This is a genomic window from Enterobacter sp. JUb54 (genome assembly GCF_014298075.1).
Classification (GTDB): domain Bacteria; phylum Pseudomonadota; class Gammaproteobacteria; order Enterobacterales; family Enterobacteriaceae; genus Klebsiella; species Klebsiella lignicola.
Genome location: NZ_CP060418.1, coordinates 461,374 through 519,044, shown reverse-complemented (window position 1 = coordinate 519,044; position 57,671 = coordinate 461,374). Strand labels below are relative to the sequence as shown.

43 protein-coding genes (2 of these 43 only partly in view) are annotated in these 57,671 nt (G+C 46.2%); 7 read left to right on the top strand and 36 right to left on the bottom strand.

Annotated elements, in window-relative coordinates; genetic code table 11:
* Positions 1-567, top strand: the 3' portion of a protein-coding gene (locus tag HF679_RS02235; protein ID WP_154144570.1) for an NAD-dependent epimerase. The gene continues 438 nt to the left of window position 1, outside the view; the window shows 567 of its 1,005 coding nt (coding positions 439-1,005); its start codon lies off the left edge, out of view; its stop codon occupies positions 565-567.
* A gap of 376 nt (positions 568-943) precedes the next feature.
* Here HF679_RS02235 and ugd read toward each other — a convergent pair whose 3' ends face one another.
* The 25 genes from ugd to galF form a co-directional block, all read right to left on the bottom strand.
* On the bottom strand, positions 944-2,110 hold the full coding sequence (ugd, locus tag HF679_RS02230; protein ID WP_154144568.1) for a UDP-glucose 6-dehydrogenase: 1,167 nt from the start codon (positions 2,108-2,110) through the stop codon (positions 944-946).
* A 150-nt stretch (positions 2,111-2,260) separates the two neighbouring features.
* The gene (gene rfbK / locus HF679_RS02225) at positions 2,261-3,631 is read right to left on the bottom strand and encodes an O9 family phosphomannomutase RfbK (protein WP_154144566.1); all 1,371 of its coding nucleotides are present in this window, start codon (positions 3,629-3,631) and stop codon (positions 2,261-2,263) included.
* Between the two features lie 21 nt (positions 3,632-3,652).
* Entirely contained in the window at positions 3,653-5,068 is a 1,416-nt protein-coding gene (locus HF679_RS02220; RefSeq protein WP_154144564.1) for a mannose-1-phosphate guanylyltransferase/mannose-6-phosphate isomerase, read from the bottom strand.
* An 850-nt stretch (positions 5,069-5,918) separates the two neighbouring features.
* Positions 5,919-7,289, bottom strand: coding sequence for a TolC family outer membrane protein (locus HF679_RS02215; RefSeq protein ID WP_154144561.1), 1,371 nt, complete (start codon positions 7,287-7,289; stop codon positions 5,919-5,921).
* A 2-nt stretch (positions 7,290-7,291) separates the two neighbouring features.
* Positions 7,292-8,623, bottom strand: coding sequence for an HlyD family type I secretion periplasmic adaptor subunit (locus HF679_RS02210; RefSeq protein WP_154144559.1), 1,332 nt, complete (start codon positions 8,621-8,623; stop codon positions 7,292-7,294).
* A 52-nt stretch (positions 8,624-8,675) separates the two neighbouring features.
* A complete protein-coding gene (locus HF679_RS02205) occupies positions 8,676-10,445 on the bottom strand; it encodes a type I secretion system permease/ATPase (RefSeq protein ID WP_187042565.1) in 1,770 nt (589 codons plus the stop codon).
* Positions 10,446-10,750: 305 nt separating this feature from the next.
* Complete coding sequence (locus HF679_RS02200; RefSeq protein WP_187042564.1) at positions 10,751-13,387, bottom strand: DUF4214 domain-containing protein; 2,637 nt, start codon at positions 13,385-13,387, stop codon at positions 10,751-10,753.
* A 375-nt stretch (positions 13,388-13,762) separates the two neighbouring features.
* Complete coding sequence (locus tag HF679_RS02195) at positions 13,763-14,728, bottom strand: acyltransferase family protein (RefSeq protein WP_187042563.1); 966 nt, start codon at positions 14,726-14,728, stop codon at positions 13,763-13,765.
* Between the two features lie 107 nt (positions 14,729-14,835).
* Positions 14,836-15,897 (bottom strand): glycosyltransferase family 4 protein, encoded by a 1,062-nt coding sequence (locus HF679_RS02190; RefSeq protein ID WP_187042562.1) that lies wholly within the window; start codon positions 15,895-15,897, stop codon positions 14,836-14,838.
* Between the two features lie 130 nt (positions 15,898-16,027).
* Entirely contained in the window at positions 16,028-17,434 is a 1,407-nt protein-coding gene (gene gndA, locus HF679_RS02185) for an NADP-dependent phosphogluconate dehydrogenase (RefSeq protein WP_187042561.1), read from the bottom strand.
* A 252-nt stretch (positions 17,435-17,686) separates the two neighbouring features.
* Positions 17,687-18,526, bottom strand: a complete 840-nt coding sequence (locus tag HF679_RS02180; RefSeq protein WP_187042560.1) for a glycosyltransferase family 2 protein — start codon at positions 18,524-18,526, stop codon at positions 17,687-17,689.
* Positions 18,527-18,567: 41 nt separating this feature from the next.
* Positions 18,568-19,719, bottom strand: a complete 1,152-nt coding sequence (locus HF679_RS02175; protein ID WP_187042559.1) for a polysaccharide pyruvyl transferase family protein — start codon at positions 19,717-19,719, stop codon at positions 18,568-18,570.
* Between the two features lies 1 nt (position 19,720).
* Positions 19,721-21,040 (bottom strand): flippase, encoded by a 1,320-nt coding sequence (locus HF679_RS02170; RefSeq protein ID WP_187042558.1) that lies wholly within the window; start codon positions 21,038-21,040, stop codon positions 19,721-19,723.
* Between the two features lie 61 nt (positions 21,041-21,101).
* On the bottom strand, positions 21,102-22,499 hold the full coding sequence (wcaJ, locus tag HF679_RS02165; protein WP_187042557.1) for an undecaprenyl-phosphate glucose phosphotransferase: 1,398 nt from the start codon (positions 22,497-22,499) through the stop codon (positions 21,102-21,104).
* Between the two features lie 94 nt (positions 22,500-22,593).
* Positions 22,594-23,748 (bottom strand): glycosyltransferase family 4 protein, encoded by a 1,155-nt coding sequence (locus HF679_RS02160; protein WP_187042556.1) that lies wholly within the window; start codon positions 23,746-23,748, stop codon positions 22,594-22,596.
* A gap of 154 nt (positions 23,749-23,902) precedes the next feature.
* Entirely contained in the window at positions 23,903-25,012 is a 1,110-nt protein-coding gene (locus tag HF679_RS02155; RefSeq protein ID WP_187042555.1) for a hypothetical protein, read from the bottom strand.
* Positions 25,013-25,104: 92 nt separating this feature from the next.
* Positions 25,105-26,097: a glycosyltransferase family 4 protein gene (locus tag HF679_RS02150; RefSeq protein WP_187042554.1), complete on the bottom strand. Its 993-nt coding sequence runs from the start codon at positions 26,095-26,097 to the stop codon at positions 25,105-25,107.
* Between the two features lie 107 nt (positions 26,098-26,204).
* Positions 26,205-27,227: a glycosyl hydrolase gene (locus tag HF679_RS02145; RefSeq protein WP_187042553.1), complete on the bottom strand. Its 1,023-nt coding sequence runs from the start codon at positions 27,225-27,227 to the stop codon at positions 26,205-26,207.
* 55 nt (positions 27,228-27,282) lie between these two features.
* Positions 27,283-28,542, bottom strand: coding sequence for an EpsG family protein (locus HF679_RS02140; protein WP_187042552.1), 1,260 nt, complete (start codon positions 28,540-28,542; stop codon positions 27,283-27,285).
* Between the two features lie 219 nt (positions 28,543-28,761).
* The gene (locus HF679_RS02135) at positions 28,762-30,927 is read right to left on the bottom strand and encodes a polysaccharide biosynthesis tyrosine autokinase (RefSeq protein ID WP_187042551.1); all 2,166 of its coding nucleotides are present in this window, start codon (positions 30,925-30,927) and stop codon (positions 28,762-28,764) included.
* Positions 30,908-31,378 carry a protein tyrosine phosphatase gene (locus tag HF679_RS02130; protein WP_187042550.1) on the bottom strand — a complete coding sequence of 157 codons (471 nt, stop codon included), beginning with the start codon at positions 31,376-31,378 and terminating at the stop codon, positions 30,908-30,910. The genes HF679_RS02135 and HF679_RS02130 overlap by 20 nt, the downstream gene beginning before the upstream one ends.
* A 5-nt stretch (positions 31,379-31,383) precedes the next feature.
* Positions 31,384-32,517, bottom strand: coding sequence for a polysaccharide export protein (locus HF679_RS02125; protein ID WP_187042549.1), 1,134 nt, complete (start codon positions 32,515-32,517; stop codon positions 31,384-31,386).
* A 133-nt stretch (positions 32,518-32,650) separates the two neighbouring features.
* Positions 32,651-34,084: a capsule assembly Wzi family protein gene (locus HF679_RS02120; RefSeq protein WP_154144253.1), complete on the bottom strand. Its 1,434-nt coding sequence runs from the start codon at positions 34,082-34,084 to the stop codon at positions 32,651-32,653.
* Between the two features lie 952 nt (positions 34,085-35,036).
* The gene (locus HF679_RS02115; RefSeq protein WP_154144252.1) at positions 35,037-35,666 is read right to left on the bottom strand and encodes a phosphatase PAP2 family protein; all 630 of its coding nucleotides are present in this window, start codon (positions 35,664-35,666) and stop codon (positions 35,037-35,039) included.
* A 463-nt stretch (positions 35,667-36,129) separates the two neighbouring features.
* A complete protein-coding gene (galF, locus tag HF679_RS02110; RefSeq protein WP_123755060.1) occupies positions 36,130-37,020 on the bottom strand; it encodes a UTP--glucose-1-phosphate uridylyltransferase GalF in 891 nt (296 codons plus the stop codon).
* 884 nt (positions 37,021-37,904) lie between these two features.
* On the opposite strand from galF, the gene HF679_RS02105 reads away from it, so the two are divergent.
* Entirely contained in the window at positions 37,905-39,491 is a 1,587-nt protein-coding gene (locus HF679_RS02105) for a TerC family protein (RefSeq protein ID WP_187043022.1), read from the top strand.
* Positions 39,492-39,620: 129 nt separating this feature from the next.
* Here HF679_RS02105 and asmA read toward each other — a convergent pair whose 3' ends face one another.
* The 4 genes from asmA to alkA all read right to left on the bottom strand — a co-directional run bounded on the left by asmA (position 39,621) and on the right by alkA (position 43,803).
* A complete protein-coding gene (asmA, locus tag HF679_RS02100) occupies positions 39,621-41,468 on the bottom strand; it encodes an outer membrane assembly protein AsmA (RefSeq protein ID WP_187042548.1) in 1,848 nt (615 codons plus the stop codon).
* A gap of 27 nt (positions 41,469-41,495) precedes the next feature.
* Positions 41,496-42,077 (bottom strand): dCTP deaminase, encoded by a 582-nt coding sequence (gene dcd, locus HF679_RS02095; protein WP_123755062.1) that lies wholly within the window; start codon positions 42,075-42,077, stop codon positions 41,496-41,498.
* A 90-nt stretch (positions 42,078-42,167) separates the two neighbouring features.
* Positions 42,168-42,809: a uridine kinase gene (udk, locus tag HF679_RS02090; protein WP_123755063.1), complete on the bottom strand. Its 642-nt coding sequence runs from the start codon at positions 42,807-42,809 to the stop codon at positions 42,168-42,170.
* A gap of 145 nt (positions 42,810-42,954) precedes the next feature.
* Positions 42,955-43,803, bottom strand: coding sequence for a DNA-3-methyladenine glycosylase 2 (alkA, locus tag HF679_RS02085; RefSeq protein WP_187042547.1), 849 nt, complete (start codon positions 43,801-43,803; stop codon positions 42,955-42,957).
* Between the two features lie 149 nt (positions 43,804-43,952).
* Between alkA and yegD the strand changes: the two genes are divergently transcribed.
* The 5 genes from yegD to HF679_RS02060 all read left to right on the top strand — a co-directional run bounded on the left by yegD (position 43,953) and on the right by HF679_RS02060 (position 49,789).
* Positions 43,953-45,305 (top strand): molecular chaperone, encoded by a 1,353-nt coding sequence (gene yegD / locus HF679_RS02080; protein WP_123755065.1) that lies wholly within the window; start codon positions 43,953-43,955, stop codon positions 45,303-45,305.
* A 417-nt stretch (positions 45,306-45,722) separates the two neighbouring features.
* Positions 45,723-47,678 (top strand): ATP-binding protein, encoded by a 1,956-nt coding sequence (locus HF679_RS02075; RefSeq protein ID WP_410003357.1) that lies wholly within the window; start codon positions 45,723-45,725, stop codon positions 47,676-47,678.
* Positions 47,675-48,370 (top strand): response regulator transcription factor, encoded by a 696-nt coding sequence (locus HF679_RS02070; RefSeq protein WP_187042545.1) that lies wholly within the window; start codon positions 47,675-47,677, stop codon positions 48,368-48,370. Before HF679_RS02075 ends, HF679_RS02070 begins: the two co-directional genes overlap by 4 nt.
* A gap of 526 nt (positions 48,371-48,896) precedes the next feature.
* Positions 48,897-49,034 (top strand): small membrane protein, encoded by a 138-nt coding sequence (locus HF679_RS02065; protein WP_187042544.1) that lies wholly within the window; start codon positions 48,897-48,899, stop codon positions 49,032-49,034.
* Positions 49,035-49,171: 137 nt separating this feature from the next.
* The gene (locus HF679_RS02060) at positions 49,172-49,789 is read left to right on the top strand and encodes a helix-turn-helix transcriptional regulator (protein ID WP_187042543.1); all 618 of its coding nucleotides are present in this window, start codon (positions 49,172-49,174) and stop codon (positions 49,787-49,789) included.
* Between the two features lie 298 nt (positions 49,790-50,087).
* Here the strand turns inward: HF679_RS02060 and HF679_RS02055 are convergent, their stop codons facing one another.
* The 7 genes from HF679_RS02055 to HF679_RS02025 form a co-directional block, all read right to left on the bottom strand.
* Positions 50,088-51,353 (bottom strand): dicarboxylate/amino acid:cation symporter, encoded by a 1,266-nt coding sequence (locus tag HF679_RS02055; protein ID WP_123755069.1) that lies wholly within the window; start codon positions 51,351-51,353, stop codon positions 50,088-50,090.
* A 234-nt stretch (positions 51,354-51,587) separates the two neighbouring features.
* The gene (locus HF679_RS02050; protein WP_154144244.1) at positions 51,588-53,102 is read right to left on the bottom strand and encodes an ABC transporter substrate-binding protein; all 1,515 of its coding nucleotides are present in this window, start codon (positions 53,100-53,102) and stop codon (positions 51,588-51,590) included.
* Positions 53,083-54,117 carry an ABC transporter ATP-binding protein gene (locus HF679_RS02045; RefSeq protein WP_154144243.1) on the bottom strand — a complete coding sequence of 345 codons (1,035 nt, stop codon included), beginning with the start codon at positions 54,115-54,117 and terminating at the stop codon, positions 53,083-53,085. The genes HF679_RS02050 and HF679_RS02045 overlap by 20 nt, the downstream gene beginning before the upstream one ends.
* The gene (locus HF679_RS02040) at positions 54,118-55,098 is read right to left on the bottom strand and encodes an ABC transporter ATP-binding protein (RefSeq protein WP_154144242.1); all 981 of its coding nucleotides are present in this window, start codon (positions 55,096-55,098) and stop codon (positions 54,118-54,120) included.
* Complete coding sequence (locus HF679_RS02035; protein WP_123755073.1) at positions 55,095-55,940, bottom strand: ABC transporter permease; 846 nt, start codon at positions 55,938-55,940, stop codon at positions 55,095-55,097. Before HF679_RS02035 ends, HF679_RS02040 begins: the two co-directional genes overlap by 4 nt.
* Entirely contained in the window at positions 55,937-56,875 is a 939-nt protein-coding gene (locus tag HF679_RS02030) for an ABC transporter permease (protein WP_123755074.1), read from the bottom strand. Before HF679_RS02030 ends, HF679_RS02035 begins: the two co-directional genes overlap by 4 nt.
* Positions 56,875-57,671, bottom strand: partial view of a proline iminopeptidase-family hydrolase gene (locus HF679_RS02025; RefSeq protein WP_123755075.1) — the 3' portion only. Its footprint extends 103 nt past the window's final position; only the last 797 of its 900 coding nucleotides appear in the window; the start codon falls outside the window, past its right edge; the stop codon is at positions 56,875-56,877. Before HF679_RS02025 ends, HF679_RS02030 begins: the two co-directional genes overlap by 1 nt.

Here is a 57,671-nt window from a genome sequence, read left to right as displayed (position 1 = left end):
CCGGTGTCTCTGTATGCGGCGACGAAAAAAGCCAACGAGTTAATGGCACATACCTATTCTCATCTGTATGGCATTCCCACCACCGGATTACGCTTTTTCACGGTGTATGGTCCATGGGGACGTCCGGACATGGCGTTGTTTAAATTCACTAAAGCCATGCTGGAAGGAAAAAGCATCGACGTCTATAACTACGGCAAAATGAAACGCGACTTCACCTACATCGATGACATCGTAGAAGCGATCATTCGTGTACAGGATGTGATCCCGCAGCCAGATGCCGAATGGACGGTAGAGAATGGTTCCCCAGCAACCAGCTCTGCTCCTTACCGCGTTTACAACATCGGTAACAGCTCTCCGGTCGAGTTGATGGAGTACATCACCGCACTGGAAGAAGCGATGGAAATGAAGGCAGAGAAGAATATGATGCCAATGCAGCCCGGAGATGTCCTGGAAACCAGTGCAGACACCAGGCCGCTGTATGATCTTGTAGGCTTTAAGCCGGAGACGTCGGTTAAGCATGGGGTGAAGAACTTCGTGGAGTGGTACAAAGGGTATTACAACACCTGAGTCATTCCGAACCGTAATCTCAGATTGCTGTTTTTTATGCTTTTTCATGGAGTTGTTTAAACTTCTGTTCAGACAACTCTATGCAAACCTCGCATTCAGGATGTTGGTACAAAAACAAAAAAGCCCGCGTTGCAGGCTTCTTTTCCCTTCCGGCGCTTATCTCCGGCATCTACATCTCAGTAACGGTAGCTCTTCACAAGGTATGACTTAACATATCCGACCACTTCCCAACCTGCAATGAATTTAGGGCAAAATTACGGCCCACATCACATGATAGTGGGATTCGAAGTGGTAATGAGGGAAATATAATCAATGGGAGGGTATATTAAATCAGACTAGCGGCGATAACGCCGCCAGCACTGGGTATGAGAAGGTACTAATCGTTGCCGAACAGATCGCGGGTATAGACCTTATCAGCTACATCAGACAATTCTTCCGCCATGCGGTTGGAAATGATGACATCAGCTTCCTTCTTGAAGGCATCCAGATCACGAACCACACGAGAATTGAAGAATTCATCCTCTTGCATAACCGGTTCGTAAATAATAACTGGGATACCCTTGGCTTTAATGCGCTTCATAATTCCTTGAATCGAAGAGGCGCGGAAGTTATCTGAACCACTCTTCATTATCAGCCGATATACCCCAACCACCTTCGGTTTACGCGCAAGGATCGAGTCCGCAATAAAGTCTTTACGAGTACGGTTCGCATCAACGATGGCACCAATGATGTTGTTTGGAACAGATTCGTAGTTCGCCAGCAATTGCTTAGTGTCTTTCGGCAGGCAATAACCGCCGTAGCCAAATGATGGGTTGTTGTAGTGGTTACCGATGCGCGGGTCCAGGCAAACACCTTCAATAATTTGCTTGCTGTTCAAACCCTGGCTTTCTGCGTAGCTATCCAGTTCGTTGAAATAGGCCACACGCAGCGCAAGGTAAGTGTTAGCAAACAGCTTGATGGCTTCCGCTTCAGTCGAATCAGTAAACAGCGTCGGTATGTCCTGCTTAATCGCACCTTCTTTCAGCAGATTGGCAAAGCACTCTGCTCGTTCCGAACGCTCGCCGATGACGATACGGGAAGGGTGAAGGTTATCATAAAGTGCCCGGCCTTCGCGCAGAAATTCTGGCGAGAAGATGACATTGTCGATACCCAGACGCTCTTTGATATCACGGGTAAAACCGACTGGTATGGTCGATTTGATGATCATGACGGCATTAGGGTTAATCTCAGTCACATCTCGAATGACGGCTTCGACAGTCGAGGTGTTGAAGTAGTTAGTTTTTGGATCGTAGTCAGTTGGTGTCGCGATAATGACGTAGTCTGCATTGCGATACGCATCCTGTTTGTCAGTAGTCGCACGAAAATTCAGTGCCTTTTCTGCCAGGTATTCCTGAATTTCTTTATCGACAATCGGAGATATCCTCTGGTTAAGCAGATCAACTTTAGACTGTACGATATCCAGCGCGACCACTTCGTGGTTTTGCGCAATCAGGATGCCGTTCGATAAACCAACATAGCCGGTACCAGAAATAGTAATTTTCATTCGTTCACACTTTACTCAGTTAACGGGAAGGTAGCTAAAGGCCACACTATTAATCAAACTGCTGGCGGTTTTACTCTCCGGTCAGAGGGCATGTCAAGACGCAACCAAGAATAGAATGCATAATCAAATGGTTACGTCTGTCATAAATCGCTAGCGCAGAAGAGCTAAAATTTCTTCCGTTTTACTGTTCATCAACGCGGTGTCAGCTTTTGATTCCACATTCAGACGCACTACAGGTTCAGTATTAGAGCTGCGAAGATTAAAACGCCAGTCGGCGTACTCAATGCTTATTCCATCAGTGGTATCAACATTCAGTGCGGCAGGTTCATAGCGCTCCCGGATTAGAGCAATAGCTTCAGGAGCATTCTTCAGCTTGCGATTAATCTCACCTGATGCAGGAAACGCGGCCTGACGATCGGCCACCAATGCTTTCAGAGAAGTATTTTTCAGGCACAAGAGTTCAGCAACAAGCAACCAAGGGATCATGCCACTATCGCAATAAGCAAAATCGCGGAAATAATGATGCGCGCTCATTTCGCCACCATAGATAGCATCTTCCTGGCGCATCCGCTCTTTAATAAAAGCATGTCCTGTTTTGGACATAATTGGAATCCCACCGCTCTCAGCAACAATATCAACTGTATTCCATGTTAACCGCGGATCGTGAATGATTTTAGCACCCGGTTGTTTCTGCAGAAATGCTTCCGCGAGTAAACCGACGATGTAATATCCTTCAATAAATTCGGCCTCATCATCAAACATAAAGCAACGGTCAAAATCACCATCAAATGCAATGCCGATATCAGCATGATTCAGACGAACCGCATCAGCGGTATCCTGACGACACTCAGGCAAAAGAGGATTAGGGATACCATTAGGGAAGTTGCCATCTGGATGATGGTGCACTTTAACAAAAGTAACTGGAGCACCAGCGGCGATAAAACGTTTTTCAATTTCATCGATTACATGACCAGCTGCGCCATTACCTGAATTTACCACGAGCTTAAGCGGACGAGTAAAGTTCGCCAGATCAACGTAGCTCATCAGGTGATCGACGTACTCCTGCAAGATGGAGATCTGATGCAACGTTCCACGGCGGTTGATATCAACAGGGGGAAAATTATTTTCTTCAGCCAGTCTCTGAATATCACGCAATCCAGTATCACCGCTAATCGGTTTCGCATTATCCCGCACCAATTTCATACCATTGTAGTTCATTGGATTATGGCTGGCTGTCACTTCGATTCCACCATCAATCCCAAGATGGAAAGTTGCAAAGTAAATTTCTTCGGTACCGCTCAGACCGATATCAAGTACATCAGTTCCTGCATCCAACAGGCCATTTGCCAACGCCAGCTTCAAAGATTCACTGGTAAGGCGGACATCACCACCTACGGCAATACGCTTTGGCTTCAGGAACTCACCATAAGCACGTCCAATACGATAGGCAATATCTTCATTCAGTTCATCGCCTAATTCGCCACGAATATCATATGCTTTAAAACAGTTAAGCTGCGCCATCTTTTAAGTCCCTAGTAATTGTTAGCAGCGACCATATTGGTCTTTTATACGAATAATATCATCTTCACCAAGGTAAGTTCCGGATTGAATTTCCAGAACTTCCAACGGAATTTTCCCTGGATTTTCAAGGCAATGTTCAGCGCCTATGGGAATAAAAGTAGATTGATTTTCCGTTAGTAAAAATTGCTTACCATTAACAGTTATCTGACCCGTACCTGAAAGGATAACCCAATGCTCAGCACGATGATGGTGCATTTGCATGGAAAAAGCACCGCCAGGTTTTACTGTAATCCGATTAACATTAAAACGCGGTGTCTGTACGATGACATCGCTACGCCCCCATGGGCGATAAATTTCGCGATGGCGTTTATATTCGCTACGTTGATTGTGTTTTAGATGCTCTACAATTTTCTTTACATCCTGAGCACGATCTTTATCCATGACCAGTACAGCATCTTTTGTACTGATAATCACCAGATTCTCTACACCGATAGCAGCAACTAACTGACCATCACTATTAATGTAACAGTTTTGACTATTATGAACCCAAGAGTCCCCAGTCAAAACGTTGCCCTGCTGATCTTTCGGACTAACATCCCACAGAGCTGACCAAGAGCCAACGTCATTCCAGTCAGCATCCAAGCCAACGACAACAGCATCTGATGTTTTTTCCATCACAGCATAATCAACAGACTCATCAGGGCAATTCCTGAAAATATCATGAGGTATGCTGATAAAATCATTCCCATCATCTGCACTATCAATGGCTTGTTTACAAGACTCAAGAATATCTGGACGAAATTTAGCCAGCTCAGAAAGATATTTCTGAGCACGGAACATAAACATTCCGCTGTTCCAGTAGTAATCCCCAGAAGCAAGATAAGTTTCAGCACGCTCGCGATCTGGCTTTTCAACAAATCGAGCTACTTTATAAGATGTCTGTTGTGAGTCATCTAAAGCTTCGCCACGCTGTATATAGCCATAACCAGTTTCGGCTGAACCAGGTACAATACCAAATGTCACGAGGTGACCAACTTCGGCATACTTCTGTGCTACCCGGATTGCATTGTGGAAGACCTGAACGTTATTAATGATATGGTCAGCCGCAAGGACCAGCAGCAGAGGGTCGTCCCCATTCTTTGTCGCTTGTAGCGCAGCAAGAGCTATTGCCGGTGCAGTATTCCGCCCTACTGGTTCAAGCATAATGTTATGGGATAGCTTATCCAGCTGCCTTAGCTGCTCTGCAACCAGAAAACGGTGTTCCTCATTGCAGATAACCATTGGCTCCTGGGTCTCAAGTCCAGATAAGCGAGTGATAGTTTCCTGTAACATCGAATTCTGGCCATAGAGCCTCAGAAACTGCTTCGGATAGAGCTCGCGAGACATCGGCCATAGGCGGCTACCCGTTCCACCAGCCATAATTACAGGAAGTAACATATTGAAATCCTCAAATAAAAACAAAGTTATCTATTGATCAAGCGTACCTATTGCCATGGTTCATCGGCACTCAGGTACGGTATCGCTGTCTGGCTCAACCAGGCTGGACAAAATTGCAGCTTATCCCCAACAGTCTCTCCTTTGAACTCGGACTACGCGTGAACATAAGAACTCTTACGCAGTGAACTGACGCCATTATACTGTTTTAGCGTGCTCCCGTAGTAATCGGGTACTGATTTCATTCTATAAAATTCGAGATCTTTTACCAAACAAGTCACTTCCCACTTGGTAGACATGAATCATAAAAAAGTCAATACAGAGATACAACTTTCTCCGTTTCTTTTTCTCAGATCCATCAGTGCTTTCTCATTTGTCTACACGCCAGCCTAAGCAACAGACATTCACATTGATTAGTATGACTTTCACGGAAATAGGAGGGTTCTGATTGATTCATAAGCAGAATGCCCCTACATCAATCGTGGGAAATGATAATAAATAAGAATTAACTTGATACTTTCCTTTGTATTCATGCAGCTAAATATCCTTATACACCCTAAAATTTGCACTACCGTAATACACAAAAAATATGACAGTCACGCGAGCATCAGTAAGATATTCGTCCGTTCCACAACTGCAACTGCCAAAAATGATAGGAAATATAGTTCAGTCCTTTTATCACTCCTTCATGTTCAGAAAGATAATACAAAAAAAAACCGCAAAAAGCATACCAATAAATGGCCAATCACTTATACCGCGTAATATCACCACTAATATACTCAGCTAACATTATCAGCTAGCCGAGCAAAGAAGCAAAATCATCAATAAAGCAGATTCTTATCCTTCAGTTCACTTATCTAGCAAAATATGATGCCACGCGACTGATATCTTTTTCATTCAAGGTTCCAGAATCACTGAGCAATGACACCCACGCTTTGATGTAAGTATACTTCGCCTCCGCAAGATCCCGTTGCGCACCATAAAGCTGCTGTTCGGCATTCAAAACATCAACGTTGACGCGCTGACCGGCAAGCACACTTTTACGCGTTGCCTCAACCTGAGTGGTGGCCGACTTAACTGCAAAATCATAGGCAAGAAGCTTTGCCTGGCTACTAATACATAGATTAAATTGTTTGCGTAAGTCATTAATAACATTACCAACTTGTGCATCAAGTTCGTACTTTGCCTGGCCATAACGAGCCGCTGCCTGCCGGGTTGATGCGGCGACACCTCCACCAGAATAGATCGGCATACTGACCTGCACACCAATACTGTCCGTTCGGTACTTCTGATTGACCGTGTTATCGCTGCTGGAATCATTCTCTGAATGCGAGGCATAGAGTTGAACCTGCGGCATAAAACCAGCCCGATTTCTCTCCACCTCATATTTGGCCGCATCAACGCCATGCCGGGATGACATCAGTAACGGATTTCGCTCCATTGCAATCTGCTGCCAGTCTTCAAATTTGGCTGGTTGTAATGGCCTGACCTGGAACTTTCCTGCACGCAGAGTCTGCAACTCGTCAAGTTGCTCCAGTGGGATACCAATGATTACTTCAAGGTCACGTTGGGCAGAATCTAACGCATCGCGAGCTTCAATAACCTGGGCTTCAGCCAGACTATAGCGAGCTTGAGTCTCGGCAACGTCGGTGATCGTCCCCTCTCCGGCGCTAACCAAACGATCGTTTAACGCTAATTGCTCTTTATAAGCCTCTTTCTGAGCTTCAGCCAATGCGATTTGATCCTTAGCGTATGCAACCCCCACATAGGCCGTAATAACCCTCACCGCCAAATCCAGGTATTTACCACGGTATTTTTCATCAGCCATCAGTGATTGTGCGACACCGGATTTGTATTTTGCATATGCTTCATAGTCAAAAATGGATTGGGTCAATGTCACCGATCCCGCATAGCTACGGTATTGCTGCCGTTTAGTCACATCACTAACATTGCCAAAAAAATCGCTCGTCTGATATTGCTGCGTTTGCCAGTTCCGCGGGGCATTTTGATAATTCAGTGACACTTTTGGCAAAAGCCCAGCACGACCAATGTTCTCTGTTTCGTTCCCTGCCTCTTTTTCTTTAATTGCAGCCTGGTATGTTGGATCTTTTTCCAACGCCAGAGAATATGCATCCAAAATCCCTAACGAATAAACAGGTGCAGAGACCATAAGTGTCAATGCGCTTATGGTCAGACCGTAAATCTGCCGTTTAACCTGAATCAAAATTATTCCTCAGTCAATGATGTACGAGCGCGATCTAAAATTGGCTTGAACAAATAGCTCAGCAATGAACGAGATCCTGTTTTGACGAATACTTCTACTGGCATGCCCGGCTTAATATCAGCGCCTTGAAGCATCTTGATCCCTTCGGGCGTGACCGTCACCTGCATCTGGTAGTAGGGCTCTCCTGTCCCCTTATCAACCAAACGGTCGGCAGATATCAGCGTCACGGTTCCTGGTATTTTGGGTGTTTTATTCTGATTAAACGCGGTAAACATCAGCTCAACAGGTAGGCCGTTATAGACTTTATCAATCATCTCAACTTTAAGACGAGAGTCGACAACCAGTGAAGCTTCGCTTGGGACGATTTCCATTAGATGGTCTCCGGCCCCCACAACACCACCTTGGGTAAAAATACTTAACCCTACGACCGTGCCATCGACAGGAGAAACGATGGATGTGTTACCAAGATCATATTTCGCCATATCCAGCTTATTCTTGAAATCATTGGCATCCATCTGAGTTTGTGCGAGCTGAGTTCTGACTTCACGTTGATAATCAGCATACCGTTGTTCGATTCGCTGTTGCGATTCAAGAAGCTGCTTCTGAAGTTGACCTATACGCCCTAATGTTTCATCAATGCTGCTATTAATTTCTGCAAACTGACGTTGTGCCTCCAGGTAACGGTTCCGTGGTAAATATCCCTCAGCGGCTAGCTGCTTCATGCTGCTCATTTGTTCACGGATGCTACTCAACTGAATTTGTTTGTTAGTACGAGAATCTTGCAATCCTTTTAACTGAAAACGAATGCCATCAATAGACTGCCTGAAACCATCCACTTCGCTTCGCAGCGCTTGCTGGCGAGAAGAAAAAAGTTGTACTTGCAGGGCAATGATTTCTGCAACCCGAGGACTATCTTTGAGGGTATCAAAAACAGGGGAAAAGCGAATCTGACTAAGGTTATCCCTTTCAGCCAACAACCGGCCTGCAGTTGCCAGCGTGGTGTAATATTGGTCCTGCAAGGAATCGACCTGAGCCTGAGCCTGGACCTGGCTCATCTGAACTAAAACCTCACCGGCCTTAACTTTTTCGCCTTCTTTTACGGTGATGTTTCTGACAATTCCTCCCGTAGGAGACTGAATAGTTTTACGGTTACCAGAAACAGTTACTGACCCCGGGGATGCAACTCCCTTATCCAATGGCGCCAGACTCGCCCACAGAAAAAAACCCGCTAACCCGATACCGATCACCAACCACCCCAGGCGAGTAAACCTGCGTTCATCCATCGGTGATTGCTCAATATTATTTCCCTGCGGCATATTGATCTGTACAGACATACCTACTCCTTCGATTGCTTATGGCGGATAAATCCGCCGGCAAGTTCACGTTTTAATTAATTTGTGATTTTGGAATATTGCCTTGATGCATATCGCTGTTCACTACATGCGCTGCCTGCTGTTGCGCTGCTTGTGTTTTTTGAACATTGGTAAGAGCTTGTAATACCTGATTAGTCGGGCCAAAGGCACTAACCTTGCCGTTAACCAGCAACAGTAACTTAGTGGTCATCGCAAGCAAATTGGTACGATGGGTAATTAAAACGACCGTTTTATTACGTTGTCTGAGGAAGGACACCGCCTGATTCAGCGCTAACTCGCCGGCATCATCAAGGTTCGAGTTAGGTTCATCGAGAACAATCAAGGACGGGTCGCCGTACAAAGCGCGCGCCAGGCCAATACGCTGCTTTTGTCCTCCTGATAATCCAGCGCCGCTATTCCCAATAACGGTGTCATACCCATGCGGAAAATGTAAAATCAGCTCATGCACGCCAGCCAGGCGGGCGGCTTCAATCACTTTTTCAGCATCGACGTCACTGAAACGCGCAATATTTTCAGCAATCGTCCCTGCAAATAATTCAATATCCTGCGGTAAATATCCGATGTAGGGGCCTAGCTCATCTTTGTTCCACTGATAGATATCCGCACTATCCAGGCGAACAATTCCCTCACCTACTGGCCAAATCCCCACCATTAGGCGCGCAAGGGTCGATTTCCCAGAAGCACTTGGTCCAATAACACCAAGGACATCTCCGGGCTGGATTGCAAACGAAACATTATGCAACACAGGCTCTCCCGGAGAGCCTGGAGGTGTGGCAGAGACATTCTCGACGGATAGCTCTCCTTTCGGCACAGGTAAAGACATATTGGTGCCGCGAGGTGGGTTTTGTTCGAGTAATTTAACCAGCCGCTGATAGGAAAGTCTCGCTGAACTCCAGCTCTTCCAGACGTTAATCACCTGCTCAATCGGTGCAAGGGTTCTGCCCATGAGAATAGAACCGGCAATCATCATACCGGGCGTGATATGGCCACCAATTGCCAGCCATCCCCCCAGTCCCAGGACAAGTGATTGTAATGAAAGCCGAACGAATTTGGTCACAGAGGCGACTCGGGTTGCGCTTTCACTGGCAGTACGCTGGCTATTCAGAAACCTCTGATGTAAGTCGTACCAACGCGCCTTTATGTTAGGTAGCATGCCCAGAGCTTCGATCACCTCGGCATTACGCAAATTAGTACTCGCCAGACTGCCTGATTGCAAAGCAAGTCTGCTGGCTTCAGCCAAAGGCTTTTTTGAAACCATTTCGTTGACAACAGCTAATCCCACCAATACCAACGAACCAATTAAAGCAAACAGGCCAAGCCATGGATTGAAAAGAAAAATGACCAGTAAATAAATCGGGAACCACGGGGCATCGAAAAAAGCGAAAAGAGCGCTTCCCGTCATAAACTGCCGCATATTAGTCAAATCATTTAGCATATTCCCGGCATCGGCCGATTTATTTTTAAGATTATCTTCATAAGCTGCAGTGTATACACGTGAATTTAAGCGCATATCTAACTGCGCACCGATGCGTATAACCACCATACTACGTGCATATTCTAACAACGCCATCATCCCAAACATGCCTAGCATGATCAGCGTCAGCATTAAGAGCGTGATTTCATTGCCAGAAGGAAGCACCCGGTCATAAACCTGGAGCATGTAAATTGAGGGTACCAACATCAATATGTTGATGAACGCAGTAAAAACACCGACTGTCCAGAATATTTTACTACGGGTACGTATTACATCTGCGATTTCATTTCGCGGTATAAAATGTTCCACTTTTTATCCTTACTTTATACGTATCTTAAGCCGCTCACACCTTAGCTGACCTGAGAGAGTTCTCGTCCCTCAACAGCCATAGGGCGGCAGATACTTTTTTTTAACTATAGATAACAAAAGTGGATAACATCAAGTTCATAAAAAAATTATTTGAACTATGTGAATGCGATAGTTTAAAGACATATAATAAACAAGGTAAATCAAAAGCAGAATAATTAGATCTATATCACATAAAAGCGGAAAGGTTACCCTTTCCGCTTTTAATATGATTGCACGCTAAATAATTGACAAAAAATCCATCATTATTATGCGTAATGCAATGTATCAACCAATTGCTGATGGTTTTGACCAGACAGATAAACAACGCTATCTGCAGAGTCGAGGTTATGGTTGTTGTTATTGTCAATGATCAGGTAGGAACTGGCAGTATCAGACTGACCAGACCACACTACTGAAGCTACTCCGACTTTATTCGTCAGAGAGCCGTTGCCGCCGATGCCAAGAATTTGCCCCAACAACGCAACAACGCCACCAGTGATCCCGCCGACTAGCGTCCCCAGTAACGCATCAACAACGTCAGTCGTGCGGGTACCATAATCAGAAATGGCAGTTCCCGCAGTATTGTCGCTAATAGTCAGACCTGACGTAGCATCAAAGATGGTGTCTTTTGTACTGCTGAAGTCGGAAATAGTGACGCCCGAGTTGACCGTACTGGATTTCAGCTGATACAAGTTCTCACCGCTTCCACCTGACACAAGGGTATTACCAAGCACATTAAAACTATCGTTAGCAGATGTACCTTCAACATCCATATGGTAGCCACTATTCAGGCCCAACAGGCCTAACAAGGTATTGACAATTGGGACTGTTGCGCCACTAAGAGGAAGGATCTTCAATAGTTGGGTAATGATGCCGTCACCAGTACCACCGACATTAGCGTTAAGATCCAATCCGCCAGTATTACCTGAGGCGTCAATAGTATGCATGTTGCTATAGCCGGTACCGACTGTCAGATTCAAAGCATGATCGCCAGTTACATTGATAGTTTGTACCTGGGCATTTGACCCCGTCAGTGACAGAATATTATCAAAACCACCGGTACCACCTGAGCCAATATTCACAGTACCCAACGCCACGTTACCGCCAAGCACAGTACTGCTACTGGTTAATGACAGAGCCCCGGCATTGACATCACTATTACTGGTTGCAGTGAAATTAACGTTAAAATGGTCAGTTGCGTTCGCCAGGAAAGTGATGCCGACACTGCTAGCTGCCGTTGCATTACCAGTGACTTCCAACTGCGCTGAACTACCGCCAGCAGCATTAATCACACTTACCTGATCGGCAAGTCCGGAGAGTACAAACCCTTGAGAGCCGATGGTTGATGTTGCTGGCTGGTTGACCGTGGTGCCTAGAGTACCAGTAAGTCCTGATTCATTTGACGCGTTGCCAGTCAGTATACCAAAGTCAAAAGTGTGATTCGCAGGAGCAGTAGCTCCAGTTGTAGAACCGGTAAGAGTCGCTTTGCCAATATAACCGGCAAGATCTACTTTCTCAAAATTAGTAAACTGAGAGGCGTTGGTACTTATATTCACAGTACGCGTAAGACCCGGAGCCGAAACCGCAATATTTTTGGTGAGTAGGTTTGCGGAAATGGTATCAATACCAAGACCGCCATTAGCCGTGATGTTAGTTGAGACCGTGTTAGCTCCGTTCGATACACCGTTACCTAACCATTTCAGCGAATCATTACCAGCCCCAAGGTTAAACTGGCCGGTCGCGGAGGCAACTACAGCATCAGTTGTCAAAAGCACCTTATCAGCACCGGAACTGGCGTTTAAAATTACGCTTCCGTTATTGACGGTAACGTTAACGCCTGGGTTAACCCCGTTATCAGAAAGGTTAATAGTTGCTGCGCTAGCACCACCTATCGACAGATCTGCAAGATGATCGGCAAATTTTAAATTGACGGTTGTCGCAGCGTTAGCGTTGAGAAGGACGTTCGTAAGGACTGCTGTTTCAGCATTGGTAAGCTGATGGCTCGCGTTAGTGTTGACTGTACCTGTTGCATTGCCGCCGCCTGCTGTTGCAGTAAGTACAGCACCCGTTTTATAAAGTAAACCAGTGCCAATTTCATATTCAAAGGCGTGTTGGCTTGTAACTGTAGCAGTATTTGTTGAAGTTGAGCCACGCAGATCTTCAATAATAGCTTTAATGATGGCTGTTTTATCGGAGCCTAATGTTTGATAGGTGGCAATGGTTGCATCATTTGGCTCAACACCATAAACACCTTTATAAATATGTTTAATAAGATCTGAACCTGTTAGACTTGTACCTTTACTCTTAAACTCCGCCGTACTTATCATTGATTTCAAAACTGTATCAAACGTTTGGCCATTCTGGGTTAATTTAGTCGTCCAATATCGTAAGCCACTCATATCTGCAGAGCGCCCTGCAATACTTATATACGCTGAAACAATCTGTTCTTGCTGCGATAGAGCACCGCTCCAAGTATTCCAGGTAGTCGTTCCATAATCACTAAACATCATACCATTGAGTGTAACATCAAGGTTATGTTGTAGCGATAGGGTATTAGAATCAAAACCATTATAGAACAAAAGACTACTTAAAGCATTATAGATAGCCGTACTTAAATTACTACCACTTAAATATCCCTGGAGAACATTATCAGCAGGCGCTGTCCCCAAAAGGGTGGTATAAACAGCACTTAAGATTTCAACATCAGTTTTCCCTGAATAAATCGCCCTTCCCTCTCCCGAGGAAAGCAAATCACTGATGTATTGCTGCTGAGTCATTGTCCCATTAAGAAAGCTTTTCGATACACTATCAAAAACATTTTCTCCCGTATAAGTATTTGTACCTAATACTGCAAATTGAATGGCAGCGACTTCTTTCTGTGTGAGCAAATATTGAGAAACCATCTTAATACCCTCAGATTAATTGAGTGCGAACAATCCAGTTCCAGTCTAGAAACAGTAGTACTTTAACCGTTCACAACAACTATAAGAGAAGTCCAACAAACACATTCAGTCAACATTTGAGAGCAAAAAAACAACAATCAAGCAACAACAGCGCAAAAAACTAAAAAAACAATAAAATAAAGTGAAAAATACCAACGTAATTTTTTATCTACCATACTTCCATTCTTGACAAGACAAAAATACCTATCCTTAACTAGTTGAAATAATTAAGTAAGTAAAAGAGAAGTGTATGTGGAACTACACCGCTCTTTCAAAAAAGGATTACTGAAAAAATAGATAAATTACAGCTACTGCATACCTTAAAACACTACAACTTTAGATATTTTTAAGGACTAATCGCTTTGTTTTGGAGTTTAAATAATTAATTACTGGTTTTTCTATATACATATGAAAAATGATACCAAACACTAAGGCAGGTAGAAGCATTGATATATAAAGTAAAATAGGGTTGTTTATCCCCAAAAATCTATGCTCTATTAAAAAAACCGCACTAATGGATAGAAGATGTGTAAGATATATAGAATATGATGCATCACCTATAGTGGACAGCACGCCTTTCCCAGCATTTTTGAACAAACTAACATACGAATTAAATATAATAAAACTGGGAATACCCAAATCAATAAAACGAATTCCTGCCGGGGAGTAATACATCCACCCCACAGAGATAAAGATCATTAAAATTTTCACCGCTGCACTCTTTGGAAAACATCTCCCCTTATAAACAAGGTACGAAAAAATACCAAGAACAAACTCAAATACAACCGAATTACTTAAAAAATCATTATTGCACAATCGCCCTAAAATGAACAAGCTAAGAATAACCAAAGGTATAGAAAACTCTTTTTTTATAGAGAACTGCATACATATAGCAAACACTAGATAAAAGAATAGCTCATAGCTTAACGTCCAACCAACCATAACTATATTATTATCTATGGGGAGTAAAGTTAAAGTATTAATCAATGAGAATTTTTTGTCTAGGTTATGGGCGTTTGATATCCCGGGAAAAGAATAAAACATTAAAATAAAAACCGTAGCTACTATTAAATAGACTGGGTATATTCTAATAACTCTCTTTAATAAAAAAACAAAAAAATTGTTTTCCCGATTTGAGATCAGCATCATTATGAAGCCAGATATCACAAAGAATATATCAACGCCAGACATTCCGATAGAAAAACCATACTCCCAAATGCCATTATCCCGTAACTTAGTTGTCATATGAAACAAAACAACGAGGAGAACAGCAATGCCTCGCAATTGTTGTACACTTATCATTTAATCACCTATTTTAGTTACCCTGCATTTCAAAACATCATAAAAAAACAACATCGAAACTAAAAAAAGACTACTACATACCGCAAATCAGAAACAAATCATTCAATTTATCTTTCAAAGGAAACCTTATCAATTAAAGAACTAAGTTTTTGGGCTGAACTTACCCATGAAAACCTACGTACATTACATCTCCCTTTAGCTGTTAGCATAAACCTTAACTCTTTATCATTATTTAGTAAGGAGATAGCTTTGATTATCTGGTAGTTACACTCTGGGTCAAAATATAAAACACTATCATGTAAAACTTCTTTCATTGCTGATCGATTAGAGGAAATAACAGGACATAAACAAGATTGAGCCTCTAATGGTGGTATACCAAAACCCTCATACAATGATGGAAATATAAACGCTTTTGCACCTTTATATAATTTAGCAAGTTCATCATCATTAACATGTCCTAGAAAAGATATCCTAGGATCATTTATGTCAATATTGACATTCCTAAACACTTGCGTTGTACCACCGATAATTTTAAGATGTATTTTTAGGCCACTTTTTAAAATCGCCTGAATGAGACGTTTAATATTTTTATGATGATTAATTGATGAGACAGTCAAAAAATACTCAGAATCATCATTTTTAGAAGTTATTCCCTCATAAAACCTTTCACTCACAGCATTTGAAATAACAAAAACATTATCTTTCCCATGATTATAATATTTAATAATTTCATTTTTCGAGAAATTACTGACAGTAATTACAGCTTTGGAGTTTCTAAGCAAAAAAGGAGTAAGACTTGAATAAAAAATACAGAATTTTCTTGAGAAACTTGAAGGATATCGAACATATGAAATATCATGTAAGGCTACGATTTGATTTTTATAAAATGCCGGCCCAGTATTACATAAATTGACAAGTAACCGAGATTTCTTCCTCATCATGAATAATGGTAACGTAATCTGTTCCCAATAATGCCCTTTCCCCCCAGTAAGCTCATGGATATTCAAACCTTTTGTAGGGTATTCTTTCTGGATGGATAATATATTAGGTACTAATATAATAACATCAGAACGTAAACGGGATAAATGCAATACCAGTTCATACGCAAAGCGTTGAACACCTGTTAATTTTTGAGTGAGAAATCTACCGTTTATGTAAATAGTATTCATGATTAGCATTATATTTAATTATTATGAATAAGATTATAACACTTAATAGGGCACTAGATATTTTTTGACAAAATTAGACGCAAAAAAACCCTGCTTATAAACAGGGTCTTCCTGATGCATCTAGGATCAGTTATTCCATCCACTCTGTATGAAAAATGCCATCTTTATCAGTACGCTTGTAAGTATGAGCACCAAAATAATCACGCTGAGCCTGAATCAGGTTAGCAGGCAAGACCTCAGAGCGATAGCTGTCGTAATAAGCAATTGCAGCAGAAAACGTTGGTACAGGAATACCATTCTGAACTGCATAAGCAACAACATCGCGCAGTGCCTGCTGATAGTCATCAGCAATTTGTTTGAAGTATGGTGCCAACAGCAAGTTGGCGATACCTACATTCTGCTCATAAGCATCTGTAATTTTCTGCAAGAACTGAGCCCGGATAATGCAACCAGCACGGAAAATTTTAGCAATCTCTCCGTAGTTCAGGTCCCAGTTATACTCATCAGATGCGGCACGCAGTTGGGAGAAACCTTGAGCATAAGATACGATTTTACCCAGATATAGAGCACGACGTACTTTCTCTACAAACTCAGCTTTGTCAGCAACAGTTTGAGCTTTTGGCCCTGTCAGAACTTTAGAGGCTGCCACACGCTGGTCTTTCAGTGACGAGATATAACGTGCGAAAACAGATTCAGTAATCAGAGATAGTGGTTCACCTAAATCAAGCGAGCTTTGGCTAGTCCATTTGCCCGTTCCTTTATTCGCTGCTTCATCCAGAATCACATCAACTAGGTATTTACCGTCTTCATCTTTCTTAGTAAAGATGTCTTTGGTGATGTCAATCAGGTAGCTGCTAAGCTCGCCCTCATTCCACTCAGTAAAGGTTGTTGCCAGTTCGTCATTAGAAAGAGCCAGACCGCCTTTCAGTAAGGCATACGCTTCAGCAATTAACTGCATATCGCCGTATTCAATGCCGTTATGAACCATTTTCACATAGTGGCCCGCACCATCAGCACCGATGTAAGCGACGCAGGGTTCTCCGTCCTCAGCACGGGCAGCAATCTGCTCAAGGATTGGAGCTACCAGTTCATAAGCTTCTTTCTGGCCACCGGGCATGATAGACGGGCCCTTAAGCGCCCCCTCTTCACCACCAGAGACACCGGTACCAATGAAGTTAAAACCTTCTGCGGAGAGTTCACGATTACGACGGATAGTATCCTGGAAGAAAGTGTTACCACCATCAATAATGATGTCTCCTTTATCCAGATACGGCTTCAGGGAATCAATCGCACTGTCTGTACCAGCGCCTGCTTTCACCATTAACAGAATACGGCGCGGAGTTTCAAGGGATTCGACAAACTCCTGAACGGTATAATGCGGGACCAGTTTCTTGCCAGGGTTTTCGGCAATGACTTCTTCGGTCTTGTCACGGGAGCGGTTGAAAACAGAGACGGTATAACCACGGCTTTCGATGTTGAGAGCAAGATTGCGCCCCATCACTGCCATACCGACAACCCCGATCTGTTGCTTGGACATTACATACTCCTGTCTGGTGTGGTCACTGCGACACGTTCGCAGCTTAAATTTGATGATTATGTTAGCTTAAACCTGATGATGAGCATAGTCTAAAAAGGACTTGTTCACATAGAATCACATTGGTAACCAAAAGCGCTAAACATATCTGATAAAGACTATGGTTAATGAGCCAGCACCAAAATTAATCAGTAATAAAATGACTAATGCTGGCGAAATTCAACATATGCGTTACATGCTAAACAAGGACCTTATTTACTTCAATTTTGCACATCTTGGATGCGAACCATTTAAAAAAGTCATTACCATCAAAATATTATCTTTAATTTTTAATTTAAGAAGGCATAAAATATTTTTTTTGATGAATGCCAAATATAAGCGAGTACTAGGATAATGTCTGACTGTCAATGCGAAGTCAATTAAACGCTCGTCATGTCTAAACTTCGATTGTACAGATTCAACCTTAGACAATGAATGCAACAGAGTAAAATTGGAGGAAATCGAAAAGCGCTCTCCTTTTGTTTGTAAGGCATGCAAGCGTCTAAAAAAACTAAAGTCAACCCCATACAATGCATAATGCTCATCAAATAATTCCATTTGATGCTTTATAAATTTTTCGATAACTCCTTTAGTAAGCGTCAACCCTGAACCTATTGAAAAAATATTATTACCTATCATTACTCCATCATCGTTAAACACTCGTTTATCGACCAGTGGGTAATAAATTTTACTATCTATTCGAGACAATATTTTAGGGAGCTCAATTTCAAACTCCCTGGATGTTATGATGCTGACATATTTCTTTGGTATAGTCGAATCGTCGTCAAAGAATGACAGTACATCACACTGAGAATTTTCTCTAACGAAGTCATTATATATAGTCGAGAGAGGTTTATTGTCTATGCAATTAGCTAACACAAAATCATTACCACTGGCATCGAATTTTTTTTGCTCCTCACTTGATATACTAATTTCACTAGGTCCGTTGTTATGAAGAATAACTTTGGCCCCTACTAAACCAGATGTTAGAAGAGAGGAAATTGTTGCTGACTCAGATATTTCTTTACCATACAAGACGACTAAAATAGCAATCATTTTAAATAACTTTTAAAGTGGATGGTTTATACCTTATTTAGTCACAATATTTTTGAAAAATCAGAAATACTTTCAAAAATAATACTTTGGGCTTTTATAACAGCCTTATCCAAATCATCTATCGATGCATGCGAATTCTCTAAAGTACTCGATATTTCTGATATGTGAATGGGTTTGTTATAAGGAGACACACTCCATGTATCTAGAAATGACGTTAACTTAGCGATGTTTTTGTTAATGCAGTAATGTGGGACTCTAAAGGACATTGCAGTAATAACACCGTGCAAACTTGTTCCATAAAATGCTTGTGACTTAATAATTAAATACATAATCTCCCAGACATTCAAATCATCTTCTAAAAAATATTTATTACCAGAAACAAGATTAACCTTATTTAAGAACATTACATCATCGTGACCACTAGCATAGCCTATTGGTAACAATACAACGTCATATTCTGTATCAAATTTAGATAACTCTTTAGCTAATTCATCAGGAGTGAAATCAACTTTGTATGGGCAGGCTTGAATGGTAATATATTTTTTACTGGCGTATCTAGTAATTAATTCAGATCTTACCTTAGATTCAACGAATTCAAGATCAATAACACCAGAAGCCATCAATACAGAATCAGGAACTAACTTAGCTTTCGCAAACTTAGAAATAACCTCATATGTTCTGTTATCCCTTACTGAGATGTAATCTGAATGCTTAATGTTAATCTCTTGAGATTTTACAGGTATTCCACCAACTGTATTAAATATAATATTTACTTTATTTTTAAAAGATTTTTTTTCTGGTATATAAGGAAAGTCCCATACCGACCCATATGCATTTCGCGCAATTCTATTTATAAAACCAGGAACGATTCTTCTCATGAATCTAATGCATTGGACTTTGAAATGACTTGTTTGAACATGCGTATACAAGACGCCAATATCTGCACCAAGCACTTCACCACCAACGATTATAACAGAAGAACCCTCATCAACATTTAGTAAATCTTTCATAGCAACTGTTGGTTTGCATAAATATCGGCTTAGGTCTGAATTACTAATTGATGAAAATACAAAATTAGCATCTGTAAGCGTTGGATTACTATCCTTTAAGTATTCGGCTAACAACAATGGCATCAAATTATCGCCATAATTATATCTATCAAATGCACCATAAAATATTACGCTACGACCCATCTTATTTTCCTTTATAATAACTTATTAACCTACAAATATTTCCAGGTAACCAAAGTGACTTCGTTTTTTGAATAAAAGCATATCTGGTTCTTGTACTTAATGCATCAAACAAATATCCTGCACATCCAAATGCAATCAAAGTTGCGTAAACCGAACCCTCCGCACCATATTTAGGAATCAACATATAATTAAGAATAATGCCAATGGCAAGTCCAGCCAAATTCCTGGTTAAAGCGAACTTCTGCAATCCTTCATTAATATACCATCGACCACTAGCTGAGCTCAGGAAATAAAAAATACTCACCCACGCATATAATTTAATAATTTTAGACGCAGCAAAATAGTGATGATCATAAAGTAGAGAAATGATGTAATCTGAAACAAACGTGATAGTAAGTGCAAGAGTAACACCAATAATAACTAATATATCATAAAGGAATTGCAAACGCTTATCATAAGACTCTATGCTCTGCTCACGAAGTTTAATGATTTTTGGAAATAATGATGATACTATCGCAACGGGTATAAAATACCATACCTCAACCATTTTTACCGCGACAGAATAAATCCCAACTGCAGCATCACCAATAATATTTCCAATCATTATCTGATCTATGCGCATATATAGCATCAGAGCTACGCCAGAAAGAACAAGCGGCCAACTAATGTTTAGTAGTCTTTTGGCTTCTGCATAATTAAATCGCCATTGGAATTGCTTATTTTTTTTCCTATAAAAGAAAAATAATAATACTGATAGCAAAAAAGCTTCAATGGAGACAGTTATCGCGATGAGATAATAACTTCCTCCGCAAGATATGATCAAAATTTTCAAGAATGCGCTAATGAAAAAAGCTACGTTTTGCGAAATGACAGTATACTTTGACGAGACTGTCGATTCAAACCAATATTTGATAATATCAGAAGAGCGAAATATCACAGAAGGTAACATGCATATAACAGTCAGCATTAACGTTGATTCGCCTGGCCTTAATACCATTACAGTAAAAATGACCAAAACAGAGGCGGATAAGCTACCAATAACCTGGAGAACAAAGGATGTTCCCATTATTGTAATATTGTCTATATCGCCTTTGACCAACTCGCGTACAACAACTCCATTCATTCCTAAAGAAGCAACTGCAGAATAAATTGCGATCATAGCGAATGCATAGTTAAATGAACCAAACTCCGAAGGTCCCAAATACCTAGCTAACCATACATTTATTATAAACCCCATACCAAGTCGCAAAATACTATCCGACATAAGCCAGATAATATTTGCGATGGAGCGCTCCTTAAAAATATAGGATATTTTACTCATCGAATAATTTGTCTCATGCTATGCCTTTAATTTTATAAAATCAAAGACACGAATAAAGTAATCAATATGCAGATTTATTTACAAACCCTTTAAATATTGTTAGAAAAATAATTTTCATGTCAAGCCAAATACTCCACCCTCTGATGTAAATCAAGTCAAACTCCACCCGCTTTTCCATTTTTTCTAAGGTGTCCGTTTCCCCTCGCCATCCGTTCACCTGAGCTAATCCAGTAATACCTGGTTTAACTTTATGTCTAAGCATATAACCTTGGATCAATGAGCGATATTGTTCATTATGCGATACTGCGTGAGGCCGAGGACCGACGACTGACATTTGACCAAATAGTACATTAAAGAACTGAGGTAATTCATCTAATGATGTACTTCTCAAAAACTTACCTACCTTGGTAATTCGTATATCATTCTTCGTTGCCTGTACAACCTTATCATCGTTTTCCATTACAGTCATTGATCGAAATTTCCAAACTTTAATCGGTTTTCCGTCCATACCGTACCGTACCTGTCTAAAAATAACAGGCCCTGGAGAAGATAATTTAACAGCTAATGAAATAACAATTAACACTGGAGAAATCAGAAGAATAATAATCATTGACACAATGATATCTTCTAATCGTTTAAATATCATATTGATGCCATTAAGTGGTGTATCAAACAAGGATACCACAGGCACTCCATTTATCTCTTCAGTTCGAGATTGCAGGATATTAAAGGTAAATAAATCTGGAATCAATAGAACTGAACATGTTGTATCAGTAAGTTGACTAACTATTTCTTTTATTTTCCCCTCATCTTTCATACCAAGAGCTATATATATACGGTCCAACTTTCCATCTCTAGCATCTTGGATTAGCTTGCTTAATGTTCCTGCGTAAGGTACCCCTTCATAATCATCAATAGGGTTATCATCATAAATACCTTTCACTATAAACCCCAACCATGGCTCCTCCATAAATCCCTTTAATAGATTAACACCAGCCGGCATAGAACCAACTACTGCGACATGCCTGGTGTTATACCCCAACTTACGTAATGCTCCTGCACCTAATCTGATTGATGAACGGCAACATATAAATCCAATGGTCACTATCAAATACCACTGAATGAATATTGTTAAACTTATTTCAAAATCCGAATATAATGATACTAAACCCAATGTTAATAGTATGCTGAGAGTCCAGTTTTTAAGAATTAAAATTAACTCAGCAGATATCTTAACACCTCGCCACGAACGATAAAAGTCAGTTATCCCCCCAATCATCTGGAACACTACTAGCACAGCTAATGAAAGTAATGTCTGTGTATACCCAAACTCAATTCCATTGGCAAGACAAATAACATACAGTCCGACAAAGATAATCGTAATATCTGAAAAACGTTGTACCATTGAGATAAGCGAAGCATTTGCGTTTGACCGCGCTCGATGAATATAAGTTGTCATGCTGGTTTCACTCTTTTTAACCATAGGTCAACAATTTAAAATATTAAATATCAAATAATATAGTTCATCATTCTCAAAATAGTATAAAACTCTATTAATATTCAATTTTTTTGGATTCTTTAAATAAACACCATTTTTGCTCTACATATTTATTTATTTCTCTTCGGAAACGTTCATTTGAGAACTGTAAAGCGTTTGTTCTACAGTTTTCAGGTTCGATATGATGTAACTCATGCTCAAAACTATTTACAGCAGCAATTACAGACCCAATATTTTGTTCATTGAAAAATAGACCTGTTGGCCCTACAACATCAAGTGGACGAATTGTTTCCAATGCCCCACCCTTACCGAAAGCAATAACTGGAGTACCACATGCCTGAGCTTCTACTGGAGTAATGCCAAAATCTTCTTCTGCAGCAAAAACAAATGCTTTTGCCTTTCTCATGTATTCTTCCATAACATGATTAGGTTGGTATCCAAGAATTTCTATATTCTTGCTGGCTTTTGATTTAATTTTACTCATCTCTGAACCATCACCAATGACAACTAATTTCTTATCAGGCATCTGACTAAATGCTTCAACAATAAGATCTATGCGTTTGTATGGGACAAGTCTTGATGCTGTAAAATAGTAATTCTCTTTCTCTTCACAAAAGCTAAAGCGCTCTACATCAACTGGTGGATAGATGACATCCGCATTACGTCCATATACTTTTTTAATTCTTCTTGCTATAAAATGAGAGTTTGCAATGAAATGATCTACACCATTTGCAGTCCTAACGTCCCACAATCGGATTTTATGCAAGATTAATTTAGCCAAAAGCCCCTTAAGTCCTTTATTTAATCCAGCTTCTTTTAAGTACTGATGCTGAAGATCCCATGCATAGCGGATAGGAGAGTGAACATAACTTATATGTAATTGATCAGGTCCAGTTAATACTCCTTTAGCAACTGCATGACTGCTTGAAATAACTATATCATGCGAAGAAACATCTAGTTGTTCAATAGCCAATGGCATAAATGGTAAATATTTTTGATATTTTTTGTTTGAAGAAGGAAGCTTTTGAATAAATGTAGTTTTAGCCCTTTTATTATGAAAGTTCGCTCTTGATTCATCTGTTAAAAAATCAACCACTGCATAAAGTTCAGATGCCGGATAAAGGTCTACAAATTCCTTAATGACTCTCTCAGCACCTGCGTAGGTAACTAACCAGTCTGCTACTATTCCAACGTTTAGCTCTTTTGACATAAATAAACCTTATAATCCATAGTAATTAGCACCATCAAAAAATGGAACAGTCTAATAATTAGTTTTAATCGATACAGTGATAAGTTTCAAAATAATGGATGTGCAATACAACATAATTAATCATTAATTTGCATACAATCCCGCTAGAAAAGTTCTATCCCATATATTTTAAAAGTAAGTTAACTTTCCCACTCCATGAGTTAGACTCTATTTCTGCTAAAAGACTGCTTGGCTTTTCAATTTCATCATATGCTTTTTTAAATATCGAATCTATATCTAGAAGATCACTATATCTATACAAACACGGAATTGCTCCAACGTGGTCAATATTGGCATAGACAACATTCAGACCACAAGATAGATACTCCCATAACTTCATCGGACTTCGGCCTTTATTTGAATCATTATCAACAAGAGGAAGCAGTCCTACTTTATAGCGATTAAGGATATCAGGCACATTTAGATAATCCAACTCCCCTTTGAATGTTACATTTTCACATTTAAGGAAATTAGGTTTTATTACAGAAGAATAATTTTTGGGTATTGGTCCATAAATATCAAAAAACACATTTGGGTTATTTTCAGCCAAATGCTTTAATGCTATAAAATCAAATCTATAGTCCAGCGCACCAATATATACACAATGATTTCTATTTACTGTTTCATTTTTATTATAAAATAAATTTTGGTCATATCCATTTTCTATAACGTGTGTTTTATCTTTTAATTGTTGGCCATAGTTTTCAATGAGTTCGTTTCTAACAACATCTGAAGTTGATATTATTTTATACGCTTCTAAGCATATTTTACTTTCATAAACTCTAACTTTCGGCCCACTCATTGCCGCATAATTATCTGTAGGCCTATAAATTAATTTTTTATAATTTATATTCTTTAACACTGGATAAAAGAATGGATAATCACATATTACAATATCATACTCTATATGAAATATTTTGTTATCAATTATCTTCGTTGCATAAAAATCATTTATAACTCTTTTGAACCATGTCTCTTTCATTGTTAGGGGAAGAAACGTTTTAATATCTTTATCGATAACAGTGTCTTTTATCTTTTTACTCGGCTTATTTTCTTTAGCTATAAATCGCCTTAACTTATGAAAAAAAGAATTTGAAATACCCGAATAGTAGACACTATATCCCAGTTCACTTAACATATTAGCATAGTGATGACTTCCAATTTTAAATGTTGAATATGGACCTGTGTGACTAAGAATTAGGATTTTTTTATTGGGAGTGTTCATTACTTAGTTCCATCAATTAATTTACTGTTTATATTGAAAGTTTAAATCGCGAAATTCAATATAAAATCCTAGATTTCACCTCATAGTTAAATTTATTTTATACTTGTTAAATACGTATCAACAATTTTAGCGGTTTTTTCCCAAGTATAATTCTTAGCATTTAACAATCCCTTCTGGATCATTTCATAACATTCATTCTTGCTATTTAGTACCCTTTCGATGCCTAATGCAATTTCACTAATTTGGCACGGATCAACTAGTATCGCAGCGTCTCCAGAAACCTCACCCAGGGAGGTCGATGCTGAAGTAATAACAGGAATGCCGCTGGCTTGAGCCTCTATTACTGGAAGACCAAATCCTTCATAAAAAGATGGGAATACTAAGGCACATGCAGACCTATATAATTTCGGTAGTTCAGAAGTATCCAAGTAACCAGTAAATACAACTCGATCTCTAAGCTCTAACTTGTCTATTTGAACTTTAATAGTTTCGTTGGGTTTCCCTGTAAAAACCAATTTTACTTTTTTATCTATATCAGCAATTTTAAAAGCATTTAATACGCCAATTTCATTTTTATGTGTTTTCCTATTACTTACACAAAGCAAATACTCAAATCCAAAATTAATGAAGTCCCCATCAGGTCGATATGCATCTGACACACCATTACCTACATTGATTACTTTATCACTAGACACTCCAGCCCATTCAATTATTCTCTGTTTTGAAAAGTTAGATACAGTGAAAATATAGGAAGCGTCTTTACATCCTTTTTTTATTATTGTGTTATAAAATATTTTCTTGGCACAACTTGAATTATCCTCTCTATCAAGATGGTTTAAATCGTGAATAGTAAATACATATGGCATATTGCTATAGAGAGGTGGTATATAACCAGGAAAAAAAACTACTGCATCTTTATTAAATAACATCTTTTTAGAGGTACGGATTGTATCTACAGGAGAAGCAGGACTTCCTTTAAAACCGATTTTTTTATAGTTATTTATTTCGTTTATTTTTTCGTAAAAGGTACCAATACCTCCAGCATTTTTCCATCTCGGATCAATGTAAATATTTTTGGAACTCATGCGTTTTCCCTTTATAAGTCTATGACTCGATCATTATGTAGTATTGTTATACTTAAAATTAACTAGTATAACTATGATAATGCTATACTATTCAATAGTTACTTTCATTACTCTAATTTGTTATTATTTCGCATGCTTTCCGCGATGGGCTTTCCAGTTAAATTTTCATTCAGTATACCAAAATTATGCTCTTTTTTTGTTCTGTCAACACCATCATTAATAAAATCATACCACCAAACACCTTTCACATATCCCAGTTCGCTAAAATTTTTCACAATGTATTCAAAATATGCACTTATGTCTTGTTCGCTATAATTGTTATTTTTTAAACTTGGCACTCCTATCTCTGTAATATACAGTGGAATATTGTATCCAAGTTCTAACTCATTCCGAATGAAATTCTGAAATAACATTACTGCTGTTACTGTTTTCTCAGGAATTAACTTTTTGGTTGGAGAAGAGGCATAAATATGCAAAGAAAGTCCATCAATACACGATAATACATTTTTTTCTTTCAATACAGCCGAAAGCCATTTTAATTCATTACGATCCGATGGCGAAGTAGAGCCAATAATTACTTTTTTATCGGGGTAGTTCTTTTTAATTGCAGTACATGTTTCAGATACTAATTTAGCATACATGTTTGCTGATTCAATGCTCGAGCCTGCTTGTAAATTCCTTTTACCCGAACCTTGTACCCATTCATTCCAAATTTCATACATTGAAACTTTACTGCCAAAGTGATTCACTGTCCAAAGTGAATAATTCTTAAATGCCAATATAGAAGCATCAGTCGTTGGTTTTCTTTTAGGATTTTCTGGAGTTGCTACATCATAAACAGGATTGCCATAGTCCAATATTAGAAGCGGTTTAATTCCATTCTCTGCACTAGTATTTATGAATGATTCTAGCTTCTCCTTGCCTGGCTTATATTTCCCTTTCTCTTTCTCCACAGAACTCCATGGATAGTCAGTTCTTGTTGTGGTTATGTTGTAATGCTTTAATAGTGATATCAACTGCTCTGTAGAGCCATTAAAAGTCGTCGGGTGTATACCAACACCAACTAACATTTCTGTTGAATAGCATTTAAATGATAATAGGAACAACATTATAAATTTGAATGTACGCATATTACCTCTATCACTTTAATAGTCACTCCAAATTATCGGATATTTACCATGTGAATCACTTACTAAAAAGATCACTGACATAATAAAATGGAGTTAATTCGAACCAGTTATAAGTATCCCACAATTCAAAACCAGGGATTCCACCTCCAACTAATCGTTGGGGTTCAAACAAAGAGAAAAGTACAAATACTAATATCAAAAACCTAAAGAAATTTGGGTATTTTTTACTAATAGGTAAAAATACATAATATATGAAAAAACCAGGTATAATAAGAAAGAATCTACTAGCATTTGGCAATGTAACAAAACTCATATTACATATACTACCCCATAAACAAAATTCGTATATCTTCCTATTTATCCCATCTATTTTAGAAATTTCTTTCTTTAAAAAAATATTATTGGCAATCATGATGAAAATGATAAGGAGATAAAACTTACCTGCAGCAATAATTTCTGAAGCCCCTGATGCTCTGGCAGTTAAGTAGTACTGTATTTTTTTAGCTAAAAAAGGTAGGTACAATGCATTGAATACATTTATTACCACACCGGGAAATAGTGAGATACATAATGAAAAAGCAAAAAGAGAGACAAAAATAAACACTTTCCCCCAGAATCTAACTGAAGGAAATAATAAGTAAAAAACAAATATAATTAACGAACTGCTATGTATAAAAGTAGCTATTATTATAAAAAGAACACTCGGAAATTTCTTTTTATCCCAGATATAAATTGCCATCAATAGAAAAGGAGTTGCCATCTCCTGTCTGAGCGTTTGAGTCAATAAACCAACCTGCATAAACGCTAGAGATATGGCGATTGCCATGCCCTGTTCTTTTTTATCAACACTCTTTGAAAAGAAAAGATTTATCCAAATTAAATAAAAAGTCAAAGTAAATAATACACAAAAGAACAATAGCGTTCTTGCATCTGTTATTTTGATAAAATTAAGTATAAAATCAAGATATATAACTATACCGAGCTCAATACCAAGCCCGGTAGATTCAAATGTCCCATACTCTTTCCACTTATTCAAAATTGGCATATAAGTGCCAATTAAGTCGTCAGACAAACTGAAACCTATCTCCCTAGAAACTGCAGCAAACAACAACATTACTATAGCTATAGCTGTTATGCCCTCTCTTATTATTTTAGATTTTGAGAATGCACCCATTAATAAAAACACACATGACCAAAATGCAATATGTGGGCTAAATAACACACCAAAAAACATTAGCATCAAAAATGAAATGTTATAAACATAGTATAATCTTGTCTGGAGGATTATAAGATCATCATTACTCTTATCATTCATAATAGAAACTCTGGTAAGATAAAAATTGTAAATACAGAGTATTACTTACGTTTTTCTTTTAGGATCGTATAATTACGACTAGTAAATAGACACTTATAATTTATCATCACTGTCATTTAATCTTAGTATATATATACATAATTCCATTTTAATATCACATAGTAAATATTACTAGCAGAATGGCGGTGGTACTCGTCCCTAACTACCACCGCCCAATCATTATTCTTTATCTGTATAACTATAACCATAAGTACTATAGCCATAGCCATAATAGGTACTTGCTTTCTTAACTACTCCGTTTAATATGCATCCCTTAACTACAACACCACTTTGCTCGAATCGTTTAACGCTAACATCAATTTCTTTTGCTGTATTCAGTTCAAAACGCGCAATGAGTAATGTTGTTCCAGCGTAGTTACCAATTATTGCTGCGTCAGTGACAGCTAATATTGGTGGTGTATCTAATATAACTATATCGTAGTTACTACTCGCCCAACTGATTAACTCATCAAATCGTTTATGCATCAATAACTCTGCAGGATTTGGTGGCACCATGCCTCTAGATATATAATCAAAACCGGTAACTGATACTTTTTTAACGGCTTTACTTAAATCTATCTTTCCCGATAAATAATCTGAAAGCCCATTTTCATTTCCCATATTAAACAGCTTATGGGTATAACCCTTACGCATATCAGTGTCGACGAATAATACTTTTTTACCAGTCTGCGAAATAATAGATGCTAAGTTAGAACTTACAAAGGTTTTACCTGCATTAGGGCTAGCACCAGAAATCATTAATACGTTATTTCTTGACTCCATCATGGCAAAATGCAGACTTGTTCTTAAACCACGAATTGCCTCTATGGCTAAATCAGCTGGATTATCAATTGCCAATAATCCATGATTAATTTCTGCATTATTTTTCCGTCGACTGTTCTTGATTTTATTCGTTCTTTTAGCAAATTCTTCCGATACTGGAATACTTGCATAAACATTTATTCCAATTTCTTCCAACTGTTCTGGACTTTCTATCCCTCTGCGTAAAAAAACGCGAAGAAGAACAATACCAATTGAGAGCATAGCTCCAAAAATCATTCCAGCCAGAACTATCAGGACTTTTTTGGGCTTGACTGGGATTGGTTGAGTGACTGCATCGTCAATTATACGCACATTCCCAATTGCACTCGATTTAGCTATATTAAGCTCTTGCTGTCGATTCAATAACTGCATATAAACAGCACGACCAGATTCAACATCTCTACTTAATCGAAGAATCTCTTGTTGAGTTTCCGGCATTGCCGTCACTCGTTTATTTAGTTTTCCTTTTTCATCCTGTAAAGTCTTCCTTTTCTCCATTAAAGCTTTATATGTAGGATGCTCCTTCGTGAAAAGTTGTGAAATTTCTGATTCACGAAAAGTTAATTCATTTAGCTGATTATCAACATTGACTATTTGATCAAGTACAGACTTTGCTTCAAGAGATAAATCTACAGAATCATTCTGCCTTCTATAAGCATTAAGTTTATCCTCTGCAACATCCAAGTCACCACGAACTTTAGGTAATTGCTCTGACAGAAAATCTAAACTTTTTGCATCTTGCGCAGCTTGCCTTGAAATGTTTTGAGCTAAATAATTATTACTGATACTGTCAACAATTTGTTTAATTAAATCAGGGTCGCTACCAGTCAATGATATAGAGAGTATTCCAGTGTCCTTACCCTGATCTGATATATTTAATACGTCTTGCAGTGATGTTATTGCCTTCAATTTAGATACATATTCTATATCGAAGACAACACCTGCTTCAGCATCTAATTTATCAACCTTAATTGAAATACCTTTGTCATCGAGTAACTGACCAACTTTCCCATGTAATTCCGTATCATCTGAAGAGATAATATAATTAGATGCATCTACTACTTTAAGTTTTAACTTCGGAGTTTCATCATCTTTTTTAGCTACATACAACCTTGAAATCGAAATTTGCGCAGGTTTCTCTCCACTTAAACGAGCAAAACCTTTGCCAAAAAGAGGGAAATAGTGCTGTGTTGCTATAGATTGAAGATTCAAATCATCAACGGTTTTCCCTAAAATCATTCTAGATCTTAGCAGGGCGATTTCAGGTGCAGATTGTGGCTGTCCATCAGGCAGCATCTGACTCAAATTACTTAAAATAGCGTTGCCTTGTTTTTGCTCTACTTGAACTAACGCATCAGCCTGATACACAGGTGTCGCAAATAACGCGTAAACCAATGCTAAAAGAGTAAGCAATGAAACAATGGATATTATTAGCTTACGGTGATCAATAACCTCACCAATTAAGCGACTTAGATCAATGTCTTCTATTTCTTTATCTACAGGTTTATTTTTTACGGATGACATGCACGTTTCCCTGATTATTTAAGCTAAGTTTTTCAACCCACAGTTGACCGGCCTGTTCGATTAATTGATATACTGAAGAAAATGCTTCATCACTTTTGCGATATGGATCAGGTATCTCTCGTTGATTAAGCCAATGTCCAAAAAGCATAGTCTTTCCTCTTGCTTCAGGCGCTATTCTACCAATTTGATCAATATGAGATCTTTCCATCACTAAAATCAAATCATATTGCCTTCCGAGTAAAGAAGTAAACTGCTGAGCTTTATGTCCTTCTAACGACAAGCCATGATTGGATGCAATTCTCACGGCAGATGCGTCTGCACCATGATCAACAAGGGCTCCTGTACCAGCAGAATCTATTTTTTTGTCGACTAGGTATTTACGTAAGAAACGCTCTCCAATAGGAGAGCGACAAATATTACCGGTACAAACGACTAGAATTGAATCAAACATAATTATTACCAGTTTCGAATAAAACGAGCAGTTTCTGTCATGTCATGCACACCTGAAATCGTCGGTACTAATTGAGATACCACACGATTCCAACGAACCAATGGAGCTGTTGTAACATAAACAATGTCGTATGGTTGCAACTGGAATTCTGTGCCTAATACCATCGCTGATGCATCTTGTGCATTAAGCTGATAGATATTAGCGATTTTTCCTTGTTTGTCCCCTTTCAACTGACGTACAACGAAGACACCAGTCGCATCACTCATTGCCTGTGATATTCCTTCAGCATTACCCAATGCTTCGGCCAGCGTCATACCGCTGCGATCCATCTTCATGGTACTTTGCTTTCCGACTTCTCCCATTACGAATACTTTTAGATCATCATTACGCGGGACAAATAGAATATCTCCTGAATATAGCAGATGGTTCTGAGTCAAATCGCCTTTTTGCATCAATGCATACAGAGATATTTTGGTATCTTTACCATTATGTGTAAGTACAACATTCCGCCAATCTGCATCTGGTGCCAGGCCACCCGCTGCGTTAATTGCATCCATAACCGTCAAAGGAATATTTGTGATTGGCTGTTGTCCTGACTTTACTACTTCCCCTGTTACATACGTTTTTTGTGATCTAAACGCCGCAATACTGACATCAACCTGTGGGCTTTCGATATAGGTAGTCAAACGACTTGCAATGATTTGTCGTACCTCGGAAAGAGTTTTTCCAGCCACCTGTACTTTGCCAATATATGGATAGAAGATTGTGCCGTCGGAGTTAACCCAGTTACCAGTATCACTCGCACTACGGTATTGGCCTGCTGGAGTGGTCAGTTCAGGGTGATCCCATACTGTTACCATCAATATATCACCAACTCCAATATGATATTCATAGCTTTTAAGCAAATTATCTAATTGGGGATTCGATTGTGCCAGCACTGTTTCCGGACGTAGTTGTTCGACAAGACCTGGCGTCATCGGATAGACATTAACCAGTTTATCCAAATCATAATCACTATCAGGCAATTCAACGACATTTTTTCTTAGACTGTTGAGTCCTTGACCTGGCATGATGGTACAACCCGATAAAAACCCTATTGCCAACGCTAATGCCGAAAATCTCACAATTTTTTTATTCATAATGTCACATCATCAGTAAACTAAAATTTGCTAATTCCTGAGCTAGCTGTGTTCCACCACTTTATTCCCGCATGGTTTCACCTAGAAAAATGCAGAATTTACATCATTTTCTTCGCTAGCTACAGCATTCAGCCTATAAACTAAATGGAATCTCAATCCCGGCACTTGCGCCAACATCATCACTGTCACTATGGTCCGCATTGGTATACCATAACGACGTATTCAGTCTCACGGTCTTATACACATCTCCGCTCCATCCCAACTGTATTCCCTTCAAAGTGTCCGAGTGCGGGAATGCCTTGTTGATAGATTGATCCTCAGGGTTCACTTTGGCGTAGGCCAGACGGGCACTCCAGCGCTGATTATCTTCGGTCACCAGTTCAACTTTGCCGGCAAATAACTGCCCATCTCCCCCCATCGCATCACCCAGCGGATATCCCTGTTGATAATAACCATCTCTATAAATGTGGTGAGTATAGCTATAATCCGTACGGCTCATATTAGTACGGGTATCGTGTGCTTCCACATACCAGTTGATCGCATCTTTACCCCAGCCATGGTGTCCTTCAACGCCACCGAGGAACATGTTGGCCGATGGCAGTCCACCCGCTTCATCCTCGCCGACCATCTGCCCGTAGAAACTTACCGGCCAGCCCAGAGTTGGCTCTAACTTAAATTTAAAATCGAAACCGGCCAGTTGGTTACCCGGTTCATTATCGGTACCGGTATTATCCTGTCCGGTAAAACCGTCCCAGAAACTACTGAATGACTGCGGACGTCCCTCCCCTCCCCACTGCATAATGCGTGAAGCCCCAAGTTCCAGTGACTGGAACGGGGAGAAGGTCAGGCGGCCACCGATGATCTTGGCATGCGGTACCGCGGTATATTGATTCATCTGGCTGGCAGAAATCTGATACTGCCAGGGGCCAATCCAGCGTAACCACCAGGTTTCAGGTGCCGTCTGTTCTGCGCGCTGCATCAGGAACCCGGTCATTGGTCTCGCTGCATCACCGCGGATCAGGCTACCTTCATAACCCGGCCCCCACCACTGCGGCATCTGGCCAAACGACAGCCACTGGTTCCAGAACTTTACCGCACCGTAGGCGCCGTTAGCATTGAAACGTGAGCCATTGCTAATTCGCTCTCCGCCTTCCACATTCCCCTGCAGATGAACATCCCACCAGTCGCCACTATTATTAAAGGCTAGCGATAGCGAATTATCCGCAGGCTGACTTTGCGCAAAGCCCTGCGGCGTTCCCGGTTGGTCAGTAGAGGTATAGCCGCTAACACGAAAATCAGCCTTTATAGAGGAAAGTCGTTGATTAATACGCGCTAGCACAACCTGCTCGGAAGAGTAGGATGGTTTAGCTTTTTTTAACGCGCGAGTGATTTCCTCCTGACTTAACGGCCAGGTAGAAAGGCTAAGCTGGATAACGCCCCTGTCCGAAAGCCAGGACAGATCGTTACGAAGTTCATTATCATTCAGTACCAGACCAGAGGCATAAACCTGCGCACTCACCGATGTCAACAGCCCCAAAGCAAGTGCAATACGCGCGATTTTCATCATTGTACAAGATCCATTTTTAGCCCCTTTTCCACAAGCCGGGAGTCAATGGGGAGTATGAGTTTAGAGAGCGCACTCGGACGCCAGTCGTAGTATGTTAGTTCGACGGTGATGATGCAATATTCATCATCTGTGAACTTATGAAGTAACTTACCGGTGAAAAGATTTAGTCCTGCTCTCCATTGCATCAAAGCCATGTACTACTGCCGATGCCAGTTCCCCAGCACAACCGACAGCATTAGGCACCATCCGCGACTGAACGATAGCCGATTATATACAGGTCTTCAGGAGAATCACCTGCTGGAGCAGGATTTAGGAATTTCTAACAGATGGAGATAAGCCTGTGGCGCTATGCGCTATGTCTTTACAGACGCTACCGCCCTTGGCTTAACAGCTACCAATGCACTGTACTTCACTTTATTCTATTTTTGACTGGCGGCTTACGCGCCTAATTATCAAGCACTATTTATAATTTTTGCGGCATCAAGTTTACGAGATTCTGCTGTAAAATGGGAGTGTAAATGACACTTATTCACTCATAAAAACAATAGAAAGTGACTCATCCGACAAGTGGTTGTCATTCAATAAGATTATTCAATGATATTGAGTTGGAACTGAATGCCATAAGAGCACGAAGCCAGATAGCATTCGTAACAGATTGTTTTTAATGACTTTAACACACTCAGCCAGAACAAAAAAAACAATCCCATTTTCATAAGTCAACTACAAAAATTAATACTTATCCCAGGGTTATTGCACTTGACAAATTATATATTTTTTAAAATGCAAGCCCATACAGCTATTTAGGATTCTTCTCACCCACATTATCATCATCGCTATTCTCGTTAATATTACTCAGGATGACATACCAACGAATTATTTCACCAATATGAAAATTTAACGGTGACGCTGAAATCTATTAGTCTCTCTGATGCCATTCGATGTTAACAAACGATCAGTATACCCGCTGATGTAGCTCCGCTCGGGTAAAGGGCTTTTCCAGAGGCCCAAGCCTGACAGCGATCTCTCCCAGTAAAGACTGAGTCGGTGCTTTAGTTCCTGTATTCAGGAGTACGATGGGGACGATAATCAGGCTCAACACGCTTCCCCAGGAAAGCTGGGTATTAACGGCACCTGATGCTCGTCGTTGAACCAACAAGAACAGCGCGCTTCCACATGCACCCAGCATCAACCCGGCAATCACTTCCGATGTCGAATGTGCATGGATCGCTAAGCGGGAATACCCTACCAGACCTGCGACGACATAGCCCGCCGCAATGGCAGCCCGACGCAGCGAAACCGTGCCACGGGCACAAAGTAACCACAGGAATATCGGCCAGAAAGCGCTAGAAAGTGCGGTATGCCCGCTGAACCCAGTGAAGTCAATCTCGCGAATGCCGATCCCCCAGCCCATAAAGGCCAGTTTGGATGCACAAACAATGGCGCCAGTAATACCAAACAGCAATCCCCATTGCCAGGCCAGCAATCTTGACGGTCTGCGCAAAAATAAGACCACGAACAATGCGGCCGCGCTGGGTAACAGCACGGTACTATCGCCAAAAAAAGACACCCACTGCCAGTTCATTAATTCTTCATCCTTTGACGATCTCTCCAGTCCGAAACGTCTTTATCCACGACCCCGGTACGGGCATACACATCCGGCAACTTCACATTTTTATGCATGCATTACCGTTGTTTAATGCGTAAGTATGACCTCAGTCAAGTTTTATTTTGTTATGACAACCAACGGTCTTTCTATTTTTCTGAGAAAATTCTCACTAAGTGATTATTAGTCATCATGAAACTTGTGCTACTCCGACCATTGCATCCTGGTTACGCTGAGAGCACAACCAGATGTCTCTGAAGTAACTGATTTTGCACTGCTGAAATAACATTCGCTATAAATCATAACCACATGATTTATAGCGAATTACTAAAATCTGATAGCGATAACCCTGTTTACAGAAGCATGTCATACGTTCAATCTATACGCCTCATACTTCTGTAAACTCTAGATTTTCATACTTTCGCAAATGTCATTATGCTATTTACGCTAATAGCTTCTTGATGCTCTCGCGGAATTTATTGCCTTCTTTATGGTTACGCAGTCCGTAATTGACGAAAGCCTGCATATAGCCCATTTTTTTACCGCAGTCATAGCTTTCGCCGGTCATCAGCATGGCATCGACAGCCTGCTTTTTAGCCAGCTCAGCAATCGCGTCAGTTAACTGGATACGTCCCCAGGCTCCTGGCTCCATTTTCTCCAGCTCTGGCCACACATCAGCAGACAGCACATAGCGCCCAACGGCCATCAGATCGGAATCGAGGCTCTGAGGCTCGTCCGGCTTCTCGATAAACTCGACAATACGACCGATTTGCCCTTCTACATTCAACGGATCTTTGGTCTGGATAACCGAATACTCTGACAGGTCGCCTTCCATTCTCTTTGCCAGCACCTGGCTACGTCCGGTTTCGTTAAAGCGAGCAACCATCGCAGCAAGGTTATAGCGCAGCGGATCGGCGCTGGCATCGTCCAGCACAATATCCGGCAGCACGACAACAAATGGGTTATCACCGACAATCGGGCGGGCGCACAGGATCGAGTGCCCCAGGCCAAGCGGTTGCGCCTGACGTACGTTCATGATAGTAACGCCCGGCGGGCAGATAGCCTGTACTTCAGCCAACAGCTGACGTTTGACACGCTGCTCGAGCAGCGCTTCCAGCTCGTAGGAAGTGTCGAAATGGTTTTCCACAGCATTTTTAGAAGAATGGGTAACCAGCACAATCTCCTTGATACCTGCCGCCACAATCTCGTCGACGATGTACTGAACCATCGGCTTATCGACGATGGGCAGCATCTCCTTCGGGATCGCCTTCGTGGCCGGCAACATATGCATCCCCAATCCGGCTACTGGAATAACTGCTTTCAAACTTGCCATTCTCTTATCCACCCATTTAGTGATAATTCTTTCGATACCGGTGAGTTTTCAAGCATTACCGATATCAATGTGTGATATTACCAGTTTGCGGTTGGCACGACTTCCCGCAAAATTCTGAAACTGCATGTTTAATGAGAGAATACACTCAAAGTATAAGGACCGACAGGTCGCTTTGAGAAAATTCTCATACCTAAGACGCCCTTAGATCGTCGCCTCAGTTTCTCTCGCGGTTTATGGGCCAGATATAGAGGAATTCCGTGAAATGTCAGGCGTATTACATCAGAATAACTTATCGAAGAAGTGAGGAAACCATCGAAAACCAGGTATAACACGATGAATAGTGGAAGATAATTCACTATCAACTTCTCTCAACGCTCAGTGCAGGACCAGTGCAGCATCGTCATCACCCGTGACCAGCGACAAGCGTCAGTTCCCTCTGTTCTTCCCACCCCTTAACCCTATTCATATCTAAACAATTAATTTAAATTAACCAAATACTTCAACAACTACCGAATAAGGTAGCTGGAAAACCTAAAAACCAATCATTAACCATTCAGGTCACCTGCCGATCACTCCCTTTTTTCGCCCTTCTGGTCGATAAACTGCATCCATGGCATTAGCCGTCATACATTTCGACTACGCCTCATAATATGGAAATAATTACCGAGTCAGCCACCCGTAATCTATTTATAATTAAGCTTATACGCATAAAAAATAAACCATTGGTTTATTTTTTGCTCACTAAAATATTTCGAGATGACGCATTATCTCCGTCTTACTCATCGTCGTAACGACCAGGGTCCGTGGGAATATATTGCAATTTAGCAAGAGCTTATCCATGATCGATAAATGGCACTCTTAAGTTGTATAGGTTTTAACGAATGATCGAATGGATTGCCGACCCCTCTATATGGGCCGGTCTCGTAACGTTAGTGGTTATTGAGCTGGTTCTCGGTATTGATAATCTGGTTTTTATCGCCATCCTCGCCGAAAAACTTCCTCCGGCACAGCGTGACCGTGCTCGTGTTATCGGCCTGCTGCTGGCGATGGTGATGCGCTTGCTGTTGCTCGCCTCGATATCCTGGCTGGTGACCCTGACAAAACCGCTGTTCACCTACCATGACCTCAGCTTTAGCGCCCGCGATCTGATTATGCTGTTTGGCGGACTATTCCTGCTGTTTAAAGCCACGGTAGAGCTTAATGAACGCCTGGAAGGCAAAGACAGCGATAACCCTGTTCAGCGCAAAGGGGCAAGGTTCTGGGGCGTCGTCGCGCAAATTGTGGTGCTCGATGCCATCTTCTCCCTCGACTCGGTGATCACCGCCGTCGGGATGGTGGATCATCTGGCGGTGATGATGGCCGCGGTGATTATCGCCATGAGTCTGATGCTGCTTGCCAGCAAGTCATTGACGCGCTTTGTTAACAGCCACCCGACCATCGTCATTTTATGTCTTAGCTTCTTGCTGATGATTGGTTTCAGCCTGATCGCTGAAGGATTTGGCTTCCCGATCCCCAAAGGCTATCTGTATGCCGCCATTGGTTTCTCCGTCATTATCGAATCACTTAACCAGCTGGCGCTTTTCAACCGCCGTCGTTTTCTCTCTGCGAACCTGACGCTGCGCCAGCGGACCACGGCGGCGGTCATGACGCTGCTTAGCGGGCACAGGGAAAATACCGACCCCGGCAGCGACACTGCTGCACTGATGGTCAGCGAGCAAGATCATCCGCTTTTTAATCCCCAGGAACGTCGGATGATTGAGCGGGTGTTAAACCTCAACCAGCGCACCGTCAGCAGTATCATGACCTCACGCCACGATATTGAACATGTCGACCTGAGCGCGCCGGAAGAGGAAATTCGCGAGCTGCTGGAGAAAAATCAGCACACCCGTCTGGTTGTGACCGGTGGCGAGAATGAAGAAGATTTGCTCGGCGTGGTCCACATTGTTGACCTGCTGCAACAGTCGCTGCGCCAGGAGCCCCTCGACCTGCGCGTGCTGCTCCGTCAGCCGCTGGTGTTCCCGGAAACGCTCCCGCTTCTGCCTGCGCTGGAACAGTTTCGTCATGCACGCACTCACTTTGCTTTCGTGGCCGACGAGTTTGGTTCCGTCGAAGGGCTGGTCACATTGAGCGATGTGATGGAAACCATTGCCGGCAATTTGCCTAATGAAGTGGAAGAGATTGATGCGCGCCACGACATTGTCAAAAACCCTGACGGCAGCTGGACGGCCAACGGGCATATGCCGCTGGACGACCTCGTGCAGTTCATCCCCCTACCGCTGGATGAGAAGCGCGAATACCACACCATCGCCGGCCTGTTGATGGAATATCTGCAGCATGTCCCTGAAGCGGGCGAAGAGGTCAAGGTCGGTGAGTATATTGTCCGGACGTTGCAGGTCGAGAGTCATCGGGTCCAGAAGGTGCAGATTATCCCACCACCGCCGCCAGATGATGAGACTGATTACGAAGTGTAATGCCAGTCGGTGACACCGTTCCCCCGGTTGCGCTACCGCTTTCCGGGGCTACAGGCTAATACGAGTGGCCCGGATAAGGCGCTGAGCGCCGCTACCCGGGCCATACAGATGCAAGATACTCAACGCGGCTTAATGCTTATCGAGCAACTTCTTCACGTCTTTGCCGTCCTGGGTGTTCTTATTGCGCTCCATCCAGTCGTTAAGGCGTTGTTTGGCTTCATCCTGCAACTGCCGACGCAGCACCTGATCGACCTGCAGGCTGTAGCTTAACTCCTGCCATTTGCCGTAGATACGCAACGGAATCGCCGTCTGTTTGAGCTTGTCGATAAGCTTGCTTTCACCTTTCCAGCCACCGAGCACGCGGACGTTAAAGTGCATATCGCAATTTTCTTTCAGCAGGTTAAGGTCGCCCTGCCCGGTCAACGCCATCATCTCTGATTGCCCCTGCAGATTCTTCAGGGTCACCTGCCCCTGCGCCAGCTGCAGTTCGCTGCTCATCGCATCCAGACGCGTCGCGTTATCGTAGTTTTGCTGTGCCTGAACGTTGGTACTACGCTCTACGGCCTGCTGGACCAGTTGCTGGAAGTTAAGCCCTTCCGTGCGGGTATCGCTCATCCGCAGCTGAGCGTCACCCTGCCAGCGACGACGGAAATCATCGGCATCAATTCTTTCGCCAGAGAAATCGCCGGTTAAAGAGAGTTTCCCGGTCAGATTCAGCGAATAATTAAACGCTTTCAGGATGGTCGCAATCTCGACATTATCCAGTTTTGGCTGGAAGGATGCCTGTGAGGTATCACCACGCACGTCAAGGCGGCCGGGGAGCGATATCACGCCGCCATCCAGTTCACCTTGCAGCTGATTGATGGTCAGCAGCCCCAGTTGGTTAGTAATGTCACTTTTCACCTGGGTAAACTTCATGCCCCGCCACTGCAGCTGGTCGGCCGCCAGCGACAGATGGGCACTGAATCCGCGCAGACTCGCATAATCGCTTTGAATATCGCTATCGGCAATCACCGGGCGCAGCTGTCGCGGCTGGCTTTGTCCCTGCTGAGTCGCCCCCGCATCGGTCGCGGGAGAGCTGTGAATCAGCAGGCTGTCGAGATCGAGCGTGGTGGCGTGAAGATTGAGGTTCCAGTCCGCCCGATCGCCTAATACCACGCTGGCATCACCGCTAATCGCGCTGCCGTTAGCAGTCAGATTGAGATTATCGAAGCTGATTTTTTTCTCATTTTCCTGCCAGCTCGCCTCCAGGCTACCCTGCCCGCTGACGCCTTCAGCCGGGAGTTCCGCGCCGCGCAGCTGCCAGTTCAGTTGAGAGATATCGGCTTTTAAAGAATGAGGATAGTCGCCGCCCTGCACCTCGGCGGAGAAAGAGAGCGCTAAGTCACGCTGGTCGCGGTTGACCCGCCCGGAGAAATCGAGCGTGGCGTGGTGATTTTCATCCTGCTCCATCTGCAGGCGAATATCGCGTACCGTTACCTGCTCACCGTCTTCGTGCTGGAAGAACAGGACGCTATCCGCCACCTGCAGCTTTCTGACATCGTAAGACCAGCCGTTATCTTCCGGCACCAATGGCAGCGTGTTGTCGTGCGGGACCACTGGCGCATCCTGGCGGCGCACGGCTTCGGTCTGCGGCGTCAGCTGGATAACCGCGCCTTTTAACATCACCTGCTTAACCTGCAGTTGATGCGAAAGCAGCGGCATTAGCGCCACGTCAAGACGCATGTTGTCCGCGCGCACCACCGGCTCAGCGGCGCCCGGCGCGGTCAGCGTCATACGGCCTGAGAGAATGCTCAACTGCGGCCAGACATGCCAGCGCAGCGGGCCATCGAGTTCGAGCTGATAACCGCTACGTTCCGCCACCTTATGCACCATATAGGAACGAAAATCGTTGGGATTGACCAGCAATACCAACGCGGTTAGCCCGGCGACTACCACCGCCAGCAAGATCATTAGCGTTGTCAGAATTCGTCTCATGGCACCCTCAGTACACCGCTTACGTTATCAGTCCTTGTCGATTCGACTCGCCACCGCGCCCTGCTGGTCGCGATATTTGGCGTCTTCACGGCGGTTATAGGGCCGTGCCGCAGGGCCTGACAGCGGCTCAAAACTCAACGCGCCGATAGGCATCCCCGGGCGCAGCGCCAGCGGCAGCTTACCGGAGTTGAAAAACTCCAGTACGATGCAGCCAGACCAGCCCGGATCGATACGGTGCGCGGTCACGTGCACCATCAGACCCAGACGCGCCAGCGAGGAACGACCGTCCAGCCAGCCGACGAGATCGGCCGGCAGCGTCACTGACTCATAGGTCACCGCCAGCGCCAGCTCTCCCGGATGCAGGTAGAACGCCTCGCCTTCCGGCAACACAATCTCTTCGCTCATTACCCGTTCCAGCGCGGCGGCGACTTCAGCCTTCGGCCCGCTGAGGTCAATAAAGGGCGCGGTGTGCCCACGGAATGTGCGGAATTTATTCCCCAGCCGAACATCAACGGTCGCGCCGTTAATCCGCTCAACAGGTGGACGCGGGTTAATGACCAGCCGTCCTTCATCCAACCAGGCTTCTATATCTCGGTCGCACAGACGCATGAGCGCTCTCCTTTAAGGCGTGACGCCCCAAGACCTTCCGGGGCTAAGGGCAATGTAGATTCTCTTTGCACGTTACACAATTCGTCTGTGTTATTCAAAGAACTGGCTGATTTTTGCCTTAAGAATATCAATCGCAATCCGGTTCTTACCGCCGCGAGGCACAATAATGTCGGCATATTGCTTAGAGGGATCGATAAACTGCAGGAACATCGGGCGAACGGTTTTCTGATACTGCGCCATTACCGAGTCCATTGAGCGACCGCGCTCATTGACGTCGCGCTTGATGCGGCGCATCAGGCAAATATCCAGCGGCGTATCGACGAAGATCGAGAAGCTCAGCTCATTACGCAGGCGCACGTCGGTCAGCAACAAAATCCCCTCGAGGATAATCACTTTCTTCGGTTCAATGTGGACAGTTTCCGGCATACGCGTATGTTCAACATAGCTGTAAACCGGTAATTCAATGGGCTGGCCGCTTTTCAGCATCTGCAGATGCTGGAACAGCAAGCTATGATCCATCGAGCTCGGATGGTCGTAGTTCGTTTTAACACGCTCTTCCATCGACAAATGACTTTGATCTTTGTAGTAGCTGTCTTCCGGAATAACGCCAATATGTTCATCGCCGACCTGTTCACGTAATTCGCGATACAGCGTGCTGGCGATAAGACTTTTCCCCGAAGCCGATGCGCCGGCGATACCTATAATGACGCACTGATGAGACGTATCAGTCATAACTTTTTTGCGACCTGATTAACCTGGATGTATATACACAACGCTCTGAATGAATTTGTGTATTGGAAGGGTGACGATTGACCGTCAAACGCGGCAATTATAGGGATTTCAGCCCGGCGATACCAGAGGTATGCGCCCCACAACGCTATTCCTGCGTCGGAGACCACCCTTCTGTATACCAGATGTGCAATAACGCGTAGGAACGCCACGGCTGCCAGCGTCGAGCATAATGGCCAATACGTGCTGGCGTCATGCCACTGAACCGCTGTTTAATCAGATAATCATCCGGCAAAAAGATATCCTTCGCCTGCCAGCCGCGCAGGGCAAAATAGCTTGCGGTCCACCGGCCAATGCCCGGCAGCGTCTGCAGCTGCTTCATCCCGGCATCGATATCGTCCGGCGCCACCAGCGGAAGCTGGCCGTCGATGGCCGCCTGCGCCAGATGAATTAAGGCTTCGGCGCGGCGCAGCGACATTCCGGTGGCCTTCAACGCCAGCGGAACCGCACTCGCCAGCGCCTGCGGTTCCGGAAAAAGGAAGTAGCCCGGCGCATCCGCCAGCGGCTCGCCATAGGCCGCCACCACTTTAGCCGTCAGCTTCGCCGCCATCGCCACGCTGACCAGTTGTCCCAGTACCGCACGCACCGCCTGTTCAAACGCGTCGAGTGAACCAGGTAACCGCAATCCTGGCCGCCCTCTGGCCAGCGGTCCCAGCACCTGCGCCACCTGCTGCGGATCGCAGTCCAGGTCAAACAGGCGCGCCACCCGGGCGAAGCACTCCTCCGCCACCGGCAACAGGCCAGGCGATAACGTCACCCGTAATCCTTGCGCCGCCTCATCGGGCACCACCTTAATTAAACCGTGGTGGTCCGCCAGCGAAAAACTGCGGGCATAATGCCCTTCTCCAAAGGTTTCAATGCCCGTCACCGCACGCGCACGCAGAAAATCAAAAATCCATTGCTGGTCATAAGGTGGCTTCCACGGTAACAGCGTCATTCTCTCTCCTTCTTCATCTACCCTTATTAAATGCATCAATCATAGACGCTTTGTCTCTGACGGGCCTTGCTTTTAAATTCCAGTTGTCGCGATGGCGGCAATCCGCTAAAGTCGCCCCCCTTCTTCACTGGCATGGGGATTTTCAGGTCATGTTTATTGGTTTTGACTACGGAACCGCCAACTGTTCCGTTGCGGTGATGCGCGATAATCAGCCGCATTTGTTAACGCTGGAAAACGGCAGCACGCTGCTACCGTCAATGTTGTCCGCGCCGACCCGCGAAGCGGTCAGCGAATGGCTCTTCCGCCATCATCAGGTGCCGCCAAACGGTGATGAAAACCAGGCCCTGCTGCGTCGCGCCATTAACTACAACCGCGATGAAGACATTGACGTCCTCGGCAACAGCGTCCAGTTTGGCCTTGCCTCGCTGCATCAGTACGTTGACGACCCGGAAGAGGTGTACTTCGTTAAATCGCCAAAATCCTTCCTCGGTGCCAGCGGCCTCAAGCCGCAGCAGGTCGCGGTGTTTGAAGACCTGGTGTGCGCCATGATGCTGCACATTAAACAGCAGGCGCAAAACCAACTGAGTCAGAATATCGACCAGGCAGTGATTGGTCGACCGATCAACTTCCAGGGACTCGGCGGTGATGAGGCCAATACCCAGGCGCAGGGGATTCTGGAACGCGCGGCAAAACGCGCCGGGTTTAACGACGTGGTTTTCCAGTTTGAGCCGGTCGCTGCCGGCCTGGATTTCGAAGCCACCCTGAGCGATGAAAAACGCGTGCTGGTGGTCGATATCGGCGGCGGTACCACCGACTGTTCATTGTTGCTGATGGGGCCGCAGTGGCGCCAGAAAGCCGACCGCCAGCAGAGCCTGCTGGGCCACAGCGGCTGTCGCGTCGGCGGTAACGATCTCGACATCGCGCTGGCATTTAAATGTCTGATGCCGCTGCTGGGCATGGGCGGAGAGACCGAGAAAGGGATTGCCTTGCCGGTCCTGCCGTGGTGGAACGCGGTAGCGATTAACGATGTTCCGGCACAAACCGAGTTCTACAGCACGGCCAACGGTCGACTGCTCAACGATCTGCTGCGCGATGCCCGCGACGGCGAAAAAGTGGCGCTGCTGCTGAAGGTCTGGCGCCAGCGTCTCGGTTATCGCCTGGTACGCAGCGCGGAAGAGAGCAAAATTGCCCTCTCGGCCCAGGACAACGTCACCACCGGACTGCCGTTTATCGGCGACGAACTGGCGACGGCAATCAGCCAACAGGGGCTGGAAGCGGCGTTAAACCAACCGCTGACGCGGATCATGGAGCAGGTTCAGCTGGCGCTGGACAACAGCCGCGAAACGCCGGATGTCATCTATCTTACCGGCGGTAGCGCTCGCTCCCCGCTGATTAAGAAAGCGCTGGCGGCGCATCTGCCGGGCATACCGATTGCCGGTGGCGATGATTTTGGCTCGGTCACCGCCGGGCTGGCCCGCTGGGCGCAGGTGGTGTTCGCCTGATCTTTACGGGGCAGGATCTGCCCCGCTATTGAACCCGTCGGCGCATGGAATGCGCAGCTCCTTTTGGTTCATTTGTGGTTTTATTCTCGTATTCATTGCGCCGCCTGTAGTGCTTTATATTGCCGCACCGCCGCAGCAGCATCATATTCCACCGTTCACGCCCCAACCAACCTGCTGAATCCCTGTACTGGCGCGGCCTGGAGAACAGATCCGTCCAGTAGCACCTTTTGTAAATATCGCTGGAATAATCTCGTTGTCCGCCGCAGAATGCTTTGCCATTAGAACCTCATTAATAAACTCCCGGATCCCGGGGGATGGCCTGTGCAAGTTACCGCGAGCATTGGCTATTTTATTTCTTTTTATTGATCCATGCCGCAGGGGGCGAGTTTGCATCATATCCGCGCCGTTACTGGCTCCATCCTCCCGATCGTCTGGAGCCGCAGAGTCCTGCTGTGGATCTGCTGCGGCATCATCATCGGCCTTCAGTATTGCCCCCCTGCCCGTGCGCAAACCCGGCAGATTGGCCTCGATACGCCGGTACAATGGTATGCCGACAGCAGCAATTCGCTGACTCTGGAGGGTTTTCTCGCGTTACCGCCGGGTGCGCTCAGTACAGGGCAGCGTATTCCTTCGTTTGGCTATTCGCCGAAGTCCTACTGGCTGCAGACCCGTCTGCCGGCCTCGTACTTTCAGGGTGAACCACGCTGGCTGCAGGTAGGGCCAACTTTTGTCGATCATCTCAACGTCTATTATCGCCCCGCCGGGAGTGACCTTCCGTGGACGCTGAAAGCCTTTGGCGATCGCGCCTCTACCCGCGATAGCGATCTCAATTACCGGGAAAGCGTCCTGATTTTGCCAGCGCCGCCGAGCGCCGCGGGTTACGATGTCGTGTTCCGCCTGCAGAGCAGCAGTACCCTGATCCTGTTGGCGACGCTTTCCTCACCGCAGGAATTTGTACAGGCGGCCACCCGGGATACCGCATTCTGGAGTTTTTATTTTGGCCTGGCCTTCATTGCCAGCGGGGTTGCCCTGTGGCTCGCCTTGTTGTTACGTCGCCGCCTGCTGTGGGGGATCTGCCTGTTTTCCCTTAACTATCCTCTGGTGGCGGCGCTGCACGGCTATCCTGAATGGTTTTTCGGGGACGCGGTGCTCCCGGTACAGGACGCGATGATCAGCTATCTGTCGCTGCTCAGCTATGCCACCGCGCTGTGGCTGCATAGCGAGGTGTTTGACCTTAAAAAGAATATGCCGCGCTTGCACCAGCTGCTGCTCGCCGCTATTGCGGTCAATGTTGTGCTTCTCGCCAGCGTTCCGCTGGGCTTTTATGGCCTGGCGATGCAGATTGAGGCAGGGATGTTCTTTATCGCTGCCCCTATTCTGCTGCTCACCTCATGGGCCCTCTGGCGGCGCAAAGCCATCGATTTGCACACCTTTCTGCTGGGGCTGCTGCCTCCCGTTTACGTGGTCTCCGCCGCGCTGGCGCTGCTGTCGGTTCATGGCGTGATCCCTTTTCATAACGCCATTTACTCGACCTGGCAATACGCGCTGATCGTGCATATTGTCACTGTCCTGATCATCGCGGTGCTGCGCATCCGGGCTGAAAACCGCAGGTTGATGCAAAAGCAGCAGTTAACCCGCGAACTGCAGATCGAGCGCGAAGCAAGCTTTCAGCAGCGGCAGTTTATGGGCATGGTAGCGCACGAGTTCCGCACGCCGCTCTCCGTTATCCAGGGGGCGCTGGAAAATCTGCGCTTATGCACCCCTGAAGCCGCGCAAGGGCCGCGTCTGGATCGCATGCAGCGCGCAACGACACGGCTGGTCCAGCTAACCGATAACTGCCTGGCCGATGCCCGCTTATCTTCCAGCGCGCTGCATGTCGATAAACAACAGGCCGACCTGCTCCCGGTGATCTATATGGCGGCAACGGTGGTTGAACTCTCCCTGAATCATTATTTTACCGTCACGCTGGCCGGGAAAACCGTCGATTCACAAACGCCATCGCCGGCGCTGTGCGTTGATAGCGGACTGCTGTGCATTGCGCTGGCCAATCTGCTGGACAACGCGGTCAAGTACTCCCCGTCCGGCGAGATCGCGGTCGATATCTATCCGAATGTGGGCCACTATGAAATTCGCATCCGCGACCAGGGACCGGGGATCGCCGGCGATCAGGTGGAACGGATTTTTGAGCGTTACCAGCGTGGCTCCGTTCGCACCACGACCCCCGCCGGCACCGGTCTTGGGCTGTACGTTGCCCGACAAATCATCCAGGCGCACGGTGGCGAGCTGTGGCTGATAACCAACAGCCCGGATGGTTGTGAATTTGCGCTCACGCTTCCCGTGGATGCTCCATCACCGCACAAGAGAAAATCATGACATTACGCGTGGCTATCATTGAAGACAGCGTCGATCTCCTTGACGAACTGCTGGCCTTTCTGCGCTTTCGTGGCTTCAGCGCCTGGGGCGTGCACAGCGCCGAGGCGTTCTGGCGACAGCTGCATCGCGATCCGGTCGATTTGGTGCTGATCGATATCGGTCTGCCCGGCGAAGACGGCTTCAGCGTGCTGGACTACCTGCATGAGCTTGGTGAATACGGGCTTGTGGTGATGACGGCCCGAGGACATGAGCAGGATAAACTGCAGGCATTTAATCTTGGCGCGGACTGTTTTCTTATCAAGCCGGTCAATTTTGCCGTTCTGGCAGAGACCCTTCATTCGCTGGGCGCCCGGCTGAAACAGGAGAGCGCCGCCTCATTGGCTTCAGCCCCTGTCGTCGAGCAGGCCGCCTCTGCGTCCTGGCAATTGCAGCCTGAAAACCTGATAGCCCCCTCCGGCGCGATGCTCCCGCTGACGCAACAAGAACACCGGCTGCTGGCTCGCCTGATGCACAACCGCAACGAAGTCTGCCGCAAAGTCGATCTTCACGCCTATCTTTTCCCCGATGAGAGCGAACCGGAGCTGCACCGCATTGACGTGGTGATCAGCCGTCTGCGTAACAAAGCGCGTCTTCATGGCGTGGTGTTACCCATCCGGGCCATTTTTGGCAAAGGCCTGGCATTTATCCCCTAATCTCCCTCTTTCCCTATCCCGGCGTACAGGTTGCACGACCCGGATTGTTTTTTCAGAGATAAGTTATTCATTTGGCAGTTGTTGTTAATTTTTCTCACTTTTTGAGAGGAATGAGATAAATGAGACTGACGGAAAACTAAGAATTTTCTTACATTGACCCGACGCCGTGAAGGTCTTGTCCGAAAACAGCCATGCAACAGGAGAGTGAAGCGCCCACTCTCCCGTCTAGCCACTTTCCGGGTATCCCTGATTTATCACTTCCAGGGATATTATTCCGCGCGGCGACGTTACGCGAATGAATGTACGACGCGATAATAAAAGCTTTATACGGAATACCCATTTTCGTGTCCGCGCCGAGGCACGTTTATACCCAATATAATTCGAGTTGCTTGTAGGCGGCAAAGCCGTAAATCCCCAGGAGCTTACTCAGGTAAGTGACTGGGGTGCGCGGGTGCAGCCAACACCCAGGCAACTTGAAGTATGACGGGTATATGACACCATCAATATCAGTTAAGGGATCTTAAGCATGGTTTTGCAAACGTGGTTAGCTTTACTGCTGTGTATTTTTCTGCTGTGCGTCTCTGTTTATAGTCTTATTACTTATATCAAAGATCGGAATAGACAAAAATTCCCATTATTCTATAAAAATAATCGTAAACGATAATCCGGGTTGTGCTGCCGTCCTGATACAAGACCGTGGCAGCAGTTTATCAAATACGCTTCCCTCGCTAGCTATTGCCGTATACGCCCGAAAGGTTGCTCGCAGCATGGCGTTGTGTTGATGCGCAGGAATATCACGCCATGAGAAATATCAGTATCGCGATCGTTAGCCGCAACACCTTCCTCAGGGCGTCGCTGATGGCCATCATCGACGATCTCACCCAGGCCAGCGATGGTCTGACGGTCAGCTTTACTCACGCGACGAGTGGGCTGGCCGAGCAGGATATTATCATCACCGAACTGCTGCCGGGTGAAATTCATCACTGTAATATCAGTATTAAAAACCGTAAGAAAAACAGCGAGGTGATCGTCCTGCATCGCTATGAGACCCTGCCTGACAAGAGCCGGATTGTGAACTGTCTGAAAGACGTGACCTTCGTGCCGCTTCGAACGGTCAACGTTGATGGCATGGCTGACATTATTGCGAAAGCGCTGAAACGACGTGTGGAGCCCACCGCAACGCCGGCGTTCGACCCGGCACTCATCTGCGCCAACTGCCCGCATAAGACCCTGTCACCTTCGCAGGTTGTGGTGGCCCATGGTCTAATGCACGGTTTCGATATTGGCAAAATATCGACCCTGCATCAGATCACCCCGAAGGTGGTTATCTATCATAAAAACCAGATTATGGAAAAATACGGGCTGAATAATCACTCTGACTTTTTTCAGTTTATTCATCTACTCAAGCAACGAGGTTAATACCTGCAGGTACCATTAGCGGGAAAATTAGGATTATAGCGGGTTATTCAGGGCGGATAATCTGAAAGTCGTTGAACAAGGGTAAAATAATAGCGCAGCGGCGGTCGCTAACCGGTAATATTATCCGGCACCTGGGTATAACGATACTACCGCGTATTTTTGTACCCTTAGAACAATGCTTTTATTACAGGTGCGACCATTTCGTCACATTGCCCCTTGCGTGCCTGTTGGGGGCCTCTTTTTCTGCCGTATTTCACCCTTTCTTAAGTTGATGCCCCTTTACCGGGGCATCACTTTATCAGGCCTGAACTTGAGGCTCCCCTTCCGGCACCTCTTCCTGTAACTGCCCTTCATTCTTCGACAGCATCGCCGTGGCGATCCCGTTGCCCAGCACGTTAATCGCCGAACGCCCCATATCGAGGAAATGGTCAATCCCCATCAGCAGCAGGATCCCGGCGACCGGAATATTGAAGCTGGGGATTGTCGCCGCCAGCACCACCAGCGCCGAACGCGGTACCCCGGCAATGCCTTTGGAGGCCAGCATCAGCGTCAGCATCATGACGGTAATTTCGCTAAAGCTGAGGTGGATGTTATAGGCCTGGGCAATAAACATCGAGGCAAAGGAGCAGTAGACCATCGACCCGACCAGGTTAAAGGAGTAACCGATCGGCAGGACGAAGGAGACGATATTGCGCGAACAGCCAAAGCTCACCAGTCGCTCCAGGGTCTTCGGATACGCGGCCTCAGAACTGCTGGTGGTGAAAGCGACCAGCACCGGGTCTTTCAGCATGTTAAGCAGACGAAAGACTTCTTTCTTCAGCACCATGTAACCTACCGCCAGCAACACGCCGCTGGTCAGCAGCACGGCCAGGTAGTAACCGCCGATAAACGAGGCGTAGTTGAGCAAAATCCCCATCCCCTGCGAGGCAATCACCGAAGAAATGGCGGCAAAAATGGCCAGCGGAGCCACGTACATCACATAGCCCGTCACCTTCAGCATGATGTGCGACACCACGTTCAGCGCAGCCACCAGCGGCGCATTGAATTTCTCACCCAGCGACGCCCCGGCAATCCCGAAGAACATCGAGAACACCACAATTTGCAGAATTTCGTTGTTCGCCATCGCATCGGTAATACTGGTGGGGATGGTATGCGACAGGAAGCCTTTCAGGCTCATCCCGCTCACCGCCAGGCCGGTATCCACCGCTTCTTTCGGGATCGCCAGATTTAACCCAGCGCCCGGATGTTGCAGGGTCACGATCACCAGGCCCACCAGAATAGAGAGGATCGACGAGGTGATAAACCACACCATCGCCTTACCGCCAACCCGCCCGATGGTTGCGGTTTCACCCAACCGCATGATGCCCACCGTCAGGGTGCTAAAGACCAACGGCGCAATCACCATTTTAATCAGTCGTAAGAACATGTCGGTAAACAGCGTGATATTTTCCGACCAGGAGGCAACCGCCCCTGGGGATGCGTATTCATGAATCACCGCGCCGGAGAGGATCCCCAGCAGCATGAAAATGACGATGAACAGCGTGAGTTTGTTTGCACTTGCCACAAAAATGAACCCCTGATTTATTTAACGTATTGATTTTTAACGTGTATGTATTTTATTTATAATTACACATTAAACATTCGACACATAAATTGAATAAAACCTGCAAGGGTTACAACTCTTTTTTAGTTATTTATCTCTGTAGTTGACGGAAAGGTTGACGCATATCAATCCGCCACCGGGGTCCGGAGAGGAAAAAAAGCGCCGGTGACCAGGGCCAACCGGCGCAAAGAGGCATTAGTGTTTCACGGTATCCTCGAGGAAGAAGCGCCCCAGCGGATTCTGGTAAAAACCGTCGATATTCTTACGGCTGACGTTACGGTACGGGCTGTAATACAGGTCAACCCAGTTGACGTCGGCTTTGGCCATTTTTTGCAGGTCGATATACATCTGCTCGCGCTTTTTACTGTCCATTTCGACGCGCGCGGCGGCCACCAGCGCCTTGACCTGCTCGTTATGGTAGCGGGTCATATAGTTCATGTTGCTGTCATGCCCCAGCACAAAGGTCGTTTTCTGGTCGGGGTCGAGAATATCGTTGGTCCAGTACATCACCGAGATATCGTAATCCCCGGCCACCAGCATATCCCAACTCTGGCTCGGATCGACTTTTTGTAAGTTGACCGTCACCCCGGCTTTCGCCAGCTGCTGCTGCAGCAGAATGGCGATTTGCTCATCCACCTCATCCCCGGCGTTGACCACATAGTTCAGCTTCAGGTCGGCGGCGCCCGCCGCGTTGAGCATCGCTTTTGCCTTTTGCGGATCGTAGGGGCGACGCAGATTGTCGGCGTAGTGATACAGCGCCCCGGCAGGAATATACGAGTTCGCCACCTGACCGTAGCCAAAGGTCACGGTCTTGACGATGGCGTCTTTATCAATCGCGAAGTCCAGCGCCTGGCGCACTTCCACTTTGCCCAGCGCGCCGTGGGAATGGTTAATCAGCAGATGATCCTCGCGGGTGGAGGGATCCAGCTCCACCTTCAGATTCGCATCCTTCTGCAGCGACGCGATGCGCGAGAAAGGCACGGTCAGGGCAGCATCAAGTTCTCCGGCCTGCACTTTCAGCATCCGGGTATTATCGTCAGGAATAGTTAGCCACTCCACGCCATCGAGGCTGACGTTTTTCGCCTGCCAGAAGTGAGGGTTCTTCACCAGCACGATTTTCTCCCCGCGCTGCCACTCCTTCACGCTAAACGCGCCGGAGCCGACCGGCTTCTCGGCAAAGGCCTCTTCGCCTTCGGCTTTCATCGCCTTCTCTGAAATCACCGAAGCGTTCGGCAGCGCCAGCTGCGATAAGAACGGCGCGGAAGGCGATTTCAGGGTCACCACCAGGGTGCGCGGGTCGGTGGCCTCGGCTTTGGCGATGATGCTGTAGGAGTCGCGCCACAGTGAGCCCTCATCATCACGGATGCGCAGCAGGCTAAACGCCGCATCGCTGGCGGTCAGCGGCGTGCCGTCGGAAAACTGGGTATCGCGAATTTTAAAGGTGTAGACCTTACCATCCGCGGAAATGGTCCAGCTCTCAGCCACCCCAGGCTCCAGCTTTGTCCCGCTTTTATCCACCCGCACCAGCGGGTCGAAGACGTTGGAAAAGACCCAGTTATCGGCGTTTTGCGCCGATTTTATCGGGTCAAAGGTGGTGCTGTCCTCGCGGCGACCAATGGTCAATACCCCCGCCGCCTGCGCCATTTCGCTGACCACGCTTAACGCCAGAAATACGCTGGCCGCCAGTAATTTAACATGCCTGTGCTTCATCAAAAGATCCCCCTGTCAAAGGAAAAACGGTCTCATGGCCCGCATGGTTGAGGATGCAGGCATAAGCGCGGTCGGCAATCTGCCGGGTTGGTGGTGGTGCGCCGGTGCGACACTGCACCTGCGCATAAGGGCAGCGCGGATGAAATGCACAGCCTTGTGGAACTGCGACCGGGCTGGGTGGTTCGCCCCCCAGACCGCTCTTCGGCAGCGGTTTATCCGGGTCAATTTCCGGGATCGCCGAAACCAGCGCGGCGGTGTACGGGTGCAGCGGTCGGGTGAAGACCGCTTCCGCTGGCCCCTCCTCGACGATCCGCCCGAGGTACATCACCGCAACGCGATCGCACAGCCGGCGCACAATCGCCAGGTCGTGAGCGATGAACAGAATCGCCAGCCCCATGGTTTCGCGCAGATCCATCAGTAAATTGACGATCTGCCCCTGAATAGAAACATCCAGCGCCGCCACACACTCATCCGCGACGATCAACCGCGGCTCCATCGCCAGCGCTCTGGCAATACCGGCACGCTGGCACTGGCCGCCGCTTAGCTGAGCCGGTTTCGCGCTGGCCTGCTCCGGGCGCAGGCCAACCTGGACCAGCAGCGCCTCGACTCGCTGGGCGACCTGCCCGCGCGGTACTTTCTTATGCACCCGCAGCACCTCGGCGATACTCTCGCCTACGGTCTGACGCGGGTTCAGCGAGGCAAAGGGGTCCTGAAAAATCATCGCGCTTTGCTGACGCAGCCGGGCAATATCGCTGGTTAAACCATGGGTGATGCGCTGCCCTTCGAACCGCACCTCTCCGCCGGCAACCCGCTCCAGCTGTAACAGCGCCCGCCCCAGCGTGCTTTTGCCGCTACCGGATTCGCCCACCAGCCCCAGGGTCTCGCCGGGGTGGATCTGCAGCGACACCTGATTGACCGCGTGTACCCGCCGTTTCGGCTGCCACAGCCCGCCGGAAACCGGAAAGGTGACGGAAAGATTATCGGCCTCAAGCAGCGGCCAGTGAGCGTGAACCATTTAACCCTCCCGCCGGGTAAGCGTCGGCAATATGTGATGGCAGGCGGCGCCGTGAGTGCGACCCTCCTGCCCGTAATGCAATACCGGTTGCTGCTGGCAGGCCTCGTCGGCACGGCGACAGCGCGGGTGAAAACGACAGCCTGGCGGAAAATGGTCGGCAACCGGCGGCTGGCCGTCGATGGTCGTCAGTCTCCCCTGCCCGCCTTCGCTCACCGGCTGGCAGTCAATCAGTCCGCGGGTATAGGGATGTAGCGGCCCGGCCAGCACCTCGCGCTTGCCGCCCACTTCACACAGCCGTCCGCCGTACATCACCGCGATCCGGTCGCAGGTTTGCGCCACCACGCCAAGGTCATGGGTGATCATAATGACCGCCAGCCCCAGTTCCCCACGCAGGTCGCTCAGCAGGCGCAGAATCTGCATCTGCACGGTCACGTCCAGCGCGGTCGTCGGTTCATCGGCAATCAGCAGCCTCGGCTCCGGCGCGAGGGCAACGGCAATCATCGCCCGCTGGCGCATACCGCCGGAAAACTCATGCGGATAGTTATTGAGCCGGTTCTGCGGGTCGGGGATCCCGACCTGACGCAGCAGCGCGAGCGCATCCTCCCGCGCCTGACGACGGCTGGCGCCAAAGTGCAGGCGGCGGCTTTCGGCAATCTGTTCGCCGATGGTCATCACCGGATTGAGATGGCTGGTGGGGTTCTGGAAAATCATGCCGATTTCCCGCCCGCGCACCGCCGACATCTGTCCTTCACTGAGGGACAAAATATCCCGTCCGCCCAGCCGCACTTCCCCAGCAGTGATGCGTAATCCGGTTCCCGGCAGCAGGCGCATCAGCGCCCGGCAGGTGACGGTTTTCCCCGACCCGCTCTCGCCCACCAGCCCGAGCATCTCCCCGGTCGCCAGCGTGAACGAGATGTTATCCACCAGCGCGATATCTGCGCCGCGCGTGACCGTCAGATTGTTTACCGTCAGCAGACTCATACGCGCTCTCCTAACTTATCGCCCAGCCCGTCGGCCAGCAGGCTGAACCCCATCGCCAGCAGCACGATGGCGAGACCGGGAAAGGTGGTTATCCACCATGCGGTAGTAATAAAGCTTTGTCCTTCCGCCACCATCACCCCCCATTCGGCGGTGGGCGGCTGTACCCCAAGCCCGAGATAGCTCACCGACGCGCCGTTCAGCAGCACCAGCACGCAGTCGGACATCGAAAAGACGATGGCCCCGGTCAACGCGTTCGGCAGCAGGTGGCGGAACAATATCCGCAGATGGCCGTAGCCCAGACTGCGGGCCGCCAGAATAAAATCGCGCTGTTTCAGGGTCAGCACCTGAGCGCGCACCAGGCGGGCATATGAGACCCAACCCACCATCGCCATGGCGATATAAAAGCTGCTCAGCCCCGGCCCGAGGATGGCGATGATCGCCAGCATCAGCACCAGAAACGGAAAGGCCAGCACGATATCAATCACCCGCATCACCAGCGCATCCACCACTCCGCCAAGATAGCCCGCAAGCGCCCCCAGGGTGGTGCCGAGCATAAAGGGAAACAGCACCCCCAGCAGGCAGATTTGCAGATCGACCCGCGCCCCCCACAGCACGCGGGAAAAGACATCACGGCCAAAATTGTCGGTACCGAACGGATGGATCCCCCCCGGCGGCAGCAGGCTGGATGCCGGGTCCTGAACGATCGGGTCGAACGGCGCAATCCACGGTGCCAGACAGGCCACCAGCAGCCACAGCCCGACAATCGCCAGCCCGGCACACAGCGCCTGCTGGCGCGGGATCGCCCGCTGACGCAGGCGGGAAAAGGTCGCTATCGCCTTCATAATGAGATCCTCGGGTCGAGGGCCACGGTCAGAATATCCGCCAGCAGGCTCACCACCACGGTGGCGAGGGCAAATACCATCACCACCCCCTGGACCACCATGTAGTCGCGGCTGAAGATCGCCTTCACCAGCAGCTGTCCGAGGCCGGGAATGGCAAACACGCTTTCGATCACCACCGTACTGCCGATCAGCCAGCCGATATTCACCGCCAGCAGGTTAATGGTCGGTACCAGCGAGTTCGGCAGCACGTGGCGCCAGAAAATCCGACGCTCTCGCTGTCCGCGCGCCCGGGCCGCGACGACATAGTCGCTGTTCATCTCCATCAGCAGGCTGGCGCGCAGGTTACGAATTAATACCGCCGACAGCGCCAGCGCCACGGTCAGACACGGCAGAACCATATGATGCAGCTGGTCTATAAAATCGCTGCCGTAGCCGGAGACCGGAAACCAGCCGAGCACGATGCTGAACATCAGGATCAGCATGATGCCGAGCCAGAACGCCGGAAAGCCAAGCCCGGCGGTGGTAAAAAGACGAATCAGCCGGTCGGCGAGGCGCCCGCGCTGGCGGGCGGCGGTGGTCGCCAGCGGCACCGTCAGCACTATCGCCAGCAGCACGCTGCCCAGCACCAGCCACAGCGTCGGTTCAAGCCGCGAGCCGATCAGCTTGAGGGTATCCACCCGGTAGACAATCGACTTCCCCAGCTCGCCCTGCAGCAAGTTGCGCAGAAAATAGCCGTACTGCACCCACAGCGGTTCATCGAGGCCAAACTGCGCGCGAACGCGGGCCAGCGCCGCCGGAGTGCTGCGGACTCCCAGCAAAATGCGCGCCGGATCGCCGGGGATGGCGCGCACCATCATGAAGGTGATCAGGCTGATGCCCAGCAGCACCGGCAGCAACTGTAGCGGACGAAATAACAGAAAACGGTAACGGTGCATCAGCGGCCTCCCGGGTCGCGCTGGCGCGCCAGAAAGTCGAGCAGCACCGGGTAGTACGCCTGCGGCTCTTCGTAAAACGGCATATGGCTGCTGTTGGCAAAAATCGCGATCTCGGCATTCGCCAGCCCCTGCTTCATTTTCAGGGCGCAGGCGGGCGTCAGTTCATCGTGCTGGCCGCTGGTGATCAGGCACGGCACGTGGATGGAGGCCAGTTCTGCGCTACGGTTCCACGCTTTTAAATTACCGGTATAGAGAAATTCGTTCGGCCCCTGCATGGTGACATAGGGCGCCATATTCCAGTCCTCAAGCGATCGCTTAACCGGCTCGGGCCACACGTCCAGGCGGCAGACGTGGCGATAGTTCAGCAGAGTAATCGCTGCCTGATAAGCCGGGTGATCCAGCCAGCCCAGCGCTTCATAACGCTGCATCATCGCCACGGTTTCGGAACCCAGCGCGCCGCGCAGACGGTTCAGTTCCTGCACCAGATGCGGCATATCGGCAACGGTGTTTTCCAGAATCAGCGAGCGAATTGCGCCAGGATGGTGCAACGCCACTTCAATCGCCAGCCAGCCGCCCCACGAGTGACCAAGCAGATGGACCTTGCCAAGCCCCAGCGTCTGGCGGACGGTTTCCACTTCCCGCACGTAACGCGCCATGGTCCACAGGCTGGCGTCATCCGGTCGGTCGGATTTTCCGGTACCCAACTGGTCAAAGGCGATTACCCGGTAGCCGTGCAGTTTCAGAAAAGAGTGGGCCTCGCGCAGATAGTCGCAGGGCAGCCCCGGCCCGCCATTGA

Coding starts and splice junctions, on each gene's coding strand:
- ugd (WP_154144568.1), bottom strand. CDS start 2,110: ATGAAAATTACTATTTCTGGTACCGGCTATGTTGGTTTATCGAACGGC.
- rfbK (WP_154144566.1), bottom strand. CDS start 3,631: ATGGCGCAGCTTAACTGTTTTAAAGCATATGATATTCGTGGCGAATTA.
- HF679_RS02220 (WP_154144564.1), bottom strand. CDS start 5,068: ATGTTACTTCCTGTAATTATGGCTGGTGGAACGGGTAGCCGCCTATGG.
- HF679_RS02210 (WP_154144559.1), bottom strand. CDS start 8,623: ATGTCTGTACAGATCAATATGCCGCAGGGAAATAATATTGAGCAATCA.
- HF679_RS02200 (WP_187042564.1), bottom strand. CDS start 13,387: ATGGTTTCTCAATATTTGCTCACACAGAAAGAAGTCGCTGCCATTCAA.
- HF679_RS02195 (WP_187042563.1), bottom strand. CDS start 14,728: ATGATAAGTGTACAACAATTGCGAGGCATTGCTGTTCTCCTCGTTGTT.
- HF679_RS02190 (WP_187042562.1), bottom strand. CDS start 15,897: ATGAATACTATTTACATAAACGGTAGATTTCTCACTCAAAAATTAACA.
- gndA (WP_187042561.1), bottom strand. CDS start 17,434: ATGTCCAAGCAACAGATCGGGGTTGTCGGTATGGCAGTGATGGGGCGC.
- HF679_RS02180 (WP_187042560.1), bottom strand. CDS start 18,526: ATGATTGCTATTTTAGTCGTCTTGTATGGTAAAGAAATATCTGAGTCA.
- HF679_RS02175 (WP_187042559.1), bottom strand. CDS start 19,719: ATGGGTCGTAGCGTAATATTTTATGGTGCATTTGATAGATATAATTAT.
- HF679_RS02170 (WP_187042558.1), bottom strand. CDS start 21,040: ATGAGTAAAATATCCTATATTTTTAAGGAGCGCTCCATCGCAAATATT.
- wcaJ (WP_187042557.1), bottom strand. CDS start 22,499: ATGACAACTTATATTCATCGAGCGCGGTCAAACGCAAATGCTTCGCTT.
- HF679_RS02160 (WP_187042556.1), bottom strand. CDS start 23,748: ATGTCAAAAGAGCTAAACGTTGGAATAGTAGCAGACTGGTTAGTTACC.
- HF679_RS02155 (WP_187042555.1), bottom strand. CDS start 25,012: ATGAACACTCCCAATAAAAAAATCCTAATTCTTAGTCACACAGGTCCA.
- HF679_RS02150 (WP_187042554.1), bottom strand. CDS start 26,097: ATGAGTTCCAAAAATATTTACATTGATCCGAGATGGAAAAATGCTGGA.
- HF679_RS02145 (WP_187042553.1), bottom strand. CDS start 27,227: ATGCGTACATTCAAATTTATAATGTTGTTCCTATTATCATTTAAATGC.
- HF679_RS02140 (WP_187042552.1), bottom strand. CDS start 28,542: ATGAATGATAAGAGTAATGATGATCTTATAATCCTCCAGACAAGATTA.
- HF679_RS02135 (WP_187042551.1), bottom strand. CDS start 30,927: ATGTCATCCGTAAAAAATAAACCTGTAGATAAAGAAATAGAAGACATT.
- HF679_RS02130 (WP_187042550.1), bottom strand. CDS start 31,378: ATGTTTGATTCAATTCTAGTCGTTTGTACCGGTAATATTTGTCGCTCT.
- HF679_RS02125 (WP_187042549.1), bottom strand. CDS start 32,517: ATGAATAAAAAAATTGTGAGATTTTCGGCATTAGCGTTGGCAATAGGG.
- HF679_RS02120 (WP_154144253.1), bottom strand. CDS start 34,084: ATGATGAAAATCGCGCGTATTGCACTTGCTTTGGGGCTGTTGACATCG.
- HF679_RS02115 (WP_154144252.1), bottom strand. CDS start 35,666: ATGAACTGGCAGTGGGTGTCTTTTTTTGGCGATAGTACCGTGCTGTTA.
- galF (WP_123755060.1), bottom strand. CDS start 37,020: ATGGCAAGTTTGAAAGCAGTTATTCCAGTAGCCGGATTGGGGATGCAT.
- asmA (WP_187042548.1), bottom strand. CDS start 41,468: ATGAGACGAATTCTGACAACGCTAATGATCTTGCTGGCGGTGGTAGTC.
- dcd (WP_123755062.1), bottom strand. CDS start 42,077: ATGCGTCTGTGCGACCGAGATATAGAAGCCTGGTTGGATGAAGGACGG.
- udk (WP_123755063.1), bottom strand. CDS start 42,809: ATGACTGATACGTCTCATCAGTGCGTCATTATAGGTATCGCCGGCGCA.
- alkA (WP_187042547.1), bottom strand. CDS start 43,803: ATGACGCTGTTACCGTGGAAGCCACCTTATGACCAGCAATGGATTTTT.
- yegD (WP_123755065.1), top strand. CDS start 43,953: ATGTTTATTGGTTTTGACTACGGAACCGCCAACTGTTCCGTTGCGGTG.
- HF679_RS02070 (WP_187042545.1), top strand. CDS start 47,675: ATGACATTACGCGTGGCTATCATTGAAGACAGCGTCGATCTCCTTGAC.
- HF679_RS02065 (WP_187042544.1), top strand. CDS start 48,897: ATGGTTTTGCAAACGTGGTTAGCTTTACTGCTGTGTATTTTTCTGCTG.
- HF679_RS02060 (WP_187042543.1), top strand. CDS start 49,172: ATGAGAAATATCAGTATCGCGATCGTTAGCCGCAACACCTTCCTCAGG.
- HF679_RS02050 (WP_154144244.1), bottom strand. CDS start 53,102: ATGAAGCACAGGCATGTTAAATTACTGGCGGCCAGCGTATTTCTGGCG.
- HF679_RS02045 (WP_154144243.1), bottom strand. CDS start 54,117: ATGGTTCACGCTCACTGGCCGCTGCTTGAGGCCGATAATCTTTCCGTC.
- HF679_RS02040 (WP_154144242.1), bottom strand. CDS start 55,098: ATGAGTCTGCTGACGGTAAACAATCTGACGGTCACGCGCGGCGCAGAT.
- HF679_RS02035 (WP_123755073.1), bottom strand. CDS start 55,940: ATGAAGGCGATAGCGACCTTTTCCCGCCTGCGTCAGCGGGCGATCCCG.
- HF679_RS02030 (WP_123755074.1), bottom strand. CDS start 56,875: ATGCACCGTTACCGTTTTCTGTTATTTCGTCCGCTACAGTTGCTGCCG.